General features: G+C 71.9%; 46 protein-coding genes and 3 pseudogenes. 24 read left to right on the top strand and 25 right to left on the bottom strand.

Annotated elements, in window-relative coordinates:
• Positions 1-16 precede the first annotated feature (16 nt).
• The 3 genes and pseudogenes from ABTY56_RS06715 to ABTY56_RS06725 all read left to right on the top strand — a co-directional run.
• Positions 17-727, top strand: a pseudogene (locus ABTY56_RS06715) (glycosyltransferase family 2 protein); the annotation flags it as partial.
• A 102-nt stretch (positions 728-829) separates the two neighbouring features.
• On the top strand, positions 830-1,357 hold the full coding sequence (locus ABTY56_RS06720; RefSeq protein ID WP_350627315.1) for a TIGR04282 family arsenosugar biosynthesis glycosyltransferase: 528 nt from the start codon (positions 830-832) through the stop codon (positions 1,355-1,357).
• A complete protein-coding gene (locus tag ABTY56_RS06725) occupies positions 1,354-2,022 on the top strand; it encodes a class I SAM-dependent methyltransferase (RefSeq protein WP_350627249.1) in 669 nt (222 codons plus the stop codon). The genes ABTY56_RS06720 and ABTY56_RS06725 overlap by 4 nt, the downstream gene beginning before the upstream one ends.
• Before the next feature lie 97 nt (positions 2,023-2,119).
• On the opposite strand, the gene ABTY56_RS06730 is transcribed toward ABTY56_RS06725, so the two are convergent.
• The 3 genes from ABTY56_RS06730 to ABTY56_RS06740 all read right to left on the bottom strand — a co-directional run bounded on the left by ABTY56_RS06730 (position 2,120) and on the right by ABTY56_RS06740 (position 4,839).
• Positions 2,120-2,782 (bottom strand): cytochrome b/b6 domain-containing protein, encoded by a 663-nt coding sequence (locus tag ABTY56_RS06730; protein ID WP_350627251.1) that lies wholly within the window; start codon positions 2,780-2,782, stop codon positions 2,120-2,122.
• Positions 2,724-3,437: a molybdopterin-dependent oxidoreductase gene (locus ABTY56_RS06735; RefSeq protein WP_350627253.1), complete on the bottom strand. Its 714-nt coding sequence runs from the start codon at positions 3,435-3,437 to the stop codon at positions 2,724-2,726. The genes ABTY56_RS06730 and ABTY56_RS06735 overlap by 59 nt, the downstream gene beginning before the upstream one ends.
• A gap of 64 nt (positions 3,438-3,501) precedes the next feature.
• A complete protein-coding gene (locus ABTY56_RS06740) occupies positions 3,502-4,839 on the bottom strand; it encodes a glycosyltransferase 87 family protein (RefSeq protein ID WP_350627255.1) in 1,338 nt (445 codons plus the stop codon).
• 195 nt (positions 4,840-5,034) lie between these two features.
• On the opposite strand from ABTY56_RS06740, the gene ABTY56_RS06745 reads away from it, so the two are divergent.
• Positions 5,035-6,150, top strand: a complete 1,116-nt coding sequence (locus tag ABTY56_RS06745; protein WP_350627316.1) for a molybdopterin-dependent oxidoreductase — start codon at positions 5,035-5,037, stop codon at positions 6,148-6,150.
• Positions 6,147-6,617, top strand: coding sequence for a hypothetical protein (locus tag ABTY56_RS06750; protein WP_350627257.1), 471 nt, complete (start codon positions 6,147-6,149; stop codon positions 6,615-6,617). Before ABTY56_RS06745 ends, ABTY56_RS06750 begins: the two co-directional genes overlap by 4 nt.
• Here ABTY56_RS06750 and ABTY56_RS06755 read toward each other — a convergent pair.
• The 3 genes from ABTY56_RS06755 to ABTY56_RS06765 all read right to left on the bottom strand — a co-directional run bounded on the left by ABTY56_RS06755 (position 6,583) and on the right by ABTY56_RS06765 (position 9,232).
• On the bottom strand, positions 6,583-7,440 hold the full coding sequence (locus ABTY56_RS06755; protein WP_350627259.1) for an S-methyl-5'-thioadenosine phosphorylase: 858 nt from the start codon (positions 7,438-7,440) through the stop codon (positions 6,583-6,585). The genes ABTY56_RS06750 and ABTY56_RS06755 overlap by 35 nt on opposite strands.
• A gap of 142 nt (positions 7,441-7,582) precedes the next feature.
• Complete coding sequence (locus ABTY56_RS06760) at positions 7,583-8,563, bottom strand: zinc-binding dehydrogenase (RefSeq protein ID WP_350627262.1); 981 nt, start codon at positions 8,561-8,563, stop codon at positions 7,583-7,585.
• 84 nt (positions 8,564-8,647) lie between these two features.
• Positions 8,648-9,232, bottom strand: coding sequence for a TetR/AcrR family transcriptional regulator (locus tag ABTY56_RS06765; RefSeq protein ID WP_350627264.1), 585 nt, complete (start codon positions 9,230-9,232; stop codon positions 8,648-8,650).
• A gap of 288 nt (positions 9,233-9,520) precedes the next feature.
• Here ABTY56_RS06765 and ABTY56_RS06770 point away from each other — a divergent pair, with 288 nt between their 5' ends.
• On the top strand, positions 9,521-9,760 hold the full coding sequence (locus ABTY56_RS06770; RefSeq protein ID WP_350627266.1) for a hypothetical protein: 240 nt from the start codon (positions 9,521-9,523) through the stop codon (positions 9,758-9,760).
• Positions 9,761-10,313: 553 nt separating this feature from the next.
• On the opposite strand, the gene ABTY56_RS06775 is transcribed toward ABTY56_RS06770, so the two are convergent.
• Together ABTY56_RS06775 and ABTY56_RS06780 are read right to left on the bottom strand one after the other, a co-directional pair.
• Positions 10,314-11,066 carry a flavodoxin family protein gene (locus ABTY56_RS06775; RefSeq protein ID WP_502893036.1) on the bottom strand — a complete coding sequence of 251 codons (753 nt, stop codon included), beginning with the start codon at positions 11,064-11,066 and terminating at the stop codon, positions 10,314-10,316.
• A gap of 386 nt (positions 11,067-11,452) precedes the next feature.
• The gene (locus ABTY56_RS06780) at positions 11,453-12,550 is read right to left on the bottom strand and encodes a MerR family transcriptional regulator (protein ID WP_350627317.1); all 1,098 of its coding nucleotides are present in this window, start codon (positions 12,548-12,550) and stop codon (positions 11,453-11,455) included.
• A 616-nt stretch (positions 12,551-13,166) separates the two neighbouring features.
• Between ABTY56_RS06780 and ABTY56_RS06785 the strand changes: the two genes are divergently transcribed.
• On the top strand, positions 13,167-14,873 hold the full coding sequence (locus ABTY56_RS06785; RefSeq protein WP_350627270.1) for an AMP-binding protein: 1,707 nt from the start codon (positions 13,167-13,169) through the stop codon (positions 14,871-14,873).
• Positions 14,874-15,010: 137 nt separating this feature from the next.
• Here ABTY56_RS06785 and melC2 read toward each other — a convergent pair whose 3' ends face one another.
• The 4 genes from melC2 to ABTY56_RS06805 all read right to left on the bottom strand — a co-directional run bounded on the left by melC2 (position 15,011) and on the right by ABTY56_RS06805 (position 20,327).
• Positions 15,011-15,838, bottom strand: coding sequence for a tyrosinase MelC2 (gene melC2 / locus ABTY56_RS06790; RefSeq protein ID WP_350627272.1), 828 nt, complete (start codon positions 15,836-15,838; stop codon positions 15,011-15,013).
• A gap of 50 nt (positions 15,839-15,888) precedes the next feature.
• Positions 15,889-16,281 (bottom strand): apotyrosinase chaperone MelC1, encoded by a 393-nt coding sequence (melC1, locus tag ABTY56_RS06795; RefSeq protein WP_350627274.1) that lies wholly within the window; start codon positions 16,279-16,281, stop codon positions 15,889-15,891.
• A gap of 428 nt (positions 16,282-16,709) precedes the next feature.
• Positions 16,710-19,007, bottom strand: coding sequence for a SpoIIE family protein phosphatase (locus ABTY56_RS06800; protein WP_502893039.1), 2,298 nt, complete (start codon positions 19,005-19,007; stop codon positions 16,710-16,712).
• A gap of 429 nt (positions 19,008-19,436) precedes the next feature.
• Positions 19,437-20,327 carry a LysR family transcriptional regulator gene (locus ABTY56_RS06805; RefSeq protein WP_350627276.1) on the bottom strand — a complete coding sequence of 297 codons (891 nt, stop codon included), beginning with the start codon at positions 20,325-20,327 and terminating at the stop codon, positions 19,437-19,439.
• A gap of 120 nt (positions 20,328-20,447) precedes the next feature.
• Between ABTY56_RS06805 and ABTY56_RS06810 the strand changes: the two genes are divergently transcribed.
• The 7 genes and pseudogenes from ABTY56_RS06810 (at position 20,448) to ABTY56_RS06840 (ending at position 27,540) form a co-directional block, all read left to right on the top strand.
• Complete coding sequence (locus ABTY56_RS06810) at positions 20,448-21,641, top strand: MFS transporter (protein ID WP_350627278.1); 1,194 nt, start codon at positions 20,448-20,450, stop codon at positions 21,639-21,641.
• A 60-nt stretch (positions 21,642-21,701) separates the two neighbouring features.
• Positions 21,702-22,556, top strand: coding sequence for an SDR family NAD(P)-dependent oxidoreductase (locus ABTY56_RS06815; RefSeq protein WP_350627280.1), 855 nt, complete (start codon positions 21,702-21,704; stop codon positions 22,554-22,556).
• A 19-nt stretch (positions 22,557-22,575) separates the two neighbouring features.
• Positions 22,576-22,896 (top strand): annotated as a pseudogene (locus tag ABTY56_RS06820) (nuclear transport factor 2 family protein); the annotation flags it as partial.
• A 90-nt stretch (positions 22,897-22,986) separates the two neighbouring features.
• Positions 22,987-24,216, top strand: coding sequence for a glycosyltransferase (locus ABTY56_RS06825; RefSeq protein ID WP_350627319.1), 1,230 nt, complete (start codon positions 22,987-22,989; stop codon positions 24,214-24,216).
• A gap of 43 nt (positions 24,217-24,259) precedes the next feature.
• A complete protein-coding gene (locus ABTY56_RS06830; protein ID WP_350627282.1) occupies positions 24,260-25,159 on the top strand; it encodes an NAD-dependent epimerase/dehydratase family protein in 900 nt (299 codons plus the stop codon).
• Positions 25,152-25,982, top strand: coding sequence for an MBL fold metallo-hydrolase (locus ABTY56_RS06835; RefSeq protein WP_350627284.1), 831 nt, complete (start codon positions 25,152-25,154; stop codon positions 25,980-25,982). The genes ABTY56_RS06830 and ABTY56_RS06835 overlap by 8 nt, the downstream gene beginning before the upstream one ends.
• Positions 25,983-26,265: 283 nt before the next feature.
• The gene (locus ABTY56_RS06840; protein ID WP_350627286.1) at positions 26,266-27,540 is read left to right on the top strand and encodes a M23 family metallopeptidase; all 1,275 of its coding nucleotides are present in this window, start codon (positions 26,266-26,268) and stop codon (positions 27,538-27,540) included.
• A 157-nt stretch (positions 27,541-27,697) separates the two neighbouring features.
• Here the strand turns inward: ABTY56_RS06840 and ABTY56_RS06845 are convergent.
• Positions 27,698-27,844, bottom strand: a pseudogene (locus ABTY56_RS06845) (flavodoxin family protein); the annotation flags it as partial.
• Positions 27,845-28,204: 360 nt separating this feature from the next.
• Between ABTY56_RS06845 and ABTY56_RS06850 the strand changes: the two are divergent.
• Positions 28,205-29,485, top strand: a complete 1,281-nt coding sequence (locus ABTY56_RS06850) for an ATP-binding protein (protein ID WP_350627288.1) — start codon at positions 28,205-28,207, stop codon at positions 29,483-29,485.
• Positions 29,486-29,542: 57 nt separating this feature from the next.
• Here the strand turns inward: ABTY56_RS06850 and ABTY56_RS06855 are convergent, their stop codons facing one another.
• Entirely contained in the window at positions 29,543-30,715 is a 1,173-nt protein-coding gene (locus ABTY56_RS06855) for an NADH:flavin oxidoreductase (protein ID WP_350627289.1), read from the bottom strand.
• Between the two features lie 238 nt (positions 30,716-30,953).
• Between ABTY56_RS06855 and ABTY56_RS06860 the strand changes: the two genes are divergently transcribed.
• Positions 30,954-32,126 carry an alanine racemase gene (locus ABTY56_RS06860; RefSeq protein ID WP_350627291.1) on the top strand — a complete coding sequence of 391 codons (1,173 nt, stop codon included), beginning with the start codon at positions 30,954-30,956 and terminating at the stop codon, positions 32,124-32,126.
• Between the two features lie 48 nt (positions 32,127-32,174).
• On the opposite strand, the gene ABTY56_RS06865 is transcribed toward ABTY56_RS06860, so the two are convergent.
• Positions 32,175-32,873, bottom strand: coding sequence for a hypothetical protein (locus tag ABTY56_RS06865; RefSeq protein ID WP_350627293.1), 699 nt, complete (start codon positions 32,871-32,873; stop codon positions 32,175-32,177).
• Between the two features lie 206 nt (positions 32,874-33,079).
• On the opposite strand from ABTY56_RS06865, the gene ABTY56_RS06870 reads away from it, so the two are divergent.
• Positions 33,080-33,490 (top strand): hypothetical protein, encoded by a 411-nt coding sequence (locus ABTY56_RS06870; protein WP_350627294.1) that lies wholly within the window; start codon positions 33,080-33,082, stop codon positions 33,488-33,490.
• Positions 33,491-33,592: 102 nt separating this feature from the next.
• Here the strand turns inward: ABTY56_RS06870 and ABTY56_RS06875 are convergent, their stop codons facing one another.
• The 5 genes from ABTY56_RS06875 to ABTY56_RS06895 are packed head-to-tail and all read right to left on the bottom strand — an operon-like array spanning position 33,593 to position 39,381.
• Positions 33,593-34,369 carry a 3-oxoacyl-ACP reductase gene (locus ABTY56_RS06875; protein ID WP_502893037.1) on the bottom strand — a complete coding sequence of 259 codons (777 nt, stop codon included), beginning with the start codon at positions 34,367-34,369 and terminating at the stop codon, positions 33,593-33,595.
• Positions 34,366-35,739: an aldehyde dehydrogenase family protein gene (locus ABTY56_RS06880; protein ID WP_350627297.1), complete on the bottom strand. Its 1,374-nt coding sequence runs from the start codon at positions 35,737-35,739 to the stop codon at positions 34,366-34,368. The genes ABTY56_RS06875 and ABTY56_RS06880 overlap by 4 nt, the downstream gene beginning before the upstream one ends.
• Positions 35,736-36,464, bottom strand: a complete 729-nt coding sequence (locus ABTY56_RS06885) for a gamma-glutamyl-gamma-aminobutyrate hydrolase family protein (RefSeq protein ID WP_350627298.1) — start codon at positions 36,462-36,464, stop codon at positions 35,736-35,738. The genes ABTY56_RS06880 and ABTY56_RS06885 overlap by 4 nt, the downstream gene beginning before the upstream one ends.
• Positions 36,461-37,819, bottom strand: coding sequence for a glutamine synthetase family protein (locus ABTY56_RS06890; RefSeq protein WP_350627299.1), 1,359 nt, complete (start codon positions 37,817-37,819; stop codon positions 36,461-36,463). Before ABTY56_RS06890 ends, ABTY56_RS06885 begins: the two co-directional genes overlap by 4 nt.
• The gene (locus ABTY56_RS06895; RefSeq protein WP_350627300.1) at positions 37,816-39,381 is read right to left on the bottom strand and encodes an amino acid permease; all 1,566 of its coding nucleotides are present in this window, start codon (positions 39,379-39,381) and stop codon (positions 37,816-37,818) included. Before ABTY56_RS06895 ends, ABTY56_RS06890 begins: the two co-directional genes overlap by 4 nt.
• 230 nt (positions 39,382-39,611) lie before the next feature.
• On the opposite strand from ABTY56_RS06895, the gene ABTY56_RS06900 reads away from it, so the two are divergent.
• Positions 39,612-40,346: a FadR/GntR family transcriptional regulator gene (locus ABTY56_RS06900; RefSeq protein ID WP_350627320.1), complete on the top strand. Its 735-nt coding sequence runs from the start codon at positions 39,612-39,614 to the stop codon at positions 40,344-40,346.
• A gap of 235 nt (positions 40,347-40,581) precedes the next feature.
• Positions 40,582-42,240, top strand: coding sequence for a beta-1,3-glucanase family protein (locus tag ABTY56_RS06905; RefSeq protein WP_350627301.1), 1,659 nt, complete (start codon positions 40,582-40,584; stop codon positions 42,238-42,240).
• Between the two features lie 313 nt (positions 42,241-42,553).
• Here the strand turns inward: ABTY56_RS06905 and ABTY56_RS06910 are convergent, their stop codons facing one another.
• Positions 42,554-43,066: an NUDIX hydrolase gene (locus ABTY56_RS06910; protein ID WP_350627302.1), complete on the bottom strand. Its 513-nt coding sequence runs from the start codon at positions 43,064-43,066 to the stop codon at positions 42,554-42,556.
• Positions 43,067-43,216: 150 nt separating this feature from the next.
• Complete coding sequence (locus ABTY56_RS06915; protein ID WP_350627303.1) at positions 43,217-44,251, bottom strand: hypothetical protein; 1,035 nt, start codon at positions 44,249-44,251, stop codon at positions 43,217-43,219.
• A gap of 84 nt (positions 44,252-44,335) precedes the next feature.
• Between ABTY56_RS06915 and ABTY56_RS06920 the strand changes: the two genes are divergently transcribed.
• The 5 genes from ABTY56_RS06920 to ABTY56_RS06940 all read left to right on the top strand — a co-directional run bounded on the left by ABTY56_RS06920 (position 44,336) and on the right by ABTY56_RS06940 (position 48,815).
• Positions 44,336-44,635 (top strand): PadR family transcriptional regulator, encoded by a 300-nt coding sequence (locus ABTY56_RS06920; protein ID WP_350627304.1) that lies wholly within the window; start codon positions 44,336-44,338, stop codon positions 44,633-44,635.
• Positions 44,632-45,420, top strand: a complete 789-nt coding sequence (locus ABTY56_RS06925) for a hypothetical protein (protein ID WP_350627305.1) — start codon at positions 44,632-44,634, stop codon at positions 45,418-45,420. The genes ABTY56_RS06920 and ABTY56_RS06925 overlap by 4 nt, the downstream gene beginning before the upstream one ends.
• Before the next feature lie 65 nt (positions 45,421-45,485).
• Positions 45,486-46,262 carry a polyprenyl diphosphate synthase gene (gene uppS, locus ABTY56_RS06930; RefSeq protein ID WP_350627306.1) on the top strand — a complete coding sequence of 259 codons (777 nt, stop codon included), beginning with the start codon at positions 45,486-45,488 and terminating at the stop codon, positions 46,260-46,262.
• Positions 46,263-46,812: 550 nt separating this feature from the next.
• Positions 46,813-47,607: a metal-dependent hydrolase gene (locus ABTY56_RS06935; protein ID WP_350627307.1), complete on the top strand. Its 795-nt coding sequence runs from the start codon at positions 46,813-46,815 to the stop codon at positions 47,605-47,607.
• A gap of 287 nt (positions 47,608-47,894) precedes the next feature.
• Positions 47,895-48,815 (top strand): hypothetical protein, encoded by a 921-nt coding sequence (locus ABTY56_RS06940; protein ID WP_350627308.1) that lies wholly within the window; start codon positions 47,895-47,897, stop codon positions 48,813-48,815.
• A 247-nt stretch (positions 48,816-49,062) separates the two neighbouring features.
• On the opposite strand, the gene ABTY56_RS06945 is transcribed toward ABTY56_RS06940, so the two are convergent.
• From ABTY56_RS06945 to ABTY56_RS06955, 3 genes are all read right to left on the bottom strand, one after another.
• Positions 49,063-49,479, bottom strand: a complete 417-nt coding sequence (locus ABTY56_RS06945) for a hypothetical protein (RefSeq protein ID WP_350627309.1) — start codon at positions 49,477-49,479, stop codon at positions 49,063-49,065.
• A 132-nt stretch (positions 49,480-49,611) separates the two neighbouring features.
• Positions 49,612-50,079: a hypothetical protein gene (locus ABTY56_RS06950; RefSeq protein ID WP_350627310.1), complete on the bottom strand. Its 468-nt coding sequence runs from the start codon at positions 50,077-50,079 to the stop codon at positions 49,612-49,614.
• A 44-nt stretch (positions 50,080-50,123) separates the two neighbouring features.
• Positions 50,124-51,683 (bottom strand): alpha/beta hydrolase (locus ABTY56_RS06955; protein WP_350627311.1); only part of this gene is annotated, 1,560 nt, incomplete at its 5' end.

A 51,683-nucleotide genomic window follows, 5' to 3' on the forward strand; every position in this document is an offset into this window, starting at 1 on the left:
GCTTAGCGTGGCCGACGTGATCTCTCCGACTCCCTCATTGACGTGTGCCGATGTGGTCCTGCCGTGCCTCGACGAGGCCGGGGCGCTGCCCTGGGTGCTGGGCCGGCTGCCCGCGGGCTGGCGTGCGATCGTCGTCGACAACGGTTCCCGTGACGGCTCGGCCGAGCTGGCGCGCTCGCTGGGTGCGACGGTCGTCGAGGAGCCGCGGCGCGGCTTCGGCGCCGCGTGCCACGCCGGGCTGCTGGCCGCGACCGCCGAGCTGGTCTGCTTCATGGACTGCGACGGCTCGCTGGATCCCGCCCAGCTGCCGCGCGTCGCCGCGCCCGTGCTCGCCGGCTCGGCGGACCTGGTGCTCGGTCGGCGCCGCCCCACGGCCTCTGGGGCGTGGCCGCTGCACGCCCGGCTGGCCAATGCCGCGCTGGCCCGCCGGCTGCGGGCGAGGACGGGGGCGCCGCTGCACGACCTCGGCCCGATGCGGGCCGCCCGCCGTGACCGGCTGCTGGCGCTGGGCCTGGGCGACCGCCGCTCCGGCTACCCGCTGGAGATGGTGCTCGCCGCGTCGGCGGCCGGGATGCGGATCACCGAGACGCCCGTCGACTACCTGCCGCGTACGGGTCGTTCCAAGGTCACCGGTACCGTGCGCGGCACCCGGCAGGCCGTCCGCGACATGCGGGCCGTCCTGGCCGCGCCGCCGCCGACCCTCCTGGTGATCGCCAAGTCGCCGGTCCCGGGGCGGGTCAAGACCCGCCTCACCCCGCCCTGCACGCCCGAGCAGGCGGCGGCGCTGGCCGAGGCCGCCCTCACCGACACCCTCACCGCCCTCTCCCGGATGCCGGCCGGGCGGCGGCTGCTCGTCCTGGACGGTGAGGCCGGCGCCTGGCTGCCGCCCGGCTGGCAGGTCGTGCCGCAGTCGGACGGTGGGCTGGACGCCCGGCTCGCGGCCGCCTTCGCGCACGCCGCCCGGACCGCCCCGGACGCACCCGCCCTGCTGGTCGGCATGGACACCCCGCAGCTGGACGCCGCGCTCCTCGCCGAATCCCTTTCGCCCGCCCGGCGTGCGGGGGTCGACGCCTGGTACGGCCCGGCCGACGACGGCGGGTTCTGGGCGCTCGGGCTGGCCAGGCCCACCGAGCGGCTGGCCCGACGGTTGCTGCTGGGCGTGCCGATGTCCACGCCGGACACCGGACAGGCCGTGCTCGACCGGCTGGCGGCGGAGGGCCTGACGGTCGGCCGGCTGCCGTCGGTCACCGACGTGGACACCATCCGGGACGCGCGTCAGGTCGCCGCCGAGGCTCCGGACAGCAGGTTCGCGGCGTGCCTCCGGTCGATCGGGACCGCGCAGGAGGTGACCGGGTGACCGTCGCCGCCGAGGCGTGGGTGGACGACCCGTTCGCCGAAGCCGTCCGCGCCGGCCGGGGCCCGCTGTGGCTCCGGCGCGAGGACGGCCGCCGGATCCCGCTGGACGTCGCACGCTGGTGCGCCCCCGCCGCCGGGGCGGACCACGGGCTGCTGCTGCGCTGCACCCGGCTGACCGCGCCGGTGGTGGACCTCGGCTGCGGCCCCGGACGCCTCGTCGCGGCCCTGCTCGGCCTGGGCGTACCGGCACTGGGCGTCGACGTCACCGGAGCAGCGGTGGCCCGGACCCGCAGCCTCGGCGGGCCCGCCCTGCGCCGGTCGGTCTTCGACCGGCTGCCCGCCGAGGGCCGGTGGGGCGGCGCGCTGCTCGCCGACGGCAACCTCGGCATCGGCGGCGACCCCGGGCGCTTGCTCGCCCGGAGCGCCGAACTGCTCGCCCCGGCCGGAACGCTGCTGGTCGAGGTGGAGCCGGGGGAGCCGGACGAGCGGATCACCGTCCGGGTCGAGGGCGCCGACGGGCGCGTCGGACCGCCCTTCGCCTGGGCCCGCTGCGGTGCGACGGCCACCGCCCGGCGCGCCGACCGGGCGGGGCTCGTCGAGACCGAGCGCTGGACCTCCCACGGCCGCCACTTCCTCGCCTTCCGGAAGGTGGTCCGTCCCCGCTGACGGTGACGGGGCGGGCGTGCCGCGGGTGCTGCTCCGGCGCCGCCGCGGGTGCTGCTCCTGCGCCGCCGCGGGTGCTGCTCCGGCGCCGCCGCCGGTGCTACTCCGGCACCGCCGCGGGATCCTCGCGCGGCCACTGCGGGTGCTCCCGCTCGGCCCAGCGCCGGTCGACCAGCCCGGTCCGCATCCCGCGCCGGGACTCCGGGTCCCGCAGGGCCATGCGGATGTGCCCGACGGTGACCACGAGGACGGCCGTGGCGAGCCAGTCGTGGACGAAGGTCGCGCCGGGCCGCCAGGCCGCCGGTGCCAGGTGGGTGAGCCACATCGCCAGGCCGGTACCGAGCATCACCAGCATCGCGCCGAGCGTCCACTGGGCGTAGAGCTTCTGTCCGGCGTTGAACTTCCCCGCCGGACGGTGCGAGGCGCGCGCCCGTACGGCCCGCAGCCACTGCCGGTCCACCGGATGGAAACGGCTCAATCCGGACAGGTCCGCCCGGACCGCCCGGAAGGCCAGTCCGAGCAGCAGGGGGACCGGCAGTGCCAGGCCGCACCACACGTGCACGGTGACGACGAGCCGCCGGCGCCCGACCAGTTCGGCGAGCGGCGCGAGGTAGAGGCAGGCGGCGGTGGCCAGGCAGGTCAGCATCAGGGCGGCGGTGGTGCGGTGCACCCAGCGCTCGGCGCGGCTGAAGCGGAGCACTCGGTCAGGCGGTCGGTGCATCGTCACGTCCGTTCGAGCGGCCGACCCAGGCGTCGGTGTCATAGCCGTTCTGCTCCCAGTAGCCCGGTTCCACGGTGCGGGTGACGGTGATCCCGGACAGCCATTTGGCCGACTTGTAGAAGTACATCGGCGCCACGTACAGGCGCACCGGCCCGCCGTGGGAGTGCGGGATCGGGGCGTCCTGGAGCTTGAGCGCGACCACCACGTCGTCACGCCGGGCCTGTTCCAGGGTGAGGCTCTCGGTGTACTCGCCGTCGAAGCAGTCGAACCGCACCGCTGTGGCGTCCGCCTTGACCCCGGCGGCGTCGAGCAGGTGGGCCAGCGGCACGCCCTCGAACGGGGTGTTCGGCACCCGCCAGCCGGTCACGCACTGCACGTCCCGCACGATCCGGCGCTGGGGCATCGCCTGCAGGTCGGCCAACCGGTAGCTGCCGGGGCGTTCCACCAGCCCGTTCACCGTCAGGGTGTAGGTGTCCGGGCCCCGGGTCGGCACCGAGGCGACCACGGAGTAGTACCGGAAGCCGCTTCCCCCGGGCAGCAGGCCGGTGAGACCCGTCGGGTCCTTGCCGGCCACGGCCTCCTGGGCCTTCTGGAGGTACGGGCCGGCCGCGACTCCGGCCGCGCCGAGCCCGAGCAGGCCCAGCACCACGCGGCGGCCGACCGGCGTTCCCCGGCCCTCTTCGATCTGTTCGCTCACGCCGCCGATTCGACCAGCCCGGGGGCGATACGGCCAGGGCCGGCGCCGATTCGTCAGACTTCCGTCACTTCTGGGCGCCCACCGCCACGGCCGTTCGTTGCGTGCGGCGCTGCCGCAGCAGCGTGCCCACCAGGACGACGCACAGCGCCGTCCCGTACGAGAGCTGCTGTGCCGTCTGCCCTCCCGTCAGGTAGAGCGCCTGTCCGGCAGCCGGCACGGCCAGCCACTCCCAGCGGCCGTCGAGGGCGACCAACGCGACCACCAGCAGCCCGTACCACGGGTAGGAGGGCGCGACGAGCAGCAGCGCCGTGCCCGTCACCAGGAGCGCGCCGGCCCACGGGCGGTGCGGGTCGCCCTTGCGCAGGACGTGGATCACCACCGCCGCGAGGACGAGGGCCGCCGCCCACGCCAGGAGGCGGTCGGGCAGCAGCAGCCGGAGCAGCCCGAACCGGTCGATGTGCCCCTGCTCGTAGCCCTCCTCCCGCAGGTATCCCGGCAGGTAGCCCAGGACGGAGGTGCCCGAGGCCACCACGTACGGGAGGTAGGACAGGGCGAAGGCCCCGAGCGCGGATCCGACGAGCAGGACGTCGTTCCGGGTCGGGCGCCGGGTCAGCAGACCCGACAGTGCCCCGGGGAGGGCCAGGGCCGGCAGCAGCTTGGCCGCGACCGCGCCGCCCAGCAGGAGCCCACCGCGGAGCGCTCGCCCGCGCGCCGCGCAGCCGAGCCCGGCGACCATGAGCAGGGCGCCGAGCGTGTCCACGTGCGCGTCGTTGACCGCCCACACCGTCACACCGGGGAACCACGCCCACAGCGCGGCCCGCCACTTCTCCCGCCCCACCCTCAGCAGGAGCCCGGTGGTCGCCACCGCGAGCACCGCCCCGCCGGCCTGCACCCCGCGCACCCCGCCGCCGAACGGGTGCACCGCGACGAACCACGCCTGCGCCACCGGCGGGTAGATGGTGTGCACGGCCGGCCGGTTGATCCGGGTGCAGTCCCCGGCCGCCGTGCGCCGCTCGTCCCAGCCCGAGCAGCCGTCCCCCACCGGGAAGAGCCCCGGATCGCGCAACCGCGCCAGCGCCGGATCGTCGGGCGTGTGGGCGTAGGGCGAGATCCCGGCCGCCTGGACCCGACCGTCCCAGACGTAGCGGTAGGCGTCGTCGCTGCTCCGCGGCGGCGCCAGCAGCCCGACGGCGGCCATGGCGATGCCACCGGCCAGGACGAGCGGCACGACCCGGCCGGCGGGCACCTCGCGCAGCAGCAGCACGGCGACGGCGAACAGGGCGACGTCGAGGAGGTACCAGCCGGGGAGGGGGAGGAGGCCGTTGCGGGCGACGGTCAGGGCCAGGGCGGTGACCAGGGCGGCAAGGGCGAGGAGGCAGGGCAGGACGGTACGGGAGATCACGTCGCCCACCCTCCCACCGGCCCGCCTCGCAACCCCCGGTGGCGCCATCGACGTTCGGAATCCGTAAGCACGTCGGAGCACCGGCGGGAGGTGCCGGGGCGCTTCGATGGACGGGTGGAAACCGAACCCGCCGATTCCGGCACTCCGTCCCCCCGTCGCCGCTACGACCCTCCGCTGCCCGCGCCCCCCGCGTTCCTGCGGCGCGGGCCGCTGCGCGAGGGGGCGTTCACCTCGCCGCTGCACGAACCGCGGACCGTGGTCGTCGTCGGCCGCTGGCTGGGCGCGGCCCTCCTGCTCTGCTTCCTGACCGGTCTGACCAGCCACCTTCTCCAGGACCCGCCCGGCTGGCTCGCGCCGCACCTGCCCGCACGGCCGGTGAACGGCTACCGGGTCACCCAGGGCCTGCACGTGATCAGCGGCCTGGCCGCGATCCCCTTGACCGGTGCCAAGCTGTGGGCGGTCTACCCGCGGCTGTTCGAATGGCCGCCGGCGCGCAGCGTGCTGCACGCCCTGGAGCGGCTCGGTATCGCCGTCCTCGTGGCGGCCGTCCTGCTGGAGGTGTTCACAGGCCTGCTGAACACGCTGCAGTGGTACCCGTGGCCGTTCCCGTTCCGGCAGACCCACTTCTGGCTCGGCTGGCTGGCGACCGGCGGACTGCTGGTCCACCTGTCCGTCAAGGCACCGCTCATCGTCGCGCACTGGTGGCGCCGGGCCGCCCCGGTCCTGGCGCAGCGCCGCGCGTTCCTCGCGGCGACCACCGCGGCCGCCGGTGCCGTCACCCTCGTCACGGCCGGACAGAGCGTGCCCTGGCTGAGCGGCCTGGACCTGCTGGCCCCGCGCCGCCCCGACATCGGCCCCCAGGGCCTGCCGGTGAACCGCACCGCCGCCCAGGCCGGCACGGTGACGGTGCCCGCCGACTGGCGGCTGCGGGTGGACGGGCCGCAGCCGTACGAGCTCACCCTCGCGGAACTCGGCGGACTCCCGCAGCACTCGGCGGAGTTGCCGATCGCCTGCGTGGAGGGCTGGAGCGCCTCGGCCCGGTGGACCGGGGTCCGGCTGGCCGACCTGGTGCGGCGTGCCGGAGCCCCGCCCGGCTCTGCGGTGCGGGTCACGTCGCTGGAGGCCGGGGGACCGTACCGGGTGATGGAGATGCCCGCGTCGTACGTGGACGATCCGCTCAGTCTGCTCGCCCTGCGGGTCAACGGCGAAGTCCTGGCGGCGGACCACGGTTTCCCTGCGCGGGTCATCGCGCCGAACCGGCCCGGCGTCCTGCAGACCAAGTGGGTCGCACGTATCGAGGTGATCGTATGACCACCGGTGTCCGCGCTCTGCTGATGGCCGCAGGCCTTGCCACGATCGGCTACGGCCTGTCCGGGCTGCTCGGTGACCCGTACATCACCGACCCGCTGGACATCCTGGCCTGGGCGATCGGCGCCCTGGTGCTCCACGACGGGCTATGGGTGCCGCTGGTGTGCCTGCTGGGCGCGTCCCTGGTCCGCGGGCCCGTGCTGCGCGGCTGGCTGGTCGTCGCGGCGGCCGTCACCGCGGTCGGCCTGCCCGCCGTGCTGCGGGCCGACGACGACCACGGCAACCCGTCGGTGCTGCCGCTGCCGTACCTGCGCAACTGGCTGCTGGTGCTGGCCGCCACCGCCGGCGTCGCGCTGTTGGTCGCGTTCGTCGGGCGGTGGCGGCGTCGGGGCCGGGCGGTCGTCAGGCGCCTGGGACTCCGGGACTGGGCCGTCGTCAGGCGCCGGGGACCCCGGGGAGGCCGGTGGTGAGACCGTCCAGGGCGTGCGGGCAGGCGCACTTGCGCAGGAGCGGCAGTCGCTCCAGGGCCTTGAACAGCACGGTGCGCAGCCGGTCGACGTTGCGGGCGAACGCCGCCAGCACCTCGCCGTGGGTGACGCCCTCGCCGCTCTCCACACCGGCGTCGAGATCGGTGACCAGGGCCACCGAGGTGTAGCAGAGCCCGAGTTCGCGAGCCAGCACCGCCTCCGGGTGGCCCGTCATGCCGACCACCGACCAGCCGTTGGCGGTGAACCAGCGGGACTCGGCGCGGGTGGAGAAGCGCGGGCCCTCGATCACCACCAGGGTGCCGCCGTCCACCGGTTCCCAGGCGGCCTCCCGGGCGGCCTCCATCGCGGTCCGCCGCCCCGCCGGGCAGTACGGGTCGGCCATCGACACGTGCACCACCTCCGGTACGGTGCCGTCCGGCAGCGGCAGGCCGTCGTAGAAGGTCTGCACCCGCCCCGAGGTCCGGTCGACGAACTGGTCGGGCACCAGCAGCGTGCCCGGCCCGTACTCCGGCCGCAGCCCGCCCACCGCACACGGCGCCACCACCTGCCGCACCCCCAGGGAGTGCAGCGCCCACAGGTTGGCGCGGTAGTTGATCCGGTGCGGGGGAGTCCGGTGGCCGCGCCCGTGCCGGGGGAGGAAGGCGACCCGGCGCCCGCCGACCTCCCCCACGAACAGCGCGTCGCTCGGTTCGCCGTACGGCGTCTCGACGCGCACCTCGGTCACGTCGTCCAGCAGTGCGTAGAGCCCGGAGCCACCGATCACACCCAGCTCGGCGCTCGGCAGGACGTCCTGGTCGACCGTCATCCCGGTCCACCCTTCTTCTCGGGAACAACCTCCCCGTCACTGTAGGAACGGACCGTGCCGGAACCGGGGCGCCAGGCCTTACGAATCACGAACGTCCCGCACACCGCTGCTGCGGCGCAGCGGAGGGACGGCCTCGTCGAGGTCAGCCGATGACGACGACCATCTTCCCCAGGGCCTGGCCGGCCTCCATCACTCGGTGGGCTTCGACGATCTCGTCGAAGCGGAAGGTCCGGGTGGGGCGGGCCCGGAGTGCGCCGGACTCGACCAGGGCGTAGATCTCGTCCAGCGGAACGTCCGAGAGCGGGAAGGCCGGGGTCCCCAGAGCGAAGGCGCTGCCGAAGAAGCTGAGCCGGACTCCGCTGGGCAGGTCGGCGATCGGGTCGAAGTCCGCCACCGGTGCGAATCCACCGAGGAAGCCGACCTGGCAGACCCGCCCGCGCGGCCCGACCGTGCGGAGCGAGTCACGGAGCACCGTGTTGCCGACGATGTCGAGCAGCGCGTCGACGGCGAGGCCCCGGCGTTCGGCCTCCGCGGCCAGCTGCCCGTCGTCGATGAGCACGTCGGAGGCCCCGAGTTCCTTGAGCAGCGCCGCGTGTGCGGGGTTGCGGGTGGTCGCGAGGACCGTCGCGCCGTGGTGGACGGCGAGGTTGACGGCGGCCTGCCCGAGGGAGGAGGTCGCGCCCCGGACCAGCAGGGTCTCCCCGGCCTCGAGGGCGAGGTTGCCGTGCAGGGCGCTGTACGCCGTGGCGTACACCTCGGGCACCGCGGCCAGGTCGGCCCAGGGCAGGGGCGAGTCCACGGCCACCACGTTGGTCGCGGGGACGGTCACCAGTTCCGCGTAGCTGCCGTTGCGGGTCCGTCCCATGCCGCCGAGGATCGCCACCACCTTCGTCCCGACGGGGAGTTCACCCGAGGGGTCGGCCTCGACGAGGCCTGCGCACTCGATCCCGGTCACGGCGGCCACCTCGCCCCAGGCGCCGCTTCGCATGTACGCCTCGGCGTGGTTGAGGCCGAACGCCTTCACCCGGATGAGGACCTCGCCGGTGGCGGCCACCGGGTCGGGCAGTTCCGTGGCGGTGAGGACCTCGGGGCCGCCGTGGGCGGATATGACCATGGCCTTCATGTCCGAACCTCATTCTTGAATAGTCATTCATCTATAGGGCCGACGAAAGGGCCACCGCGTACGGTGGCCCGAAACCTCGTGCTGTCAGGAGAGCGCGACGAAGGCGTTGTCGACGATCGCCCGCAGCACCGCCTCGTCGGGATTGGCCTTGCCGACGACCATGAGCCCCTGACACGTCGCGACCAGCAGCTTGGCGCTGCCCGCCGCGTCGAGCGAGGCCCGCACCTCACCCCGGCGCACGGCGTTCTCCAGGGCGTGGGTCATGCACCGCTCCAGGCGCGCCAGGTGGCCGCGCACGACGGCCGCCGCCGCGTCGTCCTCGGCGGCGTTCTCGATCGCCGTGTTCACCAGCAGGCAGCCCTGGCGCCCCTCGGGGCCGAGCAGGTCGCGCACCAGCCCGTCGAAGTAGCCCCGCACCTCCGCCACCGACGCGCCCGCCGCCTCCAGCTCGCCGAGCTTCCGGGGCACGACCAGCTTCGAGTAGCGCTCCAGCGACTTCACGAAGAGCGCGTGCTTGCCGCCGGGGAACGCGCTGTAGATGCTGCCGGGCTTCACGCCCGTGGCCTTCACCAGGTCCTCGATGGACGTGGCCCGGTACCCGCGCTCCCAGAACCGCAGCATCGCCTGGTCGAGGACGGTGTCGGGGTCGAACTCGCGGGGTCTGGGCATGGGGGAACCATACATGAATGCTCATTCAAGAACAACGCCCTCCGCCGTCCGCCCCGCGGGTGTTCAGGAGTGCTCGGGGTTCTCGGCATCGAAGCGGCAGCGGAAGGACGCCTTTTCGACAGCGGACTCGGTCGGCCACCCGGCAGGCGCTGTCGAAGGAGTAGGAGATCGTCGGGTCTCCGGGCGCAGTCGCCCCGGGGGTGTCGCGGCTGCGCTTCCGTGACGGAGGGGCGCCACTTGGATACCTTGAGTGATGATTCGTGCACCTTCGAAGCGTGGGAGTCCATCATGACCGTCGAGGAACTCGCCAAGTTCTACGCCCTCCTGACCATCCTGGAGCCGCAGACGCAGACCTGTGTCCAGGCCGCGCGTCTTGCCGAGGCGGGGACGGCGGGCGAGGGGGACACTGACACCGCCGTGGTGAAGGAGCTGAAGACGCACGCCGACAAGATCGCCGCAGAGCTGGCCTCGGTGAGTCCCGAGAAGCTGCAGCGCAAGGCGGCGGCGATCGCCAAGTTCCTCGGGTAACCGGTCGTTTCACTCGTTGGCCCGTCGGCTTCGTTCGCCGACGGGCCAACGCGCGTGCGGAGGGCGGGGTATGCGGCGGCGCGGCGGTCGTCCCCGAGGGCTGGGGTGAGGTGGACGTTGGCGACCATGCCGAGGACTGTGACCAGGGTCCGGGTGAATCATCATTGGTCCCGCCGTTGTGCTCGGCACCGGTCGGTGGTCTGTCGGGAGGGCGCGCTCCTTCGCCGGTCCGAGGGTGGGCATGGCGATGTCGGCCGCCGCCTTGGTGGTCGGGCAGGTCGCCGCACGGCGGGCCCATCCGACGGTGGCGGGATGTCACACGCTGCCGAGGGCGGCGGTGAAGTGAGCTGCGCGACGGGTGTGGCCGGCCGCCAGGAGCCGGCTGACCTCGCCGGGGCGCTCCTGGGGTAAGGGCAGCATGGGGCGTGGCCGCCGTTTCCACGGTGGGCGGCGGCAACGTCAGAGGTGAAGGACTCGCGCCACAGGACGGGTGCGGCGACGGATTCCCGCTGGGCATGCGGGTTGATGTCGCAGAGGACCCCGGGCCGGTGGTTCAGCGGTGCTCGGGGTTCTCGAAGTCGAAGCGGCAGCCGGCGTCCCACTCGGAGCGCTGGTTGCCGTGGGCGGGGATGCCGCCGGCGTCCTTGAGCATGCGGGCGAGGTGGAGGAGGTTCCAGGTCATGAAGGTGGTGTTGCGGTTGGTGAACTCGTTCTCCGGCCCGCCGGATCCGGGGTCGAGGTAGGACGGGCCGGGGCCGGCCTCGCCGATCCAGCCCGCGTCGGCCTGCGGCGGGATCGTGTAGCCGAGGTGCTGGAGGCTGTAGAGCACGTTCATCGCGCAGTGCTTGACGCCGTCCTCGTTTCCGGTGATCAGGCAGCCTCCGACCCGGCCGTAGTACGCGTACTGGCCGGCCTCGTTGAGCAGGGAGGAGCAGGCGTAGAGGCGTTCGATGACCTTCTTCGTGACGGAGGAGTTGTCACCCAGCCAGATCGGTCCGGCGACGACGAGGATGTCCGCGGCCATCACCCGGCGGTACAGGGCGGGCCATTCGTCGCTCTCCCAGCCGTGCTCGGTCATGTCGGGCCAGACGCCGGTGGCGATGTCGTGGTCGACGGCGCGGATGACGTCGACCACGACCCCCTGGCGCTCCATGATGGCGCGGCTCACGTCGATCAGACCCTGGGTGTGGCTGCGCTCGGGTGAGCGTTTGAGCGTGCAGTTGAAGATCAGCGCGCGCAGGTCGGAGTGGGGCGTCGAGGTGTCCGGCACGGGTGCGCCTCCGGCAGTCGGGTGGGCATCGGGCATGGGTCCCGGACACTCCACCAGGCGCGGATGCCTCGCGTGGGCGAGGACCGGTGGACACGCGACACGTGTCCACCGGGCGGGTGAAGCGGTTGCGGCGCTGCCTCGCACTGAGGACCGGCCCGCCCCCGACGGCCCGGCCCGTCAGGCCGACCCCTCGCCGACACCTCCCGGGGCCGTGCCGGCTTCCTCGCTCCAGGACGCGATCCGGACCGTCTCCTGCAGTGATGCGCGATCCGGGAGCGCCCGTCCGGGGTCGTCCGGTTTCGACGTGGCCGTCGGTCGATACCGGCTGGACACCGCAACGAACTGACGACAGCTGAGCACGAGAGTTCACCAGTAGCCCCCGTGATCGGGTCGGCGCCCCAGCCTGATGAACGCGCCGCGGTTCAAGCTATGAGCAGGCGCAGGCCGAGATCTGCCGAGTCGAGGTCGGCGAGCTCGCTGTTGCGCTCGGCCCACCGGCCGGAGTCGAGGTCGTCGCTGAGGCTTCGTACCGCCCGCTGCTCGGCCTGCGGCCCGACCCTCGTCCACACCGACATCGCACGGCGCACGTGATCCTCCAGATACGCCCCCGGGCGGCGCCAGTACGCCTCGAACAGGCCGTCGGCGCAGTCCCACGGGATGGGCACCGGCTCAGCGCGGGCGCCGATCGCGTCGACCATCCCGGTAAGCGAGGGAAATTCTGCGAGGACGGCGGCGAACTCGGGCAGGTAGTCGCGGGTGAGCCAGAACCGGTCCTGCCATCCGGGCTCGTCGGTGTCGAACGTGAGCACCACCACGCGGCGGGCCACGCGCCGCATCTCGCGCAACCCCGCTATCGGGTCCCCCCAGTGGTGAACGGTGGAGACGGCCATCGCGACGTCGAAGGAGTGGTCCTCGAACGGCAGGCTCTCCGCGGCGGCGGCCACGCACGGCGCCGAGCCGGCAGGCCGCTGCCCCCGCATGACCGCCGATGGCTCCACCGCGGTCACGTCGCGATCAGCAGGCTCGTAGGAACCGGTGCCGGCCCCGACGTTCAGCACCGTCTGCGCGTCCCCGAGGGCGTCCCAGATCTGCGCGGCGATCCGCGGCTCGGTCCGCCGTGTCGCGGGGTAGGCGCCACCGATCGCGTCGTACAGCCGTGCACCGAGCATCTCCAGTTGCTCCTCCGGTGTCACCGTCAGTCCCTTCGCCCGTGCCTCAAGTTCCCTGTCGATGGCCGTCACCATGGCGTCAGCGCGATCACGCCGCTCCAGCAGCAGGCCGCGCAGTCGGCGCAGGTGCGCGACCGCGTCGGTGGACGGGTCGCCGACCAGTTCGGCAACCTCCCGAAGCCCGAAGCCCAACCGTCGATAGGCCAGCACCTCCCGCAGCCGCTCCACGTCGGCCGCCGAATAGGCCCGGTACCCGGCCGGGGTCCGCGTCGACGGTCGAACGAGCCTGATTTCGTCATAGTGATGCAGCGTGCGGATGCTCACGCCGGCCAGCTCGGCCACGCGTCCCACGGTCCAGTGATCTTCCACGGCACCGACTATGGAGCCTGACGCCACGTGAGGGTCAAGAGCCGGCGTTGGGTCCGGGCGGCGGGACACCCCCTACGCGTCACCACCACCCCTGCGGTCCGCTGCGGGCTCCTCGCCCGCCGCCGGCCCTGGCGGACGTCCGGCGGGGCGAACCGGACCCGGCCGCGCTCCACGACCGGATCACCCGGGCCGGCGGACCCTGGTGCTGTAGCCCGTGCCACAGGCGATCGACCGAGCACCCACTCGACCGCCTCCTCCCGGCCTTCGAGCGGGCAGGTGAGGTGAATCACAAGGCGGCATCGGCCGTTGGTTGAACGACGGGGTACGGCGATACGTAAAACTCGCCCGACCGGCCTTCCGCCGGCCCCCACCACCGGAAGGCCCCGATGCCGTGCTCGTCCTGAGCAGGACGGATCTGCTCCCGGACGTTTCGCGCGCCGGCAGCCGTTCCTCACCCGCGGCGCCCCGCGTGCAGTCGCTCGGCGGGGCGGCGTCGGTGGTGGCACGGATGTACGCGTGGACCCGTCAGCCGTGGACCCGTCAGCCGTGAACCCGTCAGCCCTGAACCCAGTGATCCCCGAAACAGGAGCAGATTGCCGTGACGACGAAATCCGCCACCGAGTCCTACCGTGCAGCGCGCGACGCACTGCTCCGGACGGCCGGCAGCCACGAGAGCGCACTGGAGGAGTTCCGGTGGCCCACGATCGAGGGGAGGTTCAACTGGGCCGTCGACTGGTTCGACGTCATCGCTCGCGGCAATGACGCGACCGCGTTGTGGATCGTCGAGGAGGACGCCCGCGAGGCGCGGTACAGCTTCGACGACCTCGCCCGCCGCTCCGACCAGGTGGCCCACCACCTCGCCGCCCACGGCGTGCGGCAGGGCGACCGGGTGCTGCTGATGCTCGGCAACCAGGTCGAACTGTGGGAGTCGATGCTCGCCGTGATGAAGCTGGGCGCGGTCATCATGCCGACGACCGCCGCCCTGGGCGCCGCCGACCTGGCGGACCGGATCGAGCGGGGCGGTGCCCGCCACGTCGTCGCCAACGCCTCGGACACGGCCAAGTTCGAGGAGGTTCCCGGCCCGTACTCGCGCATCGCGGTCGGTGATCCGGTGGCGGGCTGGGTCCGCTACGACGAGGCGTACCGCATCGACGCACCGGCGCCGTTCGAGGCGCGGACCTCGGCCGAGGACCCGCTGCTGGTCTACTTCACCTCCGGCACCACCAGCCGGCCGAAGATGGTCGAGCACACCCAGGTGTCCTACCCCGTCGGGCATCTGACGACGATGTACTGGATCGGTCTGCGCCCCGGCGACGTCCATCTCAACATCAGCTCTCCCGGCTGGGCCAAGCACGCCTGGAGCTGTTTCTTCGCGCCGTGGATCGCCGAGGCCACGATCTTCGTCTTCAACTACACGCGCTTCGACGCCGCCCGCCTGGTCGAACAGGTGCACCGGGCCGAGGTCACCACCTTCTGCGCCCCGCCGACCGTGTGGCGGATGCTGATCCAGACCGACCTGTCGGCCGGAGCGGGCTCGCTGCGTGAGCTCGTCGCGGCCGGGGAACCGCTGAATCCGGAGGTCATCACCCGGATCGAGCACTCCTGGGGGCTGACCATCAGGGACGGCTTCGGGCAGACCGAGACCACCCTGCTCGTCGGCAACACGCCCGGGTCCCCGGTCAAGCCGGGGTCGATGGGCCGTCCGCTGCCGGGCGTCCCCGTGGTGCTGGTCGACCCGGTCCGCGGAACGCCCGCGGACGAGGGCGAGCTCTGCCTCGACCTCGCCGAGCACCCGCTCAACCTGATGACCGGCTACCTCGGGGACCCGGAGCGCAACGCGGAGGTGACGGCCGGAGGCTACTACCGCACCGGTGACGTGGCCGTGCGGGACGCCGAGGGCCGGATCACCTACATCGGCCGCAGCGACGACGTCTTCAAGGCCTCGGACTACAAGATCTCGCCGTTCGAGCTGGAGAGCGTGCTGATCGAGCACCCGGCCGTCGCCGAAGCCGCCGTGGTGCCCGCCCCGGATCCGCTGCGCCTGGCCGTTCCGAAGGCGTACGTCGCGCTCGCGCCGGGCTGGGAGCCCAGCCGGGAGACCGCACTGGCCGTCCTGCGGCACGCGCGCGAGAACCTGGCGGCGTACCTGCGGGTGCGCCGGGTCGAGTTCTTCGAACTGCCCAAGACCATCTCCGGCAAGATCCGCCGCGTCGAACTCCGGGAGCGGGAGCGGGAGGCGGCGGACGCGGGCACGGCCCTCGGCCGGGAGTGGCGCGACGACCAGTTCCCCGAACTGCGGGCCTGACCGGCCGGACCGCGGCACCGGCGCGTGAGGGACGCGCCGCACCCGGATCCCGCGGGCTCCGGCCCACGGTCGAACGCCCGGTGAGGGGCGGCGTCGCCGGGCGCCGCCCCTCCGGTCCCCGGCCCGTACCGGCCGGATCAGTACGCGTTGTCGTACGTGTAGAACTTGGTGTGGTCCAGCAGGTCGGCCGGGGTGACGTCGTTCCACGGCTTCATGGTGTCGTTCAGGGCGACCACGTTCCTGGTGCGGCGGACCGGCTGGTAGCTCTGGCCCGGGTGGCGGCTCTGCCAGGCGGCCCACAGACGGTCGATCATGCAGTGGTGCATCCAGAACACCGGGTCGTTGGGTGACATTCCGGTGCTCATGGTGCCGCCGACCCAGACGTGCACCCGGTTGTGCACGTTGACGCCCGTCCAGCCCTCCAGGTTGTTGCGGAAGCCGGCGCTGGAGCTGTTGAACGGCGCGGCGTCGTACGTGGCGATCCCCAGCGCGGTGTCCACGTCGGCCTTGGTCGGCAGGTCCTGGCCGCCCTGGCCCAGCCGGCGGATCAGGTAGTTGCGGGTGTCGGGCCTGACGGTGAGCGTCCAGTTGCCGGAGCTCTGCGCGAACGGGCCGGTGGTCACCCGGCCGCCGGTGCCGGTGCCGTCACCGCCCAGGAAGTCCGGGCCCCAGAGCGAGGAGGCCGGGGCGCGGTCGGTGGTCCAGTCCCAGTACGGGAGCGTGACGGTGGCGTCGATCTCCTGCAGTGCCCGTTCGAAGCGCAGCAGGAAGCTGCGGTGCCAGGGCAGGAAGGACGGCGAGCGGTGGCCGGTGCGCTCGGTGGTGTCGTTGTCGCTCATGATGAAGTCGTTGTGGGTGCTGACGAACGCGTCGTACGCACCGCGGCGCTTGAGTTCCAGGACCGCGTTGACGAAGGCGCGCTTCTCGGCGGGCGTCAGGGTCGCCTGGCTCTTGCGGACTGCCATGGTTCTTCCTTTGAGGGTGGTCTGTGCGGAGGCCGGAGTGCGGTCCGGAATCAGGCGGCGAGCGGGGCCAGGTCGGCGCCGTCCAGGGAGGTGACGGCGGCCCGGACCAGCGCGCGCGGCGTGGTGAAGGTCTGGTAGTGGTTGATGACGCTGATCCAGGTGCCGTCCGCGTTGCGCATCATGTGCAGTTCGCGGCCGTCGATCAGCACCATGTAGCCGCTCATCGCGTGGTGGCCGTCGCCGGACATCGGCATGCCCTGGATGCGGCGGCCGCGGAAGATCTCGTCGAAGCTTTCGCCACCCTCAGTGTCGGCGCCGCTGGCGGGTGCCACGGCGGGGCCCGTGAGGCCCAGTGCGACCGTGCCCGCGGCGACGGCCGTCGCGACGACGGCGCCTTGCAGCATCCGTCGGCGGGTGATTTCGGTGGTGGTGTCTTCGGACATGGCAGTGCCCCCCAGGTGGAGAATGTGAAGAACTTTCCGTGCCCCCCGTTCTTCGCGGACCGGTCGGCAGCGTCGACTGCCGGACGCGTCGTCGGCGCCGGTCAGGACGATCCGGTGGCGATCGGCCCGCTCGGAATCATTCCTACCAGTCGTGAGCGAACAGCTTGGATGTGTGATCGACCTGAGGGCTTGAAGTGATTGTTTCAAGCCGGTCATGTGAAAGATGTTGCATCTTCTACAGAAGTCAGAGCTTCGGTTCGCGGCGAATCCTGCGCGCGGAAACCGGAGATCCTTCGCCCGGACGGCCACCGCACCGCAAGGCCTGCGGCCTTGATGCACCCCTTGTGACGGTCGTTACGCGAACAGGATGGCGCGATGACACCAGGTGACCGCGCGCCCGCTTCGAGGCAGTGGATCGCCGGAGCCGCTCAAAGCCGGACGGTGAACCAGATGGTCTTGCCGCTGCCGCTGGGGCGGACCCCCCAGTCGTCGGCCAGGGCGTCGACGATGACGAGTCCCCGGCCGGACTCCTCCTCGCTCGTGGCGAGGCGGGGGTGGGGCAGCTGGGAGCTGCGGTCGCCGATCTCGACGGTGAGTTCGGTGCTGGTGCGGCGCAGCAGCAGTTCGATCGGCCCCCGGCCGTGCTGGACGGAGTTGGTGAGGATCTCGGACAACAACAGGCAGGCGTCGTCGGTCCGCTCGATGCAGCCCCAAGCGGTGAGCGTCTTGGTGAGGAAGGCGCGGGCCTCGCCGACGGAGGAGGGAACGGTGGGCAGGTCGGTGGCGGCGGTGGCCAGCGGGGCGGCGGGAAGCTGCAGCAGGAGGAGGGTGACGTCGTCGTTGTGGCCGTCGGTGTCGGGCAGCACGGCGGAGAGGACGTGGTCGGCGACGGCTTCCAATCCGCTGTCGCCGGTGAAGGCACGGCCGACGGTCGCGACCAACTCGGTGATCCGGGCGTCGATGTCGCCGCCGGGGATCTCGACCAGGCCGTCGGTGTAGAGCAGCAGGGTGGCGCCGGGGGGTACGGCCAGACAGGCCTGCTGGTGGGGAATGCCGCCGACGCCCAGCGGGGCACTCACGGGGGCCGACAGCGTCCGGACGGTCTCGCCGGGGGTGGCGACGAGGACGGGCAGGTGTCCGGCCGAGCAGATCGTGACCTGGCCGGTGTCCGGGGCGATCACGAGGTAGCAGCAGGTGACCAGCTGGTCGGGCAGCTCGAGGTCGGTGACGGCCGCGTCCAGGGCCTGCATCAGCCGGCGGGGTTCCATGCCGGTCTTGGCCAGTGCGTGGGCGGCGGAGCGCAGCTGCCCCATGACGGCGGCCGCCTCCAGCCCGCGGCCCATGACGTCGCCGATCAGGACGCCGACGCGGCCGGCGCCCAGGGGGATGAGGTCGAACCAGTCGCCGCCGACCCCGGCGCCCTGGGTAGCGGGCAGGTAGCGGCTGGCGGTGGCCAGGCCCGGGATGGCGGGTGGGGTGCCCATCAGGCTGCGCTGCAGGGTGAGGGCGATGTGCCGCTGCTGTTCGTACAGGGCGGTGAGTTCCGCCTCCGCTCGCTTTCGGTCGCTGATGTCGCGGACGATGGCGCAGGCACCGGTCACCGTGCCGTCGGCGGTCCGGGTGGGCCACAGCGTCACGTCCACGTCGATCAGCCGGCCGGTGCGGGTGACCCGCAGCGTCTCGAAGTGCTCGACCTTCTCGCCGTCCCCCAGGCGCTTCAGCAGTGCCGTGACGTCTTCCCGGTGCTCGGGCGGCGCCAGCATGGCGACATGGCGGCCGAGCGCCTCGGCGGCCGTGTAGCCGTACAGCGAGTGGGCGGCGGCGTTCCAGTAGGTGATGCGGCCGTCGAGGGTCTTGGCGAGGATGGCGTCCTGGGAGGACTCGACCAGGGCGGCGAGCTCGTTGATGCGGGCTTCGGCGGCCTTGCGGTCGCTGACGTCGCGTACGGCGGCGGAGAAGAGCAGGCCGTCCGCGGTCTCCAGGGGGCTGAGGCTGATCTCGACGGGGAACTCGGTGCCGTCCTTGCGCAATCCGTGCAGCTCCAGCCCCGCCCCCATCGGGCGGACCTGCCGGTTGGCCGCGTACTCGTTGCGATGCCGGTGGTGCTGGTCCCGGAACCGCGTCGGCACCAGCAACTCCACCGGGTGTCCCAGCAGTTCCTCGCGCGGGTACCCGAACAGGGCCTCCGTCTGGGCGTTGACCAGGGTGATGGTCCCCGCGTCGTCGGTGATCACCATCGCGTCCGGCGCCGCCTCCAGCAGTGCACGGAAGCGGGCTTCGGCGGCCTTGCGGTCGCTGACGTCGCGTACGGCGGCGGAGAAGAGCAGGCCGTCCGCGGTCTCCAGGGGGCTGAGGCTGATCTCGACGGGGAACTCGGTGCCGTCCTTGCGCAGGCCGTGCAGTTCCAGTCCTGCGCCCATCGGGCGGACCTGCCGGTTCGCGGCGTACTCGTCGCGGTGCCGGTGGTGCTGGTCCCGGAAGCGCGTGGGCACCAGCAACTCCACGGAGCGTCCGAGCAGTTCCTCGCGCGGGTACCCGAACAGGGCCTCCGTCTGGGCGTTGACCAGGGTGATGGTCCCCGCGTCGTCGGTGATCACCATCGCGTCCGGCGCCGCCTCCAACAAGGAGCGGAAGCGTTCCTCCACCGTCCCGACAGCCGCCGTGACACCCCGGCGGCCCGTCCCCTGGCCCGCAGCCGTGTCCTCGTCCGGTCTCCGGCCCACCACGTCGCCCACGCCTGCTCCCTTGCCTTGCCGTACCGGCGGTGCTGCTCCACCCCAGCGCATCAGGACTCCGGGCGCTTACGTATGTCCGCTATTGGTTGCTGACATTTCAATATTTCCGAAAGAAGATCATAAATGACCAATTACCGCGTGGCTTGGGCCCGCTCACAACTGCGGCAGTGGCCTGGCGGCTTCAGAAACCGCTATGAGACATGTCAATGGCGAAGCCCCGGCCAACGGATTCCGTCATGATGCATCGACGGCCGCTCCCCGTCACGCGAAATTCGCAGACCGGGGTCTACTCGCGTAGACAGCGGTGGGCCATCCTGGTGCGATGCCGGCGCTCGAAGCCCGCCCCCGTTCCCCGGGAACCGCGGGCGGTGGCGCCGGACGGATCGGCCGGCCCCGCGCCGGAGCACGTCCGCGTCACGCTCAGAAGTGCAGCGCGCCGATGTCGCGGACGGTCCGGGCGAGGGCCCGGATGAGCTCGTTCTCGGTGTCGCGGCGCCACACCAGGCCGTAGGGAATCGTCCCCATCTCGGGAATGGGGACGAACTGCACATGGGACATGGACCAGTAGCGGGTGACATGCGACGGGAAAGGGTGGACGATCTCGCCGGTGATGACGAGATGGATCAGCTCATCGGCGTTGGTGGCCGACTCGATGCGTTCGATCTCTCTGCCCCGGGGCGTGTAGAACGAGAGGTAGCCGTCCTCCCAGAAGTCGGGCATCGCGGGGGGCATGGCATGGCCGAAGTCCCCCAGCGCCTCGACCGAGATCTGGCTTCGTCCGGCGAGTTCGTGGTCCGCGGCGACAGCCAGCACACGAGGGTCGTGGAAGAGGACCGGGCCAGTGGTGAGATCGGGCTCGTCCACCGGTAGCCAGGTGACGAAGACGTCCATGTCGCCGTCGCGGAGCCGCTCGAACGGTTCGACGTACGGCGCCCTGCGGATCTGCAGCTCCCACTCGGGGTGGCGGGAGCGGAACCCCTCCCAGTAGTGGTGCAGGTCGGGCACGTTGAAGGGCATCATGCCGACCCGCAGACGTGCGGTCTTGCCGCGGGCCGCCAACCGGGCACGTTCGAGGCTGTCCCGCAGGTGCGTGTGGACCGGCCGCAGATCGGCGCACAGCTGCCGGCCGAGCGGGGTCAGGCGGACCTGGCGGCGGTTGGAGCGGTCGAACAGCAGACCCCCGATCTGCCGCTCCTGACGGGCGATCACCTGGCTGACCCGCGCCTGGGTGAGGTGCAGTCGGGCGGCTGCTCTGCCGAAGTGCAGTTCCTCCGCCAAGGTCAGGAATATCTCGATCTCGCGCATTTCCATGCTGCCGAACCCCAGTCATAAGCACGATTTATCGGATCTTACTGATCTTGGACGTTGATGGGTTCGCCGATCGACTGAAGGATCGTCAGCAGACCCCAACCCCTACCGGACCGGAGTGCCATGACCATCGTCGACACCGAGAAGCCGCCCACCACGTCAGGCGGCGACCGGGTGCCTCTCACGAGCTGGCTCGCCGTCGTCACCATGGCGGTCGGGACGTTCGCGCTGGTGACGGTCGAATCACTGCCGGTGGGGCTGCTTCCCCTCGTCGGAGGAGACCTCCACGTCTCCGAGGGCACCGCGGGCCTGATGGTGACCGTCCCCGGCCTGGTCGCCTCCGTCACCGCGCCGCTGCTCCCGGTGGCGATCGGACGGCTCGACCGGCGGGTCGCGCTGATCGGCCTGATCACCCTGATGGTCCTGGCCAACGGACTGTCGGCCGTGGCGCCCGACTTCACCGTCCTGCTGGGCGCGCGCTTCCTCATCGGGATCAGCATCGGCGGCTTCTGGTCGCTCGCCGCCGGCCTCGCCGTGCGGCTGGTGCCGGACCGGTTCGTCCCCCGGGCCATGTCGGTGGTCTTCGGCGGCGCCACGGCGGCCAACGTCCTCGGCGTACCGGTCGGGACGCTGATCGGCGGCCTCGCGGACTGGCGTACCGCGTTCGTGGTCGCGGGCGCACTGGGCCTCCTCGTGCTGGTGGGCCTGCTCTTCCTGCTGCCTTCGACGCCCGCCCGACAGGTCGTCCAGCTGCGTACCCTGCCGCAGCAGTTCCGCCACCCCGTGGTACGCGCCGGCGTCATCGCCACGTTCCTCCTGGTCGGCGGCCACTTCGCCGCCTTCACCTTCGTCAGCCCGATCCTGCGGACCGTCTCGGGGATCGGCGAGGGCGCGATCGGCCCGCTCCTGCTCGGCTTCGGCGTCGCCGGCATCCTGGGCAACTTCCTCGCCGGCGCGGCCGCGGAGCGGAACGTCCGCGCGACCATCGTCACCCTCAGCGTCCTGCTCACCGCGGTCCTCGCGGTCTTTCCCCTCGCCGGCCGCACCCCGGTCGGCGGGACCCTGCTGCTGCTGGGCTGGGGGCTGGCCTTCGGCGGCGTGCCCGTCGGCGTCCAGACGTGGATCCTCAAGGCGGCACCCGACTCGGCCGAGGCGGCCACCGCCCTGAACACCTCCGTCTACAACCTGGCCATCGCCCTCGGGGCCCTGCTCGGCGGAGCCGTCGCCACCGGCCTCGGCACGAGCGCTGTCCTGACGGCCGGGGCCCTCTTCGCCCTCCTCACCGTTCTCGCCGTCCGGAGCGCCCCGCGCGCCTGAACAGCGTGCCGCGTCCGCCCGGCGCGCCCTCACGATCTCCCGAAGACAGGAGCACCGACCGTGCACGCCCCCGCCCGACCCACCAGCCGCGTCTGGTTCATCACCGGCGCCAGCCGCGGTCTCGGCCGCGCCTTCGCCGAGGCAGCCCTGACGGCCGGCGACCGCATCGTGGTCGCCGCCCGCACCACGACCGCGCTGGACGAGCTCGCGAGCGCCCACCCCGGTCGGGTCCTGCCCCTGACGCTGGACGTGACCGAACGGGACGCCGTGTTCGCCGCCGTCGCCGAGGCGGTCGGCCACTTCGGACGGCTCGACATCGTCGTCAACAACGCCGGAATGCTCTCGATGGGCATGGTCGAGGAGTTCACCGAAGCCGAGGCGCGCGCCCAGCTGGACGTCAACTTCTTCGGCGCGCTCTGGGTGAGCCAGGCCGTCATGCCCGTGCTGCGCGAACAGCGCTCCGGTCACCTCGTGCAGGTCTCCAGCATCGCCGCCCTGGGCGGCTTCCCCAGCACCGGCCTGTACAGCGCCGGCAAGTTCGCCCTGGAAGGCCTCAGCGAAGCCCTCGCCGCGGAGGCCGCCTCCTTCGGGGCCAAGGTGAGCATCCTCCAGCCCGGCGGCTACTGGACCGACCTCTACACCGCGATGCACAGCACCAGCCCCCTGGAGGCGTACGCGCCGCTCCGGGAGAAGCTGGCCGAGCAGTTCGCCGAGGGCTCGGTCGACAGCGATCCGAAGCTCGCCGCGGCCGCGCTGATCGAGCTGGTCGACAGCGACGAGCCGCCGCTGCGCCTCCTCCTGGGCAGCATGGTCTACGACCTCGCCTTCGAGATCGCCCGTACCAGGGCGGACACCTGGGCGGCGTGGGAACACGTCAGCCGCGCCGCGGAACACGCGATCACCGGTCCGGCCTGACGGCCCGGGAAGAGGCAGCATGTCGTTCCGCACCACGGCCGACGTCGTCCACCGCTTCAACCGCGCCTTCATCCACCACGACGTCTCGCTGCTCGTCGACCTGCTCGCCGACGACTGCGTGATGGAGACGAAACAGCCCGCCCCCGACGGGGCCCGCTACGAAGGCCGCGCCGCGTGCCTGCAGTTGTGCCGGGCACTCGCCGAGGACCGAACCAGGCAGTACGAGCCGGAGGCCGTCGTCATCACCGGTGAGCGGGCGACCGTCCGCTGGCGGTGCCGCTTCGGCGACGGCCCGGCCGACACGGTCCGCGGCGTGACGCTCACCCTCGTCCGGGACGGCCTGATCGTCGAGGCCCTCGGCTACAGCAAGACCTCGGACGGCAGCCGGCCGGGCGAGGCCGAATCCACGGACACCATCCGGAGTCAAGACATGCGTGTGTTGTTGGTGGCGTACGGTTCGCGCGGCGACGTCGAGCCGATGCTCGGACTCGGCACCGCCCTGCGCGACCTCGGCGCCGAGGTACGCGTGTGCGCCCCACCCGACTTCGCGGAGCTGTCGGACGGCGTCGGCATCCCCCTGGTGCCGCTCGGCCGGTCGCTGCGCGAGACGGCGACCAAGGCGGTGACCGGCACGGCGAAGCCCCCGGCGGAGAGCCTGTCCGAGCGCGCGGCCCGGATGGTCGCCGCCACGTTCGAATCCGTCGCGGCTGCAGCTGAGGGATGCGACGCAGTGGTGGCGACCGGTCTGATCCCGGCAGCCGCCGCTGCCCGCGCGGCGGCCGAGGAACTGGGCATCCCCTACCTGTTCGTCGCCTTCTTCCCGAGCTGTCTGCCGTCGCCGCACCACCCGCCGCTCGCGTGGCCGGGCCGGCCGCTCCCGCCGGACGAGACCGACAACCGGGTGCTCTGGGACCAGAACGCGGAACACCTGAACGCGCTGTTCGGCGAGGCGATCGACACCCACCGGGCGGCCATCGGCCTGCCGCCGGTGGACGACGTCCGCGACCACGTCCTCACCGACCGTCCGTGGCTGGCGGCCGACCCGCTGCTCAGCCCGTGGCCACAGTCGGCGGACCTCGACGTGGTGCAGACCGGGGCATGGATCCGGCCGGACGAACGGCCGCTCCCGGCCGAGCTGGAGGCCTTCCTGGACGCCGGTGAACCACCCGTCTACGTGGGCTTCGGCAGCATGCCCGTGCGCGACGCGCCGGACGTCGCCCGGGCGGCCGTCGAGGCGGTCCGCGCCCGGGGACACCGCATCCTCCTCTCCCGCGGCTGGGCCGACCTGGCGTCGACCGACGAGGACGGCGACTGCTTCCCGGTCGGCGAGGTCAACCACCAGGCGTTGTTCGGCCGGGTCGCCGCCGTGGTGCACCACGGCGGCGCCGGTACCACGACGACGGCCGCCCGGGCCGGTGCACCCCAGGTCCTGGTGCCCCAGATGGCGGACCAGCCGTACTGGGCCGGCCGGGTGGCCGAGCTGGGTATCGGCGTGGTGCACGAGGGTCCGACGCTGACCTTCGACTCCCTGTCCGCGGCGCTCGGCGAGGCCCTGACCCCCGGCACCCGCGCACGGGCGAGGGACCTGGCCGCCGCGATCCGCACCGACGGCGCGACGGTGGCCGCGGAGCTGCTGCGGAACACCGTCGATCCCTCGTAACCCCTGCTGTCGCACCTCTGTCGATCATTCGAAAGGAAGAAACGTGAAGGTACTCGTACTGGGTTCCACCGGCTACATCGGGTCCGCCGTGACACGGCGGCTGACGGCGGACGGCCACCAAGTGGTCCACTTCGTCAAGGACGCCGGGCGGCTCGGCCCCGACGCGGCGTCACGCGTGGGTGATCTGGGCGACCCGGCCTCGCTGCGGGCCGCCGTCACCGATGACATCGATGCCGTGCTGAACCTCGCCACGCCGACCGGCGACGAGACGGCGGACGCGGCGGCCGTCGACGCGCTGACCGAGCGGTTGCGCGGCACCGGGCGGGCGTTCGTGTACACCAGCGGTGTGTGGGTGCTCGGCGCCACCGGGGACACCGCGGTCGACGAGGACGCCGCCGCGGACGCGATCGCCATCGTCGGCTACCGCCCGCGCATCGAGCAGCGCGTCCTGGCGACCGCCGCCGGGGACGTGCGCGCCGTGGTGCTGCGGCCCGGCATCGTCTACGGCCACGGCGGCGGCATACCCGGCCTGATGACCGGCTGGGCGAAGGAGCACGGCACCGGCCGGTACGTCGGCTCGCCGGCCACCCGCTGGCCGATGGTGCACGTGGACGACCTCGCCGAGCTGTTCGTGCTGGCCCTGACCAAGGCCGAGCCGGGGAGCTTGCTGCACGGCGTGGCCCACGAGGCCGTGCCGGTCGCCGCGCTCGCCGCCGCCACCGACATCGCCGCGGGGGGCACCGGCCGGGCCGAGACCTGGCCGCAGGAGCAGGCAGCCGACGTCGTGGGCGCCCCGTTCGCCGAGGCCCTGGCGCTGAACCAGGTCGTGTCCGGGCGCCGCGCCGTCACCGAGCTGGGCTGGCGGCCCAGCCGACCGTACGTCCTGACCGAGCTGGCCGCGCCGGCCGCGCCGGCCGAGCTGACGGGAGGCGACCGTGGCTGACCTCACCGGCTGCACCCTGCCCATCTGCCGCACCTGCGGCACCCAGTACGCCGCCACCCGCCCCGACTGCCCGGTCTGCCTGGACGAACGCCAGTACGTCGGGGCCGACGGCCAGCAGTGGACCAGCCTCGCCGAACTGCGTGCCGAGGGCCACGAGGGACGCTTCGAGGAGCAGGGCCCGGACGTGCTCGGCATCGGCTGCACCCCCTCCTTCGCCATCGGCCAGCGGGCCCTGCTCGTGCGCACGGCCGGCGGCAACGTGCTGTGGGACTGCGTGCCCTACCTCGACGACGCGGTGATCCGCGAGGTGGAGAAGGCCGGCGGGATCGACGCGATCGTCGTCAGCCACCCGCACTTCTACTCCGCCGTCGTCGAGTGGGCCCACGCCTTCGACGCACCCGTGTACCTGCACGAGGCCGACCGGCAGTGGGTCGGGCGCCCCGACCCCGCCCTGCACTTCTGGAACGGCCGGACCCATCGGCTGACCGACGAACTGACGCTGATCAACCCCGGAATCCACTTCCCGGGCAGCACGGTCATGCACCGGAACACGGGGGAGGGCGCGCTGTTCACCGGCGACGTGGTCAACGTCTGCCCGGACCGCCGCTGGGTCACGATCATGTACAGCTACGCCAACCACATCCCGGAGCGCCCCGACGCCGTGCGCGCTGCCGGCGAACTGCTCGCCGGCTACCACTTCGAGCGGATCTACGGGGCGTGGTGGGACCGCGTCGTCACGAGCGACGGCAACGAGGTCCTGGCCCGGTCGGTGGACCGGTACCTGCGCTTCGAACAGGCGCTGCCGACGGAGGCCCGCTCATGACGACGACGGAACACGTCCACCAGCACTGACCGCAGCACGCTGCAGAGCGACCGGCCTGCCGGGCGGACGGACACCGTACACGGCCTCGGACATCACGGAGCCTCCGGCACCGTCCCCCGGCAGCCTGTCGGACTGCCGATGCGGCTGGACGGGTGTAGTTCGGCAGCCGACTTCGGCGGCCTCCGGCCGAAGCGGCGGGCCGCCCGGTTACATGAGCCTGCGCCGCGGTGCGGGGCGTACCGGCGTCGTTCACGGCCCCGGGCCCGACGGACGAAAGAGCACAATGGCAGAGCGCGACCCTCGCAACCGCACCGTCCGCAGCCCTCGACGTCGCGGACGCGCCGCCGCCGTGTTCGCGTCCGCCGTACTGGTGGCCGCCGCGGGACCGGGATTCGGGACCGGCGCGGCCGCCCTGGCACCCGGCACCCAGTTCACGCCGCTGACGGCCGCGGTGATGACCGAGCCGACGCCGTTCGACGCCACGGACGGCAGGACGCACCTCTCGTACGAACTGCTCACCACGAGCGCACTGTCCAGCAGCACCCCGCTGCGGCTCGACCGGGTCGACGTCCAGGACGCCCGCACCCACCGGGTCATCGGCTCGCTGAGCGGGCAGCCGCTGGCCGACGCCGCCAATCCGGTGGGCGACCCCCTGCCCGGTGCGGACGCGTACACCCCGGCGCCGCCGGGGCCCACGCCGACCGTCATCCAGGGCTCCCAGCAGTGGATCATCTGGCTCGACCTGACCCTCGACCGCGGTCAGCCGGTGCCCGAGGTCCTCGAACACCACCTCTCGGGTGCCGTCCTGACCCCCTCCGGCCCGTCCGCGTTCGAGGAGACGGTGCAGGCCACCCCGACCTCCCGCACCGCGCCGTTGAACCTGAACGCGCCCGTCCGCCCCGGCACCTGGTACGCCAGCGAGTCCTGCTGCGGCAACACCCACCACCGGCGAGGACTCGCCCCGATCAACGGCCGCTTCGACGTGCCGCAGCGCTTCGCGATCGACTGGTACCGGCTCGGCGAGCAGGGGCAGGCCTGGGAGGGCGACCCCGCGCGGCTCACCAGCTACCTGAGCTACCGCCAGCCGGTCGTGGCCGCGGCCGGCGGCAGAGTGGTGGAGGTCCAGGACGGGATCCCGGACAACCCGCCGCCCGTCACGCCGCCCGTCCCGCCGATCGAGGACACCGTCGGCAACCACATCACCCTGGAAGTCGCACCGGGCCGCTACCTGCTCTACGCCCACCTCGAAGCCGGCACGCTCGACGTCCGGGAGGGCGACTGCGTCGAACCCGGCCAGGTCCTCGGACTGATCGGCAACAGCGGCAACTCCACCACGCCCCACCTGCACTTCCAGGTGATGACCACGGCCGAGTTCTTCCCGACCGACAGCCCGCCGTTCACCTTCCGGAGCTTCCGCGTCCTCGGACAGGTCGAACCCCGGATCTGGGACGACAACCTGGGCCTGCAACCGACCGGCGTCCTCCCGATCACACCCTCACCGTACGACGGCCCCCACCGTGCCCAGTACCCGCTCGACCGCGAGGTGCTGGACTTCTGACCGGTCAATCTCCAGCCGCCAACAGGGTTGCTCTTACAAGGGTTTCACCGTGTGCGCAAGCCTGGGGCCGGACGGCTGTCGGGGGTGAAGCCGCGGGCGACCGGCGCCGTGGACGGGTCGAGCAACTCAGCTGACGCTGACGATCGGGCGCCGTGATGAGGATCGACGAGCAGGCGTACAGCCGCTCGATGACCTTCTTCATCACGGAGGAGTTGTCCCCGAGCCACACCGGTCCGGCCAGCGTGAGGATGTCGGCGGCCATCACCTGGGAGTAGATCACCGGCCACTCGTCGGTCTCCCAGCCACGAAGTCCTCCTCCAGGAGCCGTGGGAGCCCGATCGGGGTGGTGGTCGGGTCGTGGACTCCCCGCACAGCTCACCAGTCCGGTGTGATGGGCGCCTGTGCAGCTGGGCCGGACGTCTGACGGCCGGCCGTTCGGTCGCCCTGTCGTTCGGCCGTCCTGCGGCTCCCGTCCGGCCGCAGCTTCGGCGGTCACCGCCCGACTGCGTACCGCTACGGGCGGCGGGCCGGCCCGACGCGTTCTGGTCGCCCGCCGCGACCGCCGCGCGGACAATGGCCCCGAGGGGGACCCGGGACGAAGGACAGCCTTCGCGGGCGCAGCGCACCGGGGCCGTGCAGGGGCTCGGGGGCCGAGGAGGAAGCCGTGCCAGTGTGGCACCTGCGGGACTTCCACGACGACGACCTGGACCGGGCGATCCAGCTGTGGGACCAGGGCCGGCACACCGACCTGTCCCTCCCCGTCTTCCCCGTCTCCGACGTGGTCGCCGCGGCCCGCGCGGGCCAGCCGGCCGTGGTCGCCCTGGTCGGGGAGGAGCTGGTCGGCATGGCGGTCGCCCGAGCCGAGGGCGAGCGCGGATGGATCATGATCGTCGCCCTGTCCGGCGCGTGGCGCAACCGTGGCCTGGGCAGCGCGTTGATCACCCAGATCGAACAACGTCTGCGAGCGAAGGGAGTGCGGCGGTTCAGCGCGGTCCTCACCCCGGGCTCGACCGGGACGGCGGCCCTGGAGAACTCCGGTTACCGCCAGGTGAGCGGTCTGGTCTACTACGAGAAGCTGGAACACCTGGACGCGGGAGACGCGGGGCTGCTCGCCCAGCTCGGCGGCCGGGTCATGCCGCCCGGCCTGTGGGAGCGGCTCGCGGGTATGCACGCGGCCAAGGACGCCATCGAACGACGGATCGTGCTCCCGCTCACCGAACCGGAGTTGGCCGAGCGTTACGGAGTCCGCCCACCCAAAGCGGTCATCCTCTTCGGTCCGCCCGGAACCGGGAAGACCACGTTCGCCAAGGCGGTTGCCTCACGACTGGGCTGGCCGTTCGTGGAACTTTTCCCCTCGCGCCTGGCGGCCGACGCCGACGGGGCCCTCGCCGCCTCCCTGCGCGAGGTCTTCGCGGACCTGGCCGAACTCGACAGCGTGCTGCTCTTCATCGACGAGGTCGAGGAGATCGCCGCTGCCCGCTCAGGCACCGCCGTCGACCCCGGACACGGTGTCACCAACGAACTCCTCAAACTCATCCCGGCGTTCCGCGACCACGACGACCGACTGCTCGTCTGCGCCACCAACTCGCTGCGCACCCTCGACTCGGCGTTCCTGCGCCCGGGCCGCTTCGACTACATCATCCCCGTCGGTCCGCCCGACGCCGTCGCGCGCGAGGCGATCTGGCGCCGCTACCTCGGGCCCACCGCGCAGAGGGTCGATCTCGACAGGTTGGTCACCGCCAGCGAGATGTTCACCCCCGCCGACATCGAGTACGCCGCCCGCAAGGGCTCCCAGCAGGCCTTCGAGAACGAGATCACCCACCGCGCCGGGATCCCCGCCGGCACCGACGACTTCCTCGCGGCGATCGCCGCCACGCGCCCCACCCTCACGGCGCAGGCCCTGGAGACCTTCAACGAGGACATCGAGCGCCACGTCCGGACCTGAGACCGGCGGCCCCGGCCGGGGCGCAGCGTGCGTCGGCCGGGGGCCTCGGGGAGGGGGTCAGCTGAGGCTGCGGAGGGCGGCCGCGTCGTAGGGGTTCAGGTCGGCGAAGCGGCCGGCGAGGACCTTGGCGGCCCACTGCGGGTCCTGGAGGAGGGCGCGGCCGACGGCGACCAGGTCGAACTCGTCGCGCTCCAGGCGGTCGAGCAGGTTGTCGATGCCCTGGACCGGGGCGCCCTCGCCCATGAAGGCGCGGACGAAGTCGCCGTCGAGGCCGACCGAGCCGACGGTGATGGTGGGGCGGCCGGTGAGCTTCTTGGTCCAGCCGGCCAGGTTGAGGTCCGAGCCGTCGAACTCGGGGAGCCAGTAGCGGCGGGTCGAGGCGTGGAAGGCGTCGACGCCGGCCTCGGCGAGCGGGGTGAGGATCGCCTCCAGCTCCTGCGGGGTCTCGGCGAGGCGGGCGTCGTAGTTCTCCGACTTCCACTGCGAGTAGCGGAAGATCACCGGGAACTCCGGCGAGACGGCGGCGCGCACCGCGGCGACGAGCTCGGCGGTGAACTTCGTCCGGGCGACCGGGTCGCCGCCGTACTCGTCGGCGCGGCGGTTGGTGCCCGCCCACAGGAACTGGTCGAGCAGGTAGCCGTGGGCGCCGTGCAGCTCGACGCCGTCGAAGCCGATCCGCTCGGCGGCCGCGGCGGCCTCGGCGAACGCGCCGATGACGGCATCCAGGTCGGCGCGGGTCATCGCCCGGCCCGCTCCCTCGGTGCCGTCCAGCCGGATGCCGGACGGGCCGACGGCGGGGGCGTCGGCGAACGGCGGGTCGCCCTGCTTGCGCACCATGCCGATGTGCCACAGCTGCGGCACGATGGTGCCGCCCGCCGCGTGGACGTCCTCGGCGACGCGGGCCCACCCGGCCAGCTGCTCCTCGCCGTGGAAGCGCGGGATGTCGTCGGTCTGCCCGGCGGACTCGTGGCCGACGTACGTCCCCTCGGTGACGATCAGGCCGACGCCCGCGGCGGCGCGGCGGGCGTAGTACGAGCGCACGTCCTCGCCGGGCACGCCGCCGGGGGAGAACCTGCGGGTCATCGGCGCCATCACGATGCGGTTGGGCACGGTCAGCCCGTTGATCGTGACGGGCCGGGACAGGATCTCGGCCGCGCGGGAGGCCGCGGGCGCGGCGGTCTCGGCGGACGACGCGGACGTGGCGGACGGGACGGGCTCGGTGACGGTCATGGGGATCCTCGTGGGTACCGGTGGTGTGCGCCGGGGCGGAAACGGTTGCCCGTGCCAACCACCTCCGCGGCGTCCGCATTTCGTCGGCCGCGCGGATCCCGCTGTGATCCCCGCCACTGCCCGCCGGTGGGGCCCGGTCGCCACATCTCGAACATTCGGTCGAACGGAGCGGGAGGGGTGACCACCGTTGACACGTCGGCGATCATGTCCGGTGCGGTTCGAATCGAAAGGAACGCAGATGAGCGGAATCCCGGCGGAGATCGACACCCCGGACATCATGGTCGAGCTCGACGTGCTCGAACGGAACATCGAGCGCATGGCCGCGACCCTGCGGGCCAAGGGCCTGCGGCTGCGCCCGCACGCCAAGACCCACAAGATGCCGGAGATCGCCGCGCGGCAACTCGCGGCAGGGGCCGTCGGGCTGACGGTCGCGACCATCGGGGAGGCCGAGGTCTTCGCCGAGCACGGCGCCACCGACCTCTTCGTCGCCTATCCGCTGTGGATCGGGCCGCGGCAGGCGGAGCGGCTGCGGCGGCTCGCCGGGTCGGCGAGGATCGCGATCGGGGTGGACTCCGTCGAGGCGGCCGAGGCGGCGGGCCGCCACCTCGGGGCCGCGGCGGGCGACATCGAGGCCGTGGTGGAGATCGACAGCGGCCACCACCGCAGCGGCGTCCTCCCGGAGCAGGTCGTGGCGGTGGCCCGGGCGGCGGCCGGGGCGGGGCTCCGCGTCGGGGGAGTGTTCACCTTCCCGGGGCACAGCTACGCGCCGGGCATGCCCGTGAAGGCGGTCGAGGAGGAACAGCGGGCCCTCGGGCAGGCAGCCGGACTGCTCGCGGCCGCCGGCTTCGAGATCACGCGGGTGAGCGGCGGATCCACCCCGACCGCGGAGCTGACCGGGGCTGCGGAGGTGAGCGGGGCCGCCGAGGTCGGCGAGGCGTCGGAGTCGGGCGGGGCTTCGCCGTCGGGCGGGGCGCCGGCGCTCACCGAGGTGCGGCCGGGCGTCTACGTGTTCGGCGACGCCCAGCAGTTCGAACTCGGACGGTGCACCCTCGCGGACATCGCGCTGACGGTCGCGGCGACCGTCGTCAGCAGGCACGAGGGCGACGACACCGTGCCCCGGCGGGTCGTCCTGGACGCGGGCAGCAAGGTCCTCGGCGGTGACCGGCCCGCATGGGCGACCGGCTTCGGCCGGCTCATGGACCACCCCGAAGCCCGCATCACGGCGCTCTCCGAGCACCACGCCACCGTCGTCTGGCCCGACGGCAGCGACCTGCCCGCACTGGGGGAGCGGCTGCGGGTGATTCCCAACCACGTCTGCGTCGCGGTGAACCTCGTCGACGACGTCGCCGTGGTCAGGGGTGGCGAGCTCGTGGACCGCTGGCGCGTGGCCGCCCGCGGCAGGAACGCCTGACCAGGGCACCTTCGGGGGCCGGATCCCGCTTCACCGCGGGATCCGGCTTCACTGCAGGATGTTGATCGCGCGGGCGATCACCAGGCCGGCCAGGATGAGGGAGGTCGCGGCCTCCACCATCATCAGCAGTTTGGCCCATCTCCTGATCGCGGAGATGTCGGTGGGGCTGAAGGCGGTCGCGGTCCAGAAGGACAGTGACAGGTAGTCGGTGAAGTTCGGTACCCAGTCGGGCGGCGCGTGGGCGCTGTGCTGCATCTCGGGGAACACGAACGTGGGCGGCACGTCGGGCCGGTTGGCACGGGCGGCGGCGCCGCCGCGGTCCAGGTCCCAGTACCAGAGCGCGAAGGCGATCACGTTCGTCACCCAGGTCACGCCCCCGGTGGCCAGCAGGCCGGTGGCGTTGTTGGCGAACAGCTTGTTGTTGGTCAGGATGTCCGTCACCAGGTGGATGCCCGCGTGCAGGTTCGACGCGGTGACGAAGGCGATCAGGGCCTCGGTGACCACCCGCAGCCAGGTCTTCTGACGGTCGATCCGCCCGGGGTCACCGATGATCAGCACCGCCAGCAGCGTGAACATCACCACCGGAACCAGCCAGACGGGGTCCAGCCGGTACGACGCCGGCAGCGCCACGTGGAGCACCGCGGCGGTCGCGACCGCCACCCCCACCGGCCACCAGTGCTCGCCCCGCTCGGTGGCCCGAGCGGGTGCGACCGGCGGCGGACCGGCTGGGCCGGGGCTTGGTGGCATGCCTCATTGTCACCTCGCCGACCCGGTTGCGCGGTGTTGCCGACGCCGCGCGCCGTGCGGCACAAGATCGCCGACTGTTACCCGATGGTGACGTTCCGTCCACAACCGATCCTGGGCAGCGGGTGTCCTTACAGATGGCAGACCCCGAACGGCGGTACGTACGCCTTCGGGCCGGACAACCACCTCCCCTCGAAAGGGGTGCACCCGTGATCGTCTCCAAGCGGAACTCCCTGCGCCTGGCCGCCGTGGCCACCCTCGGCGCGCTCTCCCTCGGGCTGGCGGGCACCGCCGTGGCCGCCGCCCCCGTCGCCCAGCCGGTCGCCGTCGGCCAGCCGGCCGCCGCGCACGCCGCCATCACCGCCAAGCCGTCGGTCTCCTCCGTCCAGGCGTGGCAGCTGTTCCGTGTCACCGGCACGACCACCGGCCTCACGGCGGGCAGCAAGGTGACGCTGCAGCAGAAGCAGCACGGCACCTGGGTCACGCTGCCCGCCTCCGTCACCACCGCCCGCAACGGCTCCTACTCGCTCGGCGTGAAGCTCGGCCTCAAGGGCCTGAACGAGCTGCGCATCGTCAGCGGGGGCACCGCCTCCGCCGTGTTCACCGTCACCGTGCGCTGACCTTCGGGAACCCGGGACCGCAGGACCGCGCGAACACGAGAAGGCCCGCCCGTCCCCTGCGGAGGGGGCGGGCGGGCCGTCGGCGTCCTGCGGAGCAGGTCGTTACTGCGGTGTCACGTAGGCGCCGGAGATGCCGCCGTCGACGAGGAAGGTGTTGGCGGTCATGAACGACGAGTCGTCGGAGGCGAGGAAGGCGACCGCGGCGGCGATCTCCTCGGGCTCGGCGAAGCGGCCGAGCGGGATGTGGACCAGTCGGCGGGCGGCCCGCTCCGGGTCCTTGGCGAACAGTTCCTGCAGCAGCGGGGTGTTCACCGGGCCGGGGCAGAGCGCGTTGACCCGGATGCCCTCGCGGGCGAACTGCACGCCCAGCTCGCGGGACATGGCCAGCACGCCGCCCTTGGAGGCGCTGTAGGAGATCTGCGAGGTGGCCGCGCCCATCACCGCGACGAAGGAGGCGGTGTTGATGATCGAGCCCTTGCCCTGGCGCTGCATGTGCGGGATCGCGTACTTGCAGCACAGGTAGACGCTGGTCAGGTTGACCTCCTGGACCCGCTTCCAGGCGTCCAGGCCGGTGGTGAGGATGGAGTCGTCGTCCGGCGGGGAGATGCCCGCGTTGTTGAAGGTGATGTCGAGCCGGCCGTACTCGTCGACGGCCCGCTGGAAGAGGTCGCGCACCGCGTCCTCGTCGGTGACGTCGGCCTGGATGAACAGGCCGCCGACCTCGTTCGCGGCCTTGGCGCCGGTCTCGGCGTCGAGGTCGACGCAGACCACCTTCGCGCCTTCGGAGGCGAAGCGGCGGGCGGTGGCCAGGCCGATGCCGCTGCCCGCGCCGGTGATGACGGCCACCCGGCCGTCGAGTCGCTTGGTCATCGTGATCATTCCTCCGTGGAGATGAAGACGTTCTTGGTCTGGGTGAAGGCGTCGAGGGCGTCCGGGCCGAGCTCGCGGCCGAGGCCGGACTGCTTGAATCCGCCGAAGGGCGTGGTGTAGCGCACCGAGGAGTGCGAGTTGACGGAGAGGTTGCCGGCGTCGACGCCGCGCGAGACCCGCAGGGCCCGGCCGATGTCCCTGGTCCAGATGGAGCCGGACAGTCCGTACTCGGTGGCGTTGGCGATGCGCAGGGCGTCCTGTTCGTCGCGGAACGGGACGACCGTGACGACCGGGCCGAAGATCTCCTCGGTGAAGGCGGGGTCGTCGTGCCGCACCGGCGCGAGCACGGTCGGCGGGTACCAGAAGCCGGGCCCGTCGGGGGCGCTGCCGCGGATGGCGACGGCCGCCCCGTCCGGGACGTAGGAGGAGACCCTGGCCCGGTGGGCGGCGGAGATCAGCGGGCCCATCTCGGTCTTCTCGTCGGCCGGGTCGCCGACCCGCACGCCGCGTACGGCCGGCTCCAGCAGCGCCAGGAAGTCGTCCAGGACGGATGCCTCGACCAGGATCCGGGAGCGGGCGCAGCAGTCCTGGCCGGCGTTGTCGAAGACGGCGTAGGGCGCGGTCGCGGCGGCCTTGGCGAGGTCGGCGTCGGCGAAGACGATGTTGGCGCTCTTGCCGCCGAGTTCGAGGGTGACGGGCTTCACCTGGGCGGCGCAGCCCGCCATGATCTCCTTCCCGACCCGGGTCGAGCCGGTGAACACCACCTTGCGCACGTCGGGGTGGGTGACGAAGCGCTGTCCGACGACCGGGCCGCGGCCGGGCAGGACCTGCAGCACGCCTTCCGGGATCCCGGCTTCCAGGGCGAGTTCGCCGAGGCGCAGGGCGGTGAGCGGGGTGAGTTCGGCCGGTTTGACGATGACGGTGTTGCCGGCGGCCAGTGCCGGGGCGAGGGCCCAGGCGGCGATCGGCATGGGGAAGTTCCACGGCACGATGACGCCGACCACGCCGATCGGTTCCTGGAAGGTGACGTCGATGCCGCCGGCGACGGGGATCTGCCGGCCGAACAGCCGCTCGGGCGCGGCGGCGTAGTACTCGATGACGTCCCGCGCGTTGCCCGCCTCCCAGCGGGCGTTGCCGATGGTGTGGCCGGCGTTGGCGACCTCCAGTGCGGCGAGGTGGTCGCGGTCGGCGTCGACGGCGGCGGCGAAGGCGCGCAGCAGCCGGGCCCGGTCGGCGGGGGCGATGCGGCGCCAGGTGTCGAAGGCGGCGCGGGCGCGGGCGACGGCGGCGTCGGTCTCGGCGAGGCCGGCCAGTTCGACGGTGGTGATCACCTCCTCGGTGGCGGGGTTGACGACCTCGTAGAGGTCCGGTTCGGTCATGGAGCTGTCTCCCTGTGCGTGGGGGTGGTCTGGCCGGCGGCGACCAGGGCCTGGAAGAGGCGCAGGTCGTCGGGGTTCGTCTCGGGGTGCCACTGGACGCCCAACGCGAAGCGGTGGCCCGCCAGTTCGAGTGCTTCGACGGTGCCGTCGGCGCTGCGGGCGGTGACCTGCAGGCCGGCGCCGAGCCGGTCGACGGCCTGGTGGTGGTAGCAGGAGACCTCGGCGGTCGGTCCCAGGACGTCGGCGAGCCGGCTGTCCGCGACCAGGGTGACCCGGTGGCGGACGTAGCGGGCGGGGACGGTCTGGTGACTGCCGTCGGGCAGGTGCTGGAGGAGGGTGCCGCCGAGTTCGACGTTGAGCAGCTGCATGCCGCGGCAGACGCCGAGCACCGGCAGGTCCCGGGTCAGGGCGGTGTGCAGGAGTGCGCTCTCCCAGCCGTCGCGGGCGTGGTGCGGCGGGCCGGTGCGCGGGTCGGCGTCGGCCGCGTACCGGGCCGGGTCGACGTCCGGGCCGCCGGCGAGGACGAGTCCGTCCAGGGCGTCGAGCAGGTGGTCGGCGCCGCCGGGTTGGGGTGGCAGCAGTACCGGGGTGCCGCCCGCGCGGACGACGGCGTCGACGTACGTCTGGGGCACGAGGGAGGCGCGCTGGTTCCAGACGGACCAGGCGGCGTCGTCCTGGTAACTGGTGATGCCGATCAGCGGTCGTCGGCGGTCGTCGCGGGTCACAGCCGCTCGAATCCGCGGCGCCGCTCCCAGTCGGTCACCGCCCTTTCGTAGGAGGCCAGTTCGGTGCGCCCGGCGTGGGTGTAGTGCCGGACGACGTCCTTGCCGAAGGCCTCGGTGGCGACGGCGCTGCGTTCGAACGCGTCGACCGCGTCGCGCAGGGTGGCGGGCACCCGGGGCGCGGCGGAGGCGTACGCGTTGCCGGTGAACTCCGGTTCGAGCTCGAGCTGTTGTTCGATGCCGTGCAGTCCGGCGGCGATCAGGGCGGCGACCGCCAGGTACGGGTTGACGTCGCCGCCGGGGACGCGGTTCTCGAAGCGCAGCGACTGGCCGTGGCCGACGACGCGCAGGGCGCAGGTGCGGTTGTCCCGGCCCCAGGCGATGGCGGTGGGCGCGAAGCTGCCGGGCACGTAGCGCTTGTAGGAGTTGACGGTGGGGGCGAGCAGCAGGGCGAAGTCGGCCAGGCAGGCGAGCTGTCCGGCGAGGAAGTGCTCCATGGTGCGGGAGAAGCCGTGCGGACGGTCACCGGCGAACACCGGGGTGCCCTGCTCGTCGCGCAGGCTCAGATGGATGTGGCAGGAGTTGCCCTCGCGTTCGTCGTACTTCGCCATGAACGTGAGGCTGCAGCCCTCCTGGGCGGCGATCTCCTTGGCGCCGGTCTTGTAGACGGCGTGGTCGTCGCAGGTGGTGAGGGCGTCGGCGTACTTGAAGGCGATCTCGTGCTGGCCGAGGTTGCACTCGCCCTTGGCGGACTCCACGGTGAGGCCGGCGCCGGCCATGCCGTTGCGAAGCCTGCGCAGCAGGGGCTCGATCCGGCCGGTGCCGAGGATGGAGTAGTCCACGTTGTACTGGTTGGCCGGGGTGAGCCGGGTGTAGTCCTTGTCCCAGGCCTGTTCGTAGCTGTCCCGGAAGACGATGAACTCCAGCTCGGTGGCGGCGTGGGCCTGCCAGCCGTAGCCGGCCAGCCGGTCGAGCTGGCGCTGCAGGATCTGGCGGGGGGAGACGGCGACGGGGCTGCCGTCGTGGTGGACGATGTCGCACTGGACCATGACGGTGGCGGGGTGCCAGGGGATGTTGCGCAGGGTGGCGAGGTCGGGGCGCAGCGTCAGGTCGCCGTAGCCGTTCTCCCAGGAGGAGACCTCGTACCCGTCGACGGTGTTCATGTCGACGTCGACGGCCAGCAGGTAGCCGCAGCCCTCCGCGGCGCCGGGCACGACGTCGTCGAGGAAGTACTCGGCGGCGACGCGCTTGCCCTGGAGGCGCCCCTGCATGTCGGTCATGGCGAGCACGACGGTGTCGACGGACCCGTCGGCGACGCGGGTGCGGAGCTCGTCGAGGGTGAGCCGGGGGCTGGTCATCGGATCTCCAGTTCGGTGTCCGGCGCGTCGGGGCCGGGCGGTGTGCCGTGGACGTGCGGCCCGGTGAACCAGTGCCTGGCGGAGGCCAGCCACCAGATGCCGGCGAAGCCGACCACGACGGCCACGGCGACCGGGGTGTAGTTGAAGCTGTCGACGGTGATCGGGCTGGCGGTGGGGAGCATGAACAGGACGGTGATCACCGCGGTCCAGGCGACCGCGACGACGCCGATCGGCCGGCTCCACCGTCCCAGGTGCCAGGGGCCGCGGGGGAAGGCCTCACCCTGGCGCAGCCGCAGGTACACCGGGATGACGTAGGAGATGTAGAGGCCGATGACGGAGATGGAGGTCACGGCGGTGTAGGCGGTGGTGTTCCAGAGCGCGGGCAGGCCGAGCAGCAACGCGCCGCCGGTGGCGAGCCAGACCGCGTTGGTCGGGGTCTGGGTGCGCGGGTCGATGCGGTGCCACAGGCGGGAGCCGGGCAGTGCGCCGTCCCGGGAGAAGGCGTAGATCATGCGGGAGTTGGCGGTGACGGACGCCATGCCGCAGAAGAACTGGGCGCCGATGACGATGAGCAGCAGCAGCTGGGCGCCGCCGGCGCCGATCGCGTCGATGAAGATCTGCGCGGGCGGGACGTCGGTGTCGCTGTTGAGGGCGCCGTCGTAGTCGCGGATCGCGAAGGTGATGCCGAGCAGCAGGACCCAGCCGGCGACCAGGGAGACGGTGATGGCGTTGACGATGCCGCGGGGGCCGGAGCGGGCGGCGTCGTGGGTCTCCTCGGTCATGTGCGCGGAGGCGTCGTAGCCGGTGAGGGTGTACTGGGCCATCAGCAGGCCGAGCAGCGCGACGTAGAACTGGTTGTGGAAGCCGGTCTGGTTGACGAACTCGGTGAGGACGAAGGAGACGGAGGCGTGCCGGTCGGGGAGGACGGCGAGCGCGCCGACGATGACGGCGACGCCGATCAGGTGCCACCACACGGACACGCTGTTGAGGACCGCGACCAGGCGTACCCCGAAGGTGTTGAGCAGGCCGTGCGCCACCAGGATGACGGCGAAGATCTCCATGGTGTGCGCGGGGCTGGCCTCGACGCCGAAGCGGAGGGTGAGGAACGCGTTGGTGAAGAAGGCGGCGCCGTAGTCGACGCTGGCGGTCACCGCGACCTGGCCGAGGAAGTTGAACCAGCCGGTGAACCAGCTCCAGGCCGGGCCGCGGCTGCGGGTCAGCGTGGCGGACCAGTAGTAGAGCCCGCCGGCGGTCGGATAGCTGGAGCAGATCTCGGCCATCGCCAGGCCGACGCAGAGCGTCAGCAGGCCGACCACCGGCCAGCCCCAGATGATCAGGGCCGGGCCTCCGGTCTTCATCCCCGTCCCGTACAGGGTCAGGCAGCCGGAGAGGATCGAGACGATGGAGAAGGAGACGGCGAAGTTGGAGAAGCCCGACATCGAGCGGGCCAGTTCCTGGGTGTAGCCCAGCTCGCGGAGCCGTTGTTCGTCGGCGGAAACGGGAGCGGTCTCCGTCGGAAACGTGTCGGGGGCAGGGTGGTCGGGTGAGCGTGCGTCGGTCATGGGAGCACCCCTGGGGGTTGAGGGTGTGCCGGGGAGCACACGGCCACGACGGCGTGGCGCGGTCGCCCCGGCGGGTTCGACGATCTGACGGCTCTTCAATGGTCTGGAATCAGTCCATTGGGTGGGTGAGCAGCATCGTTCCGGCTGCATCGGGGCCGCGTCAAGAGCAACGGGGGAACAGGTCCAGGAAACCCGTCCGTAGGTACCATTCCGGCGTGGACGTGGACGAAATGCGTGAGCGGGCCCGGCTCGACTGGCAGGCCGAGGCGATCTTCCGCCCGGTCCGGACCGGCAACGCCTTCGAGGAGACCGTCGAACGGCTGCTCCAGGCGATCAAGCTCGGTGTCTTCGGCCTCGGCGACCGACTGCCCGCCGAACGGGACCTCGCCACCCGGCTCGGCGTCAGCCGGGAGACCCTGCGCGAGGCACTCCGCACCCTGCAGCAGGCCGGCTGCGTCGAACCCCGCCGCGGCCGCTACGGCGGCACCTTCGTCACCTACCGGATGCCCGCACCGGACGTCGCCGACCTGCGCCGCGCGGCCCGCGACCTCGGCGGCGCCCTGGAGGACGCACTGGTCTACCGTCAGGTCCTGGAGGTCGGCGCCGCCGAGGCCGCAGCCCGCCACCCCCTCACCCCGGACCAACGGGCCCACCTGGAGCGGCGGCTGACCGACCTGGAGGAAGCCCCGCCGGAGCGGTACCGCCAACTCGACTCGCGCTTCCACCTCGCCATCGGCGAACTCACCGGCTCCCCCACCCTCGCCGCGGCCATCGCCGAGGCCAGGATGCGCCTCAACGACCTGCTCAACGCCATCCCCATGCTGGACCGCAACATCGAACACGCCGCCGACCAGCACCGGGCGATGGTCCGGGCGATCCTCGACGGCGACGCCGACGCCGCCCGACGCGCCACCGAGGAACACCTCGCCGCGACGGCCGCCCTGCTGCGGGGCTTCCTGGCCTGAGGCGTCCGGGGCCTGAAGCCCGGCCGGTGGCTCCCCGGCAGCGGCGTCCTGGCGGTCTGAGGGGGTCCGTGTTCCAGAGATCGCCGTGTTCAAGAAATCGACGGACTCTGACTTAAGAGCCGCTTATGGTTACAGACATTGACGTGTCCGGGCCCGAGCGGGAGGGTGATGGACAGACGGCGCAGCGCGCGCCTCCAGCCCTCCCCCCACCTCCTCCACCGCCCCCGGAGCCCCCATGATCACTCGCAGGACCATGCTCGGCGCCTCCGTCGCGGCCCTGACCGCGCCCGCGCTCGTCGCCCTGTCCCGGTCGGCCGCCGGCAGCACCACCCCGCCACGGCTCGACGTCGACCTGGTCAACACCGTGTCGTCCCAGCCGGTCTACGCCTACGTCCTCGGCCTCGACCCGGCCCAGGGCAACAGCTGGGCCTTCCTGCGCTCCGACGGCAGCACGCTCTACCACCCGCCCTCGCCCGGCGCCCCGGGCGCACCCCTCGGTGCCGACTGCGCCATCGCGCTGGGCGCGCCCGGCAGCACCCCGCGGCGGATCCGGCTGCCGTACCTCTCCAGCGGACGGATCTACTTCTCCGTCGGCCGCGAGCTGGTCTTCCTGATCAACCCCGGTCCGGGCATCGCGCTGCCCTCGGTGAGCAACCCCACCGACCCCAACATCACCACGGCCTACGGGTTCTGCGAATTCACCTACGGCCCGGACCAGTTGTACGCCAACATCAGCTACGTCGACTTCGCCGCCGTCCCGATCGCGTTCGACCTGACCGCCGGCGGCGGGCGGCAGAGCGTCAGCGGCCTGCCCGTCGGCGGTCTGGAGTCCGCCGCGAACGCGCTGCGCACCCAGGCCGCCGCCGACGGCGGCGACTGGGCCCGGCTGATCGTCCCGGACTCCGCCGGCCGGACCCTGCGCATCCTCAGCCCCAACACGGCGATCAGCGCCGACCCGTCGCTGTTCAACGGCTACCTCGACAGCTACCTCACCGCCGTGTGGCAGAAGTACCAGAGCACCGACCTGGTGATCGACACCCAGGCCGGTTGGGGCACCGTCACCGGCCGGGTCCGCAACGGCGTGCTCACCTTCCCCGGCGTCGGCGGCTTCGCCAAGCCCTCCACCGCCGCCGTCTTCAACTGCAGCTCGGCACCGTTCACCACCGGCAACGACCTGATGGGCAACCTGAGCGCACGACTCGCCGCCGCACTCAACCGCACCACCCTGCTGGACGACCCCCACCAGCCGGACGGCGAGAACCCGGCCGCCTTCTACACCGCCGCGCGCACCAACCACTACGCCCGCGTCCTGCACGCCACCAACCCCGACCACCTCGGCTACGCGTTCCCGTACGACGACGTCCACCCGGCCGGCGTGGACTTCGAGGGCAAGGTGCAGTCGGCGAACCCGACCCTGCTGTCCGTCACCGTCGGAGGCACCCACGGCCCGGTCGGCCCCGGGCCGTCACCGCACCCCGGCGGCGGGACGAGCGCCTTCGCCACCATCCGGGCCGAGTCCTACAGTTCGCAGTCCGGCACCGCGCTGGAAACCTGTGGCGACACCGGCGGCGGCCACGACGTCGGCTGGATCGCGAACGGCGACTGGCTCGCCTACGCCGGCGTGGACTTCGGCAGCTCCGGCGCGACCCGCTTCCAGGCCCGCGTCGCCTCCGGCGCCGCACCCGGCGTCAGCGGACTCGTCCAGGTACGGCTGGACAGCCCGACCGCCGCACCCGTCGGCAGCTTCGCCGTCGCCGACACCGGTGGCTGGCAGTCCTGGCGGACGGTACCCGCCGACATCGCCCGGACCACCGGCACGCACACCGTGTACCTCACCTTCGCCAGCGGGCAGAGCGCCGACTTCGTCAACCTCAACTGGTTCACGTTCGGCTAGGCTCTCGTTTCACTCCTCCGGTGCCGGCGCCGCCGGGCCGCACACTACTCAGGCCGCTGACATCGGCCAGGGGTGCGGATTGCTGGGAGTGACTTCGTAGGTCAAGCAGCGAGTTGGTAGCGCTTTGCCGCTGCCGCTTGGCACCGCCCCGCCCATGCAGCGCCGACTCGCAGCGGGCAAGCCACGGACTCGCCAACTCCTCGATCACAGCGCCGAGATGTGCACCGTAGAGGCCGCAGACAGCAGAATGGGACAAGGCCGCACGGGCCCAGGCCGACGTCACAACCGGCCCAACCGTGCGGCCCGTCTCGCGTCATGCCCCGATCCGGGGCAGATCGCGGCGATGCGTGAGATAGCGATCGAACGCCTCCTGCCCGTCCGGAATGAAGCGCCACTGCCGCACGGCCTCTCGCAGCTCCGTCTCCGTCAGCCAACGGTGCCAGGCAATCTCTTCCGGGTCGGGCGTCACCTCGCCCGTGATCACGGCCTCGTGCACGCCGAGCCAGTACGGGCTGATCGCGCCCTGGCACAGGAACTTGAACAAGAAGCGCACTGGCACATGAATGCCCAGCTCCTCAGCCAACTCCCTGGCCGCGGCCCGCTCGTAGGACTCGCCCACGTCCACGGCCCCGCCGAACATCACCTCGTGGTGACCGGGGAACCGGGACAGGTTTTCGGGCCGCCGATAGACCAGTACCCGCCCCTGCTGATCGCGACAGACCGTCGTCGCGATGCGGTGCAGCCAGCCTCGACGGATCGCCTCACCGCGGTCAACTACTCCCAGCACCTGATCCTGATCATCTACGTGTTCTACCGGTTCATCCACGACACCCACGATCGCACGACCCCCCGTCAGCCAGCACTCCCGCTCTGACCGAACCTCTACCCGCTCACCAGCCGCGGCCCCGCTGTCGCGGACCGAGTCGTAAATGACAGCGTGTCCCTGCTCTGGCAACCGATCGGACGTCTCCCCCTGTCATTCCCTGGTTCCGGTCGCCGCCACACCGAAGGTGAGCGCGCCCGTCAGTAGCGCACCGACGAGCGTGACCGCCGCCCATTGCCCGATGGAGTCGACCTGGTCGCCGAGCCCGAGCAGGTGCCAGACGGTGTCCCGAAGCGCCAACGAGACTGGCAGCGCCAATGCGCCTGCGGTGGTCGCGGCCCGGGCGGCCCGTCGCGTCCGCGATGCGGGAGGAGGCGCGGCGAACCGCAGGGCGCTGTTGCAGATCATCACGAAGGCGAAGGTGCCGCCCGCGAAGACCGCGGTCTCCACGGTGAAGAGCGGTATCCCGGGCCAGCCCTCGCCGGAGGCCAGTCCCGTGGCGACCAGCAGGCCGGCGGCGAGGGCGGCTGCGGCGGCGAGCGGGGCGAACCGGAGGCGCACGAAGCTGAGCGCTCCGCCGCCGCGGCCGATCAGCGCAACGAGTGCGCGCCCCGACCGCGAGCGGGGGCCGGCGAACAGGCTCGCGAGGGGCGCGAGGTCGTCCAGCCAGTCCCCGCCCGAGTCCTCTGCCCCGCGTACCGGTTTCGGTAGCCGCCGGATCGTCCGGCGGTGCAGCAGCAGGCTCCCGGCCGTCACCCCTGTGAGCGGCAGCAGGGAGGCGATCAGCCAGGGGGTGCCACCGTCCCAGGACGCGCGGTCCGCCCGTACGGCCACCGCCGCCCAGTCGGTGACGAGCGTGGCGGCGACGAGCAGCGTGCAGACCAGCGCGGCCCGAAGTACCTGCTCGGCCCGGTAGCGCGGCAGGGGCCGGTCGCGGCGGCACAGCAGCGCTCTTGCCGAGCCGAGCGCCCCGAGCAGGGGGACGAAGAACATGGTGAAGGTCACCACCGCGTCGTACGGATCGTCCTGCCAGGGACTTCCCGCCCGCACCACGCGAACCTGCGTCGTCAGGTAGGCGAACAAAGTGAAGGCGGCGGCACCGGCGGCGGACGTCAGCAGTGCCGCGGCCGCGGCGGGCCGGGCGGGGTGCCCGACCTCCAGGTGATCGATCGTCAAGTCATGGCTCATGGCGGCGATAGTACACATCGCGTAGTACGTGACACGTAGTTCGCAGCGCGTAGTATGGTGCTCCGTCAGATCAGGAGGAGCGACATGCAAGCCAACGACGCCCAGACGCTGGTGCTCTGCGCACTGGCCGACGGGCCGCTGCACGGATACGCCATCAACACGGCGATCGAGGAGCTGACCGGGGAACGCCTTGGCCCCGGCAGCCTGTACGGGGCACTGGCCAGGCTGGAGTCGAAGCAGCTGATCCAGCCGCTCGACGGACAGGGCCGCCAGCGCCCGGTGCAGCTCACGTCCCTCGGCCGCGAGGTCCTGGAACGCGAGCTGCGCGCCATGGCCCGGGTCGCGAACGCCGGACTGCGGCGCCTGGGGGTGAACCCCGCATGAGCGTCGTCACCCGAAGCCTGGTCAGGCTCTACCCGGACGCCTTCCGCGAACGCTGGGGTTCGATGGTGGAGGACGAGGCCCGGGGCGCGGGCTGGAAATCCTGGCCCAACCTGATCGCGGGAATCGTGGACATGTGGCTGCACCCGGCCCTCTGGCCCGCCGACTCCCCGGCACAGCGCCAGCGGCGGGTGGCCACCATGGGCATCACCGTCGCCCTCGCCGCCTGGTTCCTCAGCCACCTGGCCGCCGAACAAGCCGGCCCCCTGCCCGCCCACGGCGTCCGGGAGCAGGTTACGCGCGGCTGCACCACCCTGCTGCTGCTCGGCATCGCCCTCGTCGCACCCCGGCCCCGACCCACGCTGCGCGCCGCGATCACGCTGCTGGGCTGGGCGCTGCGACGCCTCGCCGTACCGACGCTCCTCGGCGCCGCCGTGGTCATCCTGGTGCATGGCGGCTTCGATGCGGACGCCTCGCCGCCCACCCTGCGCACCGTCGTGCTCGCCGCCTGGTGGATCTCCCTCGGCCTCGGCGCGATCCAGATCCCCCGCATCTTCACCGGCGTCGGCGCGGACGCCGTCGTGCCGCCCGGCACCGGCCGCCTGCGGGTGGGTGTCTGGACCCTCGCCGCCGCCAGCTCCACCGGCGGCGCGACCATCCTCGGTCTCTCGGTCACCGGTGACGGATTCCACCCGCTCGGCGCCGGCATCGGCCTGGGCCTGCTGCTGCTGACGGCGGTGTGCGCGGGCACCCTGCGCGACCTGCGCGACCTGCCGTCGGCCCCGTAAGTCGCGCGGCACGCCCATGACCTCGGCTCGCCGGAACCGGCGAGCCCCTTCCACTCACCTGGACGGTGCCCATGCCCGACCTGCTCCGCTCCCTCTACACCCGCCGCTTGCGCCGCGAGGTCATGGCGGGCCCGCTTCCCCGGCACGTCGGGCTGATCATGGACGGCAACCGCCGCTGGGCCCGGCAGATGGGCATGGCCAACCCGAGCCTCGGCCACAAGGTGGGCGCCGAACACGTCGAGGAGGTGCTCTCCTGGTGCGAGGCCCTGGCGATCAAGCACATCACCGTCTTCATGTGCTCGACCGAGAACCTCCAGCGCCGCGGCGACACCGAAGTCGCCTACCTGATGCGGCTGATCGAGCAGGTGGTCGCCGATCGCCTCACCCGCCCGGACGCCCGCTGGCAGGTCCACCTCGCCGGAATGACCGACGCCCTGCCCGACAGCACCGCCCGCGCCCTCAAGGAGGCCGTCGAGGCCACCCGCACCTGCACCACCGGCGCCCACGTCACCCTGGCCGTCGGCTACGGCGGCCGCCAGGAAGTCATCGACGCCATGCGCGACCTGATGTACGCGCGAGCCGAATCCGGCGCGTCTCTGACCGATGTCGCCGACACCCTGACCGTCGACGACATCGCACCGCACCTCTACACCGCCGGCCAGCCCGATCCCGACCTCGTCATCCGCACCAGCGGTGAGCAGCGGCTGTCGAACTTCCTGCTCTGGCAGAGCGCCTACTCGGAGCTGTACTTCTGCGAGGCCTACTGGCCCGCGTTCCGCGAGGTCGACTTCCTGCGCGCCGTCCGCAGCTTCGCCGCCAGGCAACGGCGATACGGCGGCTGAACCGACCAGGAGACCCTCCGACAACTCGCCGCATCCACCCCGGAGGGACGATGGCCGACCTCTCCAGCAATGCCGACGCAGGTCAACGTGTGCGCGGGAGATCGGGTTGTCCATCTCCATCCAGCACGGGGTGCCCTGCCCATGGCCCTGGTCACTGCCGCCGGTCGGCCGGTGGCGCAGGTCTCGTAGGGCGGCACCAACTCGGCCGGTGCCGCCCCTCTCCGCATCGGCGGGCGACGATCAGGAAGCCGTGGCCAGGTCCTCTGGTCGTCCGGGTCGTCCGGGTCGTCCGGGTCGTCTCAGGGTGCCGAGCACGAGCGGTGCGGCCCGGATGTCCTCGCCCCGTCACCTCAGCGGCGACGAGCCGGGACATTCCCTCGACGGTCTTCTGAAGCCGTTGAGCTGTCGGTCGATCCGGCTGCCCTGGGCCCCGGACTGTGGTCACGCGTGGTCGTCGGCGGGCGAGATCGAGAAGTGATCATGGGCCGATATGCTCACTTTCCGTCAGGTGCCGCTTCGGCCCTGGTCGGAACGGGAAGGCGGGATCGGCATGATGGGACCAGCGCACGCGCTGTCGGGTGCGGCGGCGTGGCTGGGGGTCGGCGCGGTCGCGGCCGGCATGGGCGAGCCGATGCCGTGGCCGGTGCTGGTGGCCGGCGCCCTGATCTGCGCCGGCGCGGCGCTCGCCCCGGATCTGGACCACAAGGCGGCCACGATATCCCGGGCCTTCGGCCCGGTGTCGCGCTGGATGTGCGAGGTCATCGACAAGCTCTCCTACGCCGTCTACAAGTCGACCCGGGGCAAGGGCGATGCGCGCCGCTCCGGCGGGCACCGGACGCTGACCCACACCTGGATCTGGGCGGCGATGTGCGGCGCGTTGGCCGCGGCCATCGCGGTGTACGGCGGGCGCTGGGGTGTCCTGGCAGTGCTGTTCGTGCACATGGTGCTGGCCATCGAGGGGCTGCTGTGGCGGCACGCGAGGGTGTCCAGCGACGTGCTGGTCTGGCTGCTGGGGGCGACCAGCGCCTGGATGCTGGCAGACGTCCTCGACCAGCCGGGCAACGGTGCGCAATGGCTGTTCGACCAGCCGGGACAGTCGTACCTGTGGATCGGGCTGCCGATCGCCCTGGGCGCGCTGGTGCACTGCATCGGTGACGCACTGACGGTCTCCGGCTGCCCGATCCTGTGGCCGATCCCGATCGGCCGCAAGCGCTGGTACCCCATCGGCCCGCCCAAGGCGATGCGCTTCCGGGCCGGGAGCTGGGTCGAGATCAAGGTGCTCACGCCGGTCTTCATGGCCCTGGGTGCGGTGGGCGCGCTGCTGGGCCTGGGACTCGTCGGCTGAGGCCGGCGGTCTCCTCGTCGGTCTCGCGGTGCAGGGCGGCGCGTGGCGCCCAGGGCCTGTTGCGAAAGCGGATCTTGTTCGTTGATGTACGTCCTGTGGGACGTGCGAACCTGTCGAGTGGCCAGTGGGCCCGGCCTGACCCGTTGTTGCCGCGGGGTGTCAAGCCGGACCATCCACAGGTGGCGTACCGGCCTGCTGAGTGCGGAGGCCGGTCGAAACACTGCAGCTGCCGCCCGATAGCGTTCATCTCTTCGGGCACCGTCAGGGCCTGGAGTCCAAAATGGTGAATGCTGATGACGCTTGGCGAACTGCCTGTCGTGTGGAGCCTGACTCCTGAGGATGCCCGAGCCGGATGGCGGGCCTTGTGGTGGAGCGTCGGACCGAGCAACGAACTCGCGGTGATGCTGATCCAGGAACGGAACCTGCGCTGTTCCCCGCACATGGGATGGGTCGGATGGAGCGTGGCGGCTCCGTGTGACGGCGTATTGGTCGTGATCTCGGACGGGACGGAACACCGCACCCCCGTCACCGGCATCCCCGCGTGGACCAGCCACCTGGCCCTGCTTCCGGAGTCACGGTTCTTGTTGGTGTCAGGCCGGATACACCGGGACCGGAACGGGATCTGGGAGAGGAACGCGGTCGTGTACTCCCCCGAGGGACACCCGGTGAGTCACTTCTGCATCGGCGACGACATCGACTACATCATCGCCGACCGCGACGGCGGCATCTGGACCTCGTACGGTGACGAGGGCATCTACGGAGACCATCCGGAGACCAGCGCCGGCCTGGCTCGCTGGGACACCGACGGCACCCACACCTGGAGCCCTCAGGGACGGCTCCCCGTATGGCCCCTCGGCGGAAGCGCGGGCGCCACCGAGGAGACGGCAGCCTGGCTCGCCTGGTACAGCCACAAGGGTGCTTTCCTGTCCCGGGTAGATCCCGCCACCGGCGACATCACCAGCTACCGCAACCCGCTGAGAAACATCGACGGGATCGCCGTCCGCGGCACTCGGATGCTCCTCACCCACCGGTTCCACAACCGTCCCGCCGTCGAGCTGAGTCGCGCGGAGCTCATCGGCGACGCCTGGGTGATCACCGCCCAAGAGAAGCTGCGACTACCGGGCCCGGTCGTCATGCGCTGCACCCAGGGCCGCGACGGTGTCCTCTGGCTCCGCGCCGGCGACAGCTGGACACAGGTCGAAGCTTGAGTCATCAACGCTCGACTGCACGGTCCCACTACTCCCCGCGTCCGAGATGCCGGACTGTGGGCGGGTGTGCGGCGATGACGTGGCCGAACGCCCTCCAGGACGGGGTGCCCGAGTTCCAGTAGTGGTCGTGGTCGGTGTTTCTGGGACAGCGATCCCTGGTGGGTGGCGCGCAGGCCGGACTGGAAGCTGAAGAGGTTCTGCTCCGCATCTCGCCTGCGTCGCCGGCCCGCGCCGGCCCGGCTCGTGCTCAGCCGTTGGCGGAAGCGCCGGGGCTGGGGCCGCGTTTGACGCAGGGTGCGATGACGGTCAGGTGGAGGGTGTCGGGCCCCGTGTCGGGCCGGCCGACCACGACCGAGGCGGTGAACCTGTTCGAGTCGTTGGACAGGTCAAGGCGCTGGTCGTCGTTGCGCTCGACGGAGAAGCCCTCTTGCTTCAGCCGCTGCCGCACCGCCTCGAACACGGCGTGTACCCCCGGCCCGGGGATCCCGCGCAGTTCGTACGAGATGTACGGCATGTACGTCTGCGGCGAGCCGAGTGGCCCGGCCTCGCACGCGTCCTTGTCCACCAGCGGCTCGGCGACCTTCACGGTCTCCTTCTCGGGGAGCACGGCGAGTGCGTCGGAGGCGTACGCCTTGACCTTCTCCTCGGCCTGCCCGAGGTTCATCGACGGGGTGTCGCTCCCGCATGCGGACAGGGCGAGGACGGCTGTGGGCAGGAGGCACAGCACGGCGGTGCGCGCGGTCCGCCCGGGTCGGGCGGGCCGTGGACGTCGTACGGATCGCTTCACCGGGCACCCTCACTTCGTCGGTGGCTTGGTGCCGTTGGGCCAGACGCAGGGGGAGACGAATCCGATGGTCAGGGTGGTGCTCCAGTCGCCGCCGTCGTCGATGGAGGCTCTGAAGTCGTCCTTCGGATTCGTGAAGAAGATCGCGTCACGGTGGCTGCTGGTGACCGTGAAGCCGGCTTTGACGAGGTGGTCGCGGAAGGCGTCGAAGGTCGCCGCATGGTGGTCGGCCGGGATGCCTCGTAGGTAGCGTGACGTCACGGCCATGACTCGGCCGTCCTCTTCCGACGGCGCGTCGTTCTTGAAACACATACCGTCGTCGTCCCGATCGGGGAGCGTGGTCACCGGCTGGGGGAGAGCGGCGAAGGCGTCGGCGACGTATGCCTCGGTCTTCTGCTTCGCCTGCTCACGCGTCATCGTCGGGCCCTTGTCCGTGGTGGTGCAAGAGGTGGACGTCAGCAGGACGGCGATGGCCGGCACTGCCAACCACGATAGGCGGGTGGAGCGTTGGCGGATGCCCTTCGTCATGACGGCTGCCAGGTGCCGGCGATGACCTTGCCGAATTCCTTGATCGCGTCCCCCTTGGGGTCCCAGTAGTGGGAGTGGTCGCTGTTTCCGGCGTACAGGTGCTGGGCCCCGAAGTGGGGATCCATGGGATCCTCTCTGAACCGTTTGATCTGGGCGGTCGCCGCGATCCCGGTGTCCTCGCTGCCGCGGGCGACGTAGACGTGAGACGGGTCGAGGTTCAGCTCGCCGGCGTGATCGACTCCCACGCCGGGGCTGCCGACGAGGACGACATCGTCGACGGGCGGCTTGAGATGGCTCATGGTGTAGCCGACCGCGACGGTTCCGTAGCTGTGGCCCATGAGAACGTTGTGCGACGGTGCGCCCTGGTGGGTCGAGCGCAGCCCGACCTGGAAGCGGGCCAGGTCCTTCTCCGCGCCCTCGGCGTACCGGTCCATCGCCGCGTCCGGAAACTTGTTCTGGGGCGCGTCGTAGCCGACCCAGGCGATCGCCGCGGTGGACTTGGTGTGGTCCTCCTTGGTGGCCGCCTTCACCATCTCGTCCGCCTTGTCGACGTCGCCGCTGACCGTGGCGAACCTGGAGGTGGTGCCCGGGACGAAGGTCACGACGTTGTCGGCCGTGTCGGGGTTGTTGACCGAGACGATCGCCCGGCCCTTGCCCTTGGTGTCGAAGCCGAGGAGGAAGGCCGGCGTGTTGCCACGCTTCGCCAGACCGGCACCCGCCAGGCGGCTCTCGATGTCGGCGATCCCCTTGAGCTTTTCCCGCAGGTCGATGTTCTTGGCGTCCCAAGCCATCCAGTCCGGATTGGTGACGGCGCCGTTCGCCCCCTCGATCTTCTGCGGTGGTTCGGGGCCAAGCTGGTCGAGCTGGGTCTGGAGATCCTGCTTGACCTGCTTCATGCGGATGCGGTTGGCCTCGTCACGGGCGGTCGCGGGGACGCCGTCGAGGTTGCCGACTCGGTCGGGGTGGTCGTGGATGAACGTCTGCCGCTCGCTGTCGCTGAGGCCGTCCCACCACTGCTTGACGCTCGTCGGGTCGGTGCCCGCGGGGGGTATCTGCTCGCGGCCGGTCTGGGCGGCCAGGTCCTTGGCCACGGTGGCGGCGTCCAGGCCGGTGCCGCTGCTCGCGTTGGTCGCGAAGTGGTTCAGCCGGGCGCTGATCTCCCGGTCCGCCTGGTCGGCCTCGTTGAGGGCGGCGGTGATGCGGTTGCTGATGGCGATGGCCGTCGTCTCCGCGCCGGCGCCCGCGTAATTCGCGGACGTCGGCTCATTGTCCCAGGTGATGCCGCCGTCGGGCGCCACGGTGAGCTTCGCGGTCTTGGCGTCGTCCAGCGCGTAGACCAGGTGGGCCTGGGCCAGCGCGAACTGCTCGGCCGCCTTGGCGAGGGCCTTGCCGACGAGGTCCAGTTCCTGCTTCGCGGACTGCAGTTCGGTGCCCAGGAACCGGATCCGGGCCTGCGCATGGTCGGACGCGGTGCCCGTCCAGTGCGAGTTGGCCAGCCGGTCGGCGACCTCGTGCTGCCAGGACTCGATGTGCCGGTTGAAAGCCGAATAGAGCGC

Origin of the sequence: Kitasatospora sp. NPDC097691, from assembly GCF_040302665.1 — a bacterium.
In the GTDB taxonomy this organism is placed as follows: Bacteria; Actinomycetota; Actinomycetes; order Streptomycetales; family Streptomycetaceae; genus Kitasatospora.

Coding starts and splice junctions, on each gene's coding strand:
- ABTY56_RS06905 (WP_350627301.1), top strand. CDS start 40,582: ATGATCACTCGCAGGACCATGCTCGGCGCCTCCGTCGCGGCCCTGACC.
- ABTY56_RS06730 (WP_350627251.1), bottom strand. CDS start 2,782: ATGACACCGACGCCTGGGTCGGCCGCTCGAACGGACGTGACGATGCAC.
- ABTY56_RS06840 (WP_350627286.1), top strand. CDS start 26,266: ATGGCAGAGCGCGACCCTCGCAACCGCACCGTCCGCAGCCCTCGACGT.
- ABTY56_RS06755 (WP_350627259.1), bottom strand. CDS start 7,440: ATGACGGTCGACCAGGACGTCCTGCCGAGCGCCGAGCTGGGTGTGATC.
- ABTY56_RS06890 (WP_350627299.1), bottom strand. CDS start 37,819: ATGACCAGCCCCCGGCTCACCCTCGACGAGCTCCGCACCCGCGTCGCC.
- ABTY56_RS06940 (WP_350627308.1), top strand. CDS start 47,895: ATGCTGATGACGCTTGGCGAACTGCCTGTCGTGTGGAGCCTGACTCCT.
- ABTY56_RS06765 (WP_350627264.1), bottom strand. CDS start 9,232: ATGCCCAGACCCCGCGAGTTCGACCCCGACACCGTCCTCGACCAGGCG.
- ABTY56_RS06760 (WP_350627262.1), bottom strand. CDS start 8,563: ATGAAGGCCATGGTCATATCCGCCCACGGCGGCCCCGAGGTCCTCACC.
- ABTY56_RS06825 (WP_350627319.1), top strand. CDS start 22,987: ATGCGTGTGTTGTTGGTGGCGTACGGTTCGCGCGGCGACGTCGAGCCG.
- ABTY56_RS06860 (WP_350627291.1), top strand. CDS start 30,954: ATGAGCGGAATCCCGGCGGAGATCGACACCCCGGACATCATGGTCGAG.
- ABTY56_RS06895 (WP_350627300.1), bottom strand. CDS start 39,381: ATGACCGACGCACGCTCACCCGACCACCCTGCCCCCGACACGTTTCCG.
- ABTY56_RS06935 (WP_350627307.1), top strand. CDS start 46,813: ATGATGGGACCAGCGCACGCGCTGTCGGGTGCGGCGGCGTGGCTGGGG.
- ABTY56_RS06720 (WP_350627315.1), top strand. CDS start 830: ATGCCGGCCGGGCGGCGGCTGCTCGTCCTGGACGGTGAGGCCGGCGCC.
- ABTY56_RS06810 (WP_350627278.1), top strand. CDS start 20,448: ATGACCATCGTCGACACCGAGAAGCCGCCCACCACGTCAGGCGGCGAC.
- ABTY56_RS06855 (WP_350627289.1), bottom strand. CDS start 30,715: ATGACCGTCACCGAGCCCGTCCCGTCCGCCACGTCCGCGTCGTCCGCC.
- ABTY56_RS06805 (WP_350627276.1), bottom strand. CDS start 20,327: ATGGAAATGCGCGAGATCGAGATATTCCTGACCTTGGCGGAGGAACTG.
- melC1 (WP_350627274.1), bottom strand. CDS start 16,281: ATGTCCGAAGACACCACCACCGAAATCACCCGCCGACGGATGCTGCAA.
- ABTY56_RS06770 (WP_350627266.1), top strand. CDS start 9,521: ATGACCGTCGAGGAACTCGCCAAGTTCTACGCCCTCCTGACCATCCTG.
- ABTY56_RS06865 (WP_350627293.1), bottom strand. CDS start 32,873: ATGCCACCAAGCCCCGGCCCAGCCGGTCCGCCGCCGGTCGCACCCGCT.
- ABTY56_RS06925 (WP_350627305.1), top strand. CDS start 44,632: ATGAGCGTCGTCACCCGAAGCCTGGTCAGGCTCTACCCGGACGCCTTC.
- ABTY56_RS06920 (WP_350627304.1), top strand. CDS start 44,336: ATGCAAGCCAACGACGCCCAGACGCTGGTGCTCTGCGCACTGGCCGAC.
- ABTY56_RS06775 (WP_502893036.1), bottom strand. CDS start 11,066: ATGCCCGATGCCCACCCGACTGCCGGAGGCGCACCCGTGCCGGACACC.
- ABTY56_RS06945 (WP_350627309.1), bottom strand. CDS start 49,479: ATGAACCTCGGGCAGGCCGAGGAGAAGGTCAAGGCGTACGCCTCCGAC.
- ABTY56_RS06915 (WP_350627303.1), bottom strand. CDS start 44,251: ATGAGCCATGACTTGACGATCGATCACCTGGAGGTCGGGCACCCCGCC.
- ABTY56_RS06875 (WP_502893037.1), bottom strand. CDS start 34,369: ATGATCACGATGACCAAGCGACTCGACGGCCGGGTGGCCGTCATCACC.
- ABTY56_RS06900 (WP_350627320.1), top strand. CDS start 39,612: ATGCGTGAGCGGGCCCGGCTCGACTGGCAGGCCGAGGCGATCTTCCGC.
- melC2 (WP_350627272.1), bottom strand. CDS start 15,838: ATGGCAGTCCGCAAGAGCCAGGCGACCCTGACGCCCGCCGAGAAGCGC.
- ABTY56_RS06750 (WP_350627257.1), top strand. CDS start 6,147: ATGACCACCGGTGTCCGCGCTCTGCTGATGGCCGCAGGCCTTGCCACG.
- ABTY56_RS06880 (WP_350627297.1), bottom strand. CDS start 35,739: ATGACCGAACCGGACCTCTACGAGGTCGTCAACCCCGCCACCGAGGAG.